The organism is bacterium, from assembly GCA_022616075.1.
Classification (GTDB): domain Bacteria; phylum Acidobacteriota; class HRBIN11; order JAKEFK01; family JAKEFK01; genus JAKEFK01.
Genome location: JAKEFK010000128.1, coordinates 1 through 40991, shown reverse-complemented (window position 1 = coordinate 40991; position 40991 = coordinate 1). Strand labels below are relative to the sequence as shown.

General features: G+C 47.6%; 36 protein-coding genes and 1 tRNA gene. 34 read left to right on the top strand and 3 right to left on the bottom strand.

All coding sequences use genetic code 11. The features are described 5' to 3' along the window. The first annotated feature begins 28 nt into the window (after window positions 1-28). Together L0156_10445 and L0156_10440 are read left to right on the top strand one after the other, a co-directional pair. Window positions 29-101: transfer RNA gene (locus L0156_10445), tRNA-Lys, on the top strand. Window positions 102-263: 162 nt separating this feature from the next. Then, window positions 264-1457 carry a site-specific integrase gene (locus tag L0156_10440; GenBank protein ID MCI0603419.1) on the top strand — a complete coding sequence of 398 codons (1194 nt, stop codon included), beginning with the start codon at window positions 264-266 and terminating at the stop codon, window positions 1455-1457. A 2-nt stretch (window positions 1458-1459) separates the two neighbouring features. Here L0156_10440 and L0156_10435 read toward each other — a convergent pair whose 3' ends face one another. Beyond that, the gene (locus L0156_10435; GenBank protein ID MCI0603418.1) at window positions 1460-1720 is read right to left on the bottom strand and encodes a helix-turn-helix domain-containing protein; all 261 of its coding nucleotides are present in this window, start codon (window positions 1718-1720) and stop codon (window positions 1460-1462) included. Window positions 1721-2447: 727 nt separating this feature from the next. On the opposite strand from L0156_10435, the gene L0156_10430 reads away from it, so the two are divergent. The 3 genes from L0156_10430 (at window position 2448) to L0156_10420 (ending at window position 4411) form a co-directional block, all read left to right on the top strand. After that, entirely contained in the window at window positions 2448-2741 is a 294-nt protein-coding gene (locus L0156_10430) for a hypothetical protein (GenBank protein ID MCI0603417.1), read from the top strand. A 129-nt stretch (window positions 2742-2870) separates the two neighbouring features. Beyond that, window positions 2871-3728, top strand: a complete 858-nt coding sequence (locus tag L0156_10425; GenBank protein ID MCI0603416.1) for a hypothetical protein — start codon at window positions 2871-2873, stop codon at window positions 3726-3728. Between the two features lie 11 nt (window positions 3729-3739). Next, on the top strand, window positions 3740-4411 hold the full coding sequence (locus L0156_10420) for an AbiV family abortive infection protein (GenBank protein ID MCI0603415.1): 672 nt from the start codon (window positions 3740-3742) through the stop codon (window positions 4409-4411). A 153-nt stretch (window positions 4412-4564) separates the two neighbouring features. On the opposite strand, the gene L0156_10415 is transcribed toward L0156_10420, so the two are convergent. Then, on the bottom strand, window positions 4565-5422 hold the full coding sequence (locus tag L0156_10415) for a TIR domain-containing protein (GenBank protein MCI0603414.1): 858 nt from the start codon (window positions 5420-5422) through the stop codon (window positions 4565-4567). A gap of 51 nt (window positions 5423-5473) precedes the next feature. On the opposite strand from L0156_10415, the gene L0156_10410 reads away from it, so the two are divergent. The 26 genes from L0156_10410 to L0156_10285 all read left to right on the top strand — a co-directional run bounded on the left by L0156_10410 (window position 5474) and on the right by L0156_10285 (window position 37748). Then, complete coding sequence (locus L0156_10410; GenBank protein MCI0603413.1) at window positions 5474-5680, top strand: hypothetical protein; 207 nt, start codon at window positions 5474-5476, stop codon at window positions 5678-5680. A gap of 631 nt (window positions 5681-6311) precedes the next feature. Further along, the gene (locus L0156_10405) at window positions 6312-6713 is read left to right on the top strand and encodes a hypothetical protein (protein ID MCI0603412.1); all 402 of its coding nucleotides are present in this window, start codon (window positions 6312-6314) and stop codon (window positions 6711-6713) included. 210 nt (window positions 6714-6923) lie between these two features. Further along, a complete protein-coding gene (locus L0156_10400) occupies window positions 6924-8234 on the top strand; it encodes a type II secretion system F family protein (GenBank protein MCI0603411.1) in 1311 nt (436 codons plus the stop codon). 75 nt (window positions 8235-8309) lie between these two features. Next, window positions 8310-8747, top strand: coding sequence for a hypothetical protein (locus tag L0156_10395; GenBank protein ID MCI0603410.1), 438 nt, complete (start codon window positions 8310-8312; stop codon window positions 8745-8747). A 150-nt stretch (window positions 8748-8897) separates the two neighbouring features. Next, complete coding sequence (locus L0156_10390) at window positions 8898-11471, top strand: M12 family metallo-peptidase (protein ID MCI0603409.1); 2574 nt, start codon at window positions 8898-8900, stop codon at window positions 11469-11471. Window positions 11472-12281: 810 nt separating this feature from the next. Further along, window positions 12282-13469 (top strand): ABC transporter substrate-binding protein, encoded by a 1188-nt coding sequence (locus L0156_10385; protein ID MCI0603408.1) that lies wholly within the window; start codon window positions 12282-12284, stop codon window positions 13467-13469. Window positions 13470-13490: 21 nt separating this feature from the next. Beyond that, window positions 13491-14363 carry a branched-chain amino acid ABC transporter permease gene (locus L0156_10380; protein MCI0603407.1) on the top strand — a complete coding sequence of 291 codons (873 nt, stop codon included), beginning with the start codon at window positions 13491-13493 and terminating at the stop codon, window positions 14361-14363. Then, complete coding sequence (locus tag L0156_10375) at window positions 14360-16195, top strand: branched-chain amino acid ABC transporter ATP-binding protein/permease (protein MCI0603406.1); 1836 nt, start codon at window positions 14360-14362, stop codon at window positions 16193-16195. The genes L0156_10380 and L0156_10375 overlap by 4 nt, the downstream gene beginning before the upstream one ends. Further along, entirely contained in the window at window positions 16182-16937 is a 756-nt protein-coding gene (locus L0156_10370; GenBank protein MCI0603405.1) for an ABC transporter ATP-binding protein, read from the top strand. Before L0156_10375 ends, L0156_10370 begins: the two co-directional genes overlap by 14 nt. 90 nt (window positions 16938-17027) lie before the next feature. Then, a complete protein-coding gene (locus L0156_10365; protein ID MCI0603404.1) occupies window positions 17028-18404 on the top strand; it encodes an asparagine synthase-related protein in 1377 nt (458 codons plus the stop codon). Window positions 18405-18441: 37 nt separating this feature from the next. Next, entirely contained in the window at window positions 18442-19296 is an 855-nt protein-coding gene (locus tag L0156_10360; GenBank protein ID MCI0603403.1) for a hypothetical protein, read from the top strand. Between the two features lie 259 nt (window positions 19297-19555). Continuing rightward, window positions 19556-22738: a hypothetical protein gene (locus tag L0156_10355; GenBank protein ID MCI0603402.1), complete on the top strand. Its 3183-nt coding sequence runs from the start codon at window positions 19556-19558 to the stop codon at window positions 22736-22738. Beyond that, the gene (locus L0156_10350; GenBank protein MCI0603401.1) at window positions 22731-23534 is read left to right on the top strand and encodes a hypothetical protein; all 804 of its coding nucleotides are present in this window, start codon (window positions 22731-22733) and stop codon (window positions 23532-23534) included. Before L0156_10355 ends, L0156_10350 begins: the two co-directional genes overlap by 8 nt. A gap of 54 nt (window positions 23535-23588) precedes the next feature. Further along, complete coding sequence (locus L0156_10345; protein MCI0603400.1) at window positions 23589-25424, top strand: hypothetical protein; 1836 nt, start codon at window positions 23589-23591, stop codon at window positions 25422-25424. A gap of 256 nt (window positions 25425-25680) precedes the next feature. Beyond that, complete coding sequence (locus L0156_10340) at window positions 25681-27540, top strand: hypothetical protein (GenBank protein ID MCI0603399.1); 1860 nt, start codon at window positions 25681-25683, stop codon at window positions 27538-27540. After that, window positions 27537-28118, top strand: coding sequence for a hypothetical protein (locus L0156_10335; protein ID MCI0603398.1), 582 nt, complete (start codon window positions 27537-27539; stop codon window positions 28116-28118). Before L0156_10340 ends, L0156_10335 begins: the two co-directional genes overlap by 4 nt. Window positions 28119-28326: 208 nt before the next feature. Next, window positions 28327-28710, top strand: a complete 384-nt coding sequence (locus L0156_10330; protein ID MCI0603397.1) for a hypothetical protein — start codon at window positions 28327-28329, stop codon at window positions 28708-28710. Window positions 28711-28960: 250 nt separating this feature from the next. Continuing rightward, a complete protein-coding gene (locus L0156_10325) occupies window positions 28961-29728 on the top strand; it encodes a hypothetical protein (protein MCI0603396.1) in 768 nt (255 codons plus the stop codon). A gap of 3 nt (window positions 29729-29731) precedes the next feature. Continuing rightward, a complete protein-coding gene (locus tag L0156_10320) occupies window positions 29732-30748 on the top strand; it encodes a hypothetical protein (GenBank protein MCI0603395.1) in 1017 nt (338 codons plus the stop codon). A 16-nt stretch (window positions 30749-30764) separates the two neighbouring features. Continuing rightward, entirely contained in the window at window positions 30765-31634 is an 870-nt protein-coding gene (locus tag L0156_10315; GenBank protein MCI0603394.1) for a hypothetical protein, read from the top strand. 2 nt (window positions 31635-31636) lie between these two features. Beyond that, window positions 31637-33409 (top strand): ATP-binding protein, encoded by a 1773-nt coding sequence (locus L0156_10310; GenBank protein MCI0603393.1) that lies wholly within the window; start codon window positions 31637-31639, stop codon window positions 33407-33409. Further along, the gene (locus L0156_10305; protein MCI0603392.1) at window positions 33396-34430 is read left to right on the top strand and encodes a DegT/DnrJ/EryC1/StrS family aminotransferase; all 1035 of its coding nucleotides are present in this window, start codon (window positions 33396-33398) and stop codon (window positions 34428-34430) included. Before L0156_10310 ends, L0156_10305 begins: the two co-directional genes overlap by 14 nt. A 37-nt stretch (window positions 34431-34467) precedes the next feature. Further along, window positions 34468-35529 carry a TonB family protein gene (locus tag L0156_10300; GenBank protein ID MCI0603391.1) on the top strand — a complete coding sequence of 354 codons (1062 nt, stop codon included), beginning with the start codon at window positions 34468-34470 and terminating at the stop codon, window positions 35527-35529. A 153-nt stretch (window positions 35530-35682) separates the two neighbouring features. Continuing rightward, on the top strand, window positions 35683-36012 hold the full coding sequence (locus L0156_10295; protein ID MCI0603390.1) for a hypothetical protein: 330 nt from the start codon (window positions 35683-35685) through the stop codon (window positions 36010-36012). Then, window positions 36013-36360: a hypothetical protein gene (locus tag L0156_10290; protein ID MCI0603389.1), complete on the top strand. Its 348-nt coding sequence runs from the start codon at window positions 36013-36015 to the stop codon at window positions 36358-36360. Between the two features lie 512 nt (window positions 36361-36872). Beyond that, the gene (locus L0156_10285; protein ID MCI0603388.1) at window positions 36873-37748 is read left to right on the top strand and encodes a hypothetical protein; all 876 of its coding nucleotides are present in this window, start codon (window positions 36873-36875) and stop codon (window positions 37746-37748) included. Here the strand turns inward: L0156_10285 and L0156_10280 are convergent. Continuing rightward, window positions 37727-37921 carry a hypothetical protein gene (locus L0156_10280; protein MCI0603387.1) on the bottom strand — a complete coding sequence of 65 codons (195 nt, stop codon included), beginning with the start codon at window positions 37919-37921 and terminating at the stop codon, window positions 37727-37729. The genes L0156_10285 and L0156_10280 overlap by 22 nt on opposite strands. Window positions 37922-37938: 17 nt before the next feature. On the opposite strand from L0156_10280, the gene L0156_10275 reads away from it, so the two are divergent. The 3 genes from L0156_10275 to L0156_10265 all read left to right on the top strand — a co-directional run bounded on the left by L0156_10275 (window position 37939) and on the right by L0156_10265 (window position 40915). Continuing rightward, window positions 37939-38361, top strand: coding sequence for a DUF1566 domain-containing protein (locus L0156_10275; GenBank protein ID MCI0603386.1), 423 nt, complete (start codon window positions 37939-37941; stop codon window positions 38359-38361). A gap of 694 nt (window positions 38362-39055) precedes the next feature. After that, a complete protein-coding gene (locus tag L0156_10270) occupies window positions 39056-39529 on the top strand; it encodes a hypothetical protein (GenBank protein ID MCI0603385.1) in 474 nt (157 codons plus the stop codon). Between the two features lie 444 nt (window positions 39530-39973). Next, entirely contained in the window at window positions 39974-40915 is a 942-nt protein-coding gene (locus L0156_10265) for a HEAT repeat domain-containing protein (GenBank protein ID MCI0603384.1), read from the top strand. Window positions 40916-40991: the final 76 nt, after the last annotated feature.

Here is a 40991-nt window from a genome sequence, read left to right as displayed (position 1 = left end):
GGCAGACGCGCGACGCGATAGACGCATTGAGCCGTTAGCTCAGGTGGTAGAGCATCTGCCTTTTAAGCAGAGGGTCGCTGGTTCGAGTCCAGCACGGCTCATTTTTCAACGCTCCTCGGAAAACTGCACAAATCACCTCGCCAAACGCAGAGTGAAAATCAAGTTAAAATTCCTGTTTGCATTTTCGTTTGCATTTTGTTAGTGTGGAAATAACAACCTGGCAGAGGGTCACCTGATTTTGGCCATCGGGGAATTGGAATAAAATGGGCGTTACAATTCGCAAGGACAAGCGCTACCGCAATCGATTTATTGTTGACATCAAAGCGTATGGCAGACGCAAAGCAAACAGCTTCCATAGCAGAGAAGAAGCGAGCGCATACGCCAGAGCGGCGAAGAAATTACTTGCCAAAGGGAAGTTCCAATTTGAAGAAACCGGAGATTATGACTCTGGAGATATTACTGTGGCTGAATATTACCAGCAGTTCAGGCAAGAATATCTTACAGCTGGAGTGCGGGAATCCACCAGGGTGAGCTACGATGGCAGCTTTGAGCTTCACATTCTGCCGGAACTTGGGAAAATCCCCCTGAGCGATCTTGAAAGAAAACGAGTGAAGAAGTTTGTCGGAACTCTTATTGCAAAAGGTCTTGCCAAAGCGTCGATCCGGATTGTACTTTCGGAACTCTGCGCAATGCTGAATCACGCGCTGGAAGATGAACTTATAGTAAGAAATCCTGCCATCAAGCTGCATCGCCTATACCGTGAAGTTCGCGGAAGAACAGATGAAGACGAAAATACTTTTGGGGGAGTTCATGAAGTACAAATCTACAATCGGCAGGAAGTGGAACTGTTTTTGAAAACGGTTTGGGAAAATTCACCAGACTACTTTGCGCTTTTCCTCTGTGCACTTCATACTGGAATGCGCTCAGCGGAAATCGCTGGTTTGCAATGGGGTGATATCGATTGGAATCAACGCCTGATGATTGTCAGAAGAATTGTAAACAACAGAGGGAAGGTTACACCAACAAAGACGAATCGAATCCGCACAATCGATATGTCGTCGGCGTTATTCAATGAACTGAAGGAACATCTGGAGAGACAGAAACTTAAATGGAGTGAAGACCGACTTCCTAAATGGGTATTTGCAAATCAAGATGGAAATCCGGTTGATATGAAGAATGTCTATCATCGGCACTATCTGAAAAATATTGAGAGAGCCGGTCTTCGCCGGATTCGATTTCATGATCTGCGGCACACGTTTGCGTCGATGCTGATTCAGCAAGGTGAGTCTCTTGCTTATGTAAAGGATCAGTTGGGACACAGCAGTATAACCTTGACCGTAAACACGTACACCCATCTGATTCCTGGCAGTAACCGCCAGGCAGTCGATAAGCTTCCGTCGTTCAAGAAGTCTGAAGAAAAGGGGAAAGTTCTTTCAGTTGTGAAAGGAAAAAAATAGACCTAACCCGTTTTCCGCAGTTCATCGATCACAAGTTTTGCTTTTTTGGAAATACTGTCAAGATCGATGCGCTGAACTTTGCTTTTAAAGATCCAAGCGTCAATTTCCGATTTTTTGAAAAGAACTTTTCCGCTTGGTTTGTAACGGCGTAAGTCTCTTGCGGAATCCAGCGTACGAACACTGAGGCCAGTATAGGTAGCGGCTTCCTTTTTGGTCATATACCGGTCCGAATCCAAAGACGTCAGCTCTTGGCGGGCAGCCATTTTACTTCTGTTTACTGATCGATCTGGTTGTTCCGAAAAGGGCTTTGCTGTCTTCACATCTTTTGTAAATTGCAAAGGGTTTGCCAAACGACTACGGTTCAGGTATTGAACGAAAATAGTCGATTCGTGCTCGATACTCTTGCAATTCGTTCCGGCAATGCCTAGATCATGAACGGGTGGAAGTCGAAAACCTTTCTTATCTGCACTAAAACTTTTCGACCTTTGAGTATTTTGAAGCAATTTTCTTCACCATTTCTTCTCGATTGGAGTTGTGCCTCCGAATGGCATGAGAACTGCATTATGACTGAATGGGCATGGTTTGCCCGATCGACACCAGACTTTCACTTTGGTAACTGGGGTTCAAATCCCCATGGGGACGCCTTAACCTCCTCGAGAGATCTTGGGTAAGCTTGGTTCAGATTGGTTATTTTTGTTCTTTTTCTAGCCTAGTTTTAGCCCAGTCAGAAATCCATTTTCACGGCATTTTCTGCATCCCAAACTGCCGAACCGCGGCGATCTTGCAAAATAGCGGATCGCAGTAAATACCTCAAAGTAAATTTGAGGCCCCCCAGGTCTTGGCAAGTAGCTTGCTTCCCATCTGTTTGGTCCCGGAATCTCGGGATCTGCTCTTTGAAATTTAGGGAAAGGGAAACAGCAAAACTGCATGAGCTATCCCTCCTGCTGGCCCGCACAAATTTGCATGTGCTTCCGGCAGGAGGGCATAGCTATGCAAGAGACAATCCGTTTCGCAAAAACGTTTCCTTGTTATGCGTGTAACCGGCTCGTAGTTGCTGGACAAACAACGATCAGTTGCAGCAATTGCCGCAGCAACGTAACACGCTTCTTGTTTGAAACGCGCGTGTCAGTTCGGGAAGGGAAGTTGGCTTCGTGTGTTGCGAAGCTCATGAACCTTCCTTTGCAAGACCGTGTAAGCGAAATCTGGAGGCTCATCCTCGCTTCGAAAGAAGGCGCCGCAACGCGTTACCTCCAAGGGTGGTACTCGCGACTTGTGGCTGCCTGATACGAAAGAAGGGGCGAGGGAACTGCTGCTTTCCCTTTCTCCTTCCTTTTATGTTGGGACCGATGATCATCAGTTAGGCCTGGGAAAAATGAGTTGAAGAACCGCGCCTGAAAATCGATGTTATCCACAATGCGGAAGACGGTTTATTTTGATTCCAACGTATTTGTGGATCTTCACAGCTTGAGAAACGGCATCACTCAGGACGGTCGGAAACTACTGGAAGCATCAGTTCGGAGCGGTAAGTTCGACATTGTGCCAAGCCTGCTAAATTTTGAGGAATCACTCCATTCCGGCTCTGAGACGTTTGATCCGACAGCGCGTTTCCAATTCATGTTGCGGATCACGAACTGGAATCGGATATTCAAAGGGCATAATGACCTCGTATACGATGAGATAAAAGCTTTCTGTTCCGGGGAGCAAATCCCTTCACCGTATATCGAGGACAGCAAACTCAAAGATCGAGTCATTTCTTTTCTGCATAATCCCAAACTCTTTACAAAAGACGAAGAATTTAAAAATCTGATGCAGGAAGCGCGAGCAGAAAAGATCGGTTTTATGAATCATTCAAAAGAGATACTCAAAAACTTTGTGGCGGGCAAGAAAAAAGCAATCAGCGCTGGAGAAAAGACGGAAAAGGAATTTGAAGAATTGTACGACCATTTTCTGGAGTACAATTCAGAGGGTATCCTTACGCGGTATGACCTTTTGAACGAATGCAACGCAAAAGATGGAATACCAGATCTTTTGAAGCATTCCCCTCGTCTCAAAGCCGTGCTCGCGTACAGTTACTCCCTTGTATATGGGGAAATGTTTGAAGCTCTCCAGCCGGTATCCGGAGACAGAACCGATATCCAGCACGCGATTTACGCGTCATGTGCTGAAAATTTTGTAACGCATGATGAAAATTTCAATCGTCTGATATCACGCATTCCAGACCTAACCGTTAAAGTTTTTGGGGCGCTGAAGGATTTTCTTCAAAACATTTAGAAGGAATAACGATGGCCAATCAAAGGAATGTTTCCGAATTGACTCTTCTTCAGGGTGCATTCCATGCGATGCGGAATGCCGGCCTTCTTCTTACGAGTGCGGCGGCACTTTATGAAACGAAACAGTATTCCGGTTCACTCATTCTTGCATCCTTCAGCAGAGAAGAAATCGGTAAATCGGAAATCCTGATCGGCCTTCGGAAGAAAGCATTGAGTGGAGAGAATATCAGTGTGACGCAGGTTCGAAACGCCTCCGATAATCATGCATCAAAGATGATTGAAAGCAGGGCTGGCATACACACTCTCCTTTCCGGCACAGAACAAGAGAAATATGGAAAGGCTCTAGACCCGAGTACGGTTGATTGGAACAATCCGGAGGAGCGGGCTCTTTACGCTGAGTGGTTTCAAGCAATCACGGAACGCGCTGAGCTGGTCAAAGAAAAGGCCTCCGGCCAGATGTATAAGAAGAGAGTGAGCCTCCTATACGTCGATTTGAATGAGGACGGAGAAACATGGAACTTACCCGAAGAGGTTACGGCAGGAACGGCATGCTACTTCATAAGCATGGTCGCAGCTGACTATAACCTGCGCTCCAACAAACTACGAAACGAATATGGAGCGCAATGGAAGGATCATCCAGAATTCCCTGAGGCCGTATACCTTAAACCGCCACTACCCAAATAAGGGTCTTTCTTTGCTTAACTCGCCGATCTGGCGTTATTTGGAGATTGAACAACGAGCTTTTCAGTCGCTGATTTGTCAGCCATCCTTGCCGCCATTCGCCATCTTTGGATACACAGGGATGAATAGTGTTGTAACTGCGGTCAGGCTGAAGTTTCAGGAATTCAATTTCTTGATCAGCAGTTCGGCTATTTTGTCGATGCCTTTATCAAGTGGAAGATAGCCAATTGTAGGAGGCATTCCATCAAGCTCGGCGTCATCTACTTTTATAGGCAAAATATATTCCTTGCCTTTTTCATTTAGTGCACGCGCCTGAGCGCTTTGTCTTTCATGATCGGTCCAGATTCGTTCTTTGTAATCTTTTGAAACAAAAATCACGCAAAAACGAGCACGCTTCCTGAAAATCTCGTCAAACGTGTCGAAGAGATTCTTTCCCCAAAGGTATTCCGTATAGAAATCGTCATAAAATACTGCAAAACCGGCATCTCTCAGCATAGTGGCCAATCTTTCGGCATGTTCGCGTTCAGTCGCAGCGAAGGAAATAGCAACGTCGAATTGATTCAGGTCTTGTGTTTTGGTCTTGGACTTTGGGCGTACAGTTTTTTTCTCAAGATCTCTGTTAAGTCGTACTTCGGGTTTTGGAAATGGCAAGAAAGTTAAGCCGACTTTTTCAATCTCTGCATTGGCAGTTAGCAACCTTTGCACTCCCGGTGAAAAGTATTGTGCATGCGAATCGAACCATCCGTGGGCGTTCTGAGCATTGCTATCCCAAGGAGCATCTCCTCTGGACTTAAAGGCAATAGATCGCCAATCACACGATTCGAAATCGTATTCCGGACATTGCGGAAAATGTTGCATTCCAAGAAACTGAAAGGCACTCTGAAGTTCTGAGGACATTGGCGGATGCTTCGGGCCGTAATGTATTACCCATCCTTTCTCATATCCGGTTTCAAGCCAGGTAAACTTGTATTGAAAAACCTCATCTTCAGATTGCTTCATGAATTTGGTTGTCATCGCAGTATGACCATCACCGGACATTTGGCGGTCGTGGCGACCACCACTTGAATGGCGCCCGAAGAAGTATCCCCAACCCTCGGGCTGGGCAAAAAAGAATCCGCATCTTTGGAGGTCACCCTGCGCAGCCGTTACGTTGTGAAATGCGCCATCGAAAACAACTGCGAACGTATTAATGTCAAAATTCAGATCAACCCAACGGGAATAACATTCCTGGCCGCCAAAAAATGGACAGACGCTGCGGGTAAACCCAAGTGACTCAGGAAATCCGTGAGTTGATATCCGGATAAACCGTAAGATCGAGGCGAAGCATGTAGACTCCAGCCGATATCGTCCTTGCTCCATTGAAGTTTTGCCACAACGAAATTGACACCCCCAGATGCAGTTTCTCCTAGAATCTCTGTCTTTAACGCTCGATGAAGATCTCTATCATTCATATGTGTTTGAGTACGACCCGTTTCTTCAAATCAAGTATAGCGGAGAACGAAATCGCCATAACTATAATAACAAACGAAACACATGTTAATCGCGGCAGACTTTCATTTTTCTCTTATCTCCTCTTTAGATTTTCCTCAATTTCGTTTGACAGCGAGGGAACTGCTGCTTTCCCTTTCTCCTTCCTTTATACTTGGAACAGATGATCATCAGCCAGGACCTGGTAACTTGCGCCTGTGCGCGGATGCGCACGGAAATGCACTCCATCGGGAACTCTCGTTTTCGCTGTCCGCTTTGCGGCTTGACCATCCGACTCCAGATCAAGATTGCGCCGGAGAAATGGTATCGGAACGAGTGTGGGGATACATCTCCTGATCATCCGTTCTGTGAAACCTGTGACTCCCGAATGCATTATTCAGGCCCTGGATACGACTTTCACGCGGACTCATATTTCATGGATTGCGCGTTTTACTGCCAGCGCAACGATAGTCACGTTGTTGGTGCCTATTTTAAACTCATCTCCAACGAAGACTGGGACACAGCCAAAGAATCTGCAACTCAAAACCTGATTGATTTGGCGCTGGACAGCGTATTATTCGATGTTCCAAGCGCTGCGGATAAAGCTGAACTCATTAGCGCGACGCCCGATGGCGGAATTCTGGTAGACATTTCCAAACTGAGCGAAGAGCACAAACAGGATGTTGCAGATGCGTGCAAATATTATGAACATGCAGGCCTCTTAATCAATTTAACGATATCTGAAAATAAGATCGGTTTTGTTCCGGATAAGAGATTGTCAGACAGTCTTCACAAAGCTAGACTCGCCACGATTCATAAGACCCATTTAGATCAATAAACTCTGGATTCATTCCGCCAGCGACAGGAAGTCCCATCCTGCATTCAACAAAACAATTTGGCATAGCTCTTGCTCCGCCATTTTGCTTCGCATGAATGGGAATCAGGAGCTGAAGAGATCCGTTAAGCGGGATATATGCAAATTGGGATGCCGGTATCTCAAAAACGAGATACGGCTTATTGAGAAATAAATACCAGAGGAGTTGGGCTTATGCAGGGGACGATCGAGACAGCAAAAAGGACTTTGAAGGGTTTTATTGGCGAACTTCCTTTTCCTTTCAAGAAAACCGAACAACAAACGCAGGCTCTTCCCACACTGACATTATTTAAGGCGATTGTCGAACCCTATACAAAGAAAGGAGAGCGGCAGGAACTTCATGTTCAGGCAACCACGGTTGAACACGCACAAAAGATTTTTCATAAACGTGGCCTTCGCGTAATCAGCGTCCGCGCATTGCGGGATAACACTCCCGTAACGGGAGCGGGAAAAGTATCCAATCTGGAGCTTGCGATTTTCTGCAAGCAGTTCGGTCAGCAATTGGATTCCGGAATGGTTCCGATCGAAGCAATCGAAAATATTCTGGAAGAAAGCGAAAACAAAAATTTCCGGCAGGCACTTTCAATCATCATGAAGGATCTCCAAAAAGGTATGACTGTTTCAGAAGCCTTCAGCAGGCATCCTGGTGTATTCGATCCAGTTTTTCTTGCGCTCGTGCAATCAGGAGAAGAAGCCGGAAAGCTTCCCGAAATGATGGAAGTCTTATACCGCAGAGCTGAAAGCGCGGGGAACCTTCAGCGCACGCTGAAACAGGCGATGATTTATCCCGCGATTTTGATTCTTGTCGGATCACTTGTGCTACTGGTTATTTACTGGAAGGTAATGCCGACCTTTGCAAGCATGTATGCCGAACTTGGTGCACAGCTCCCGTTGATGACCAGAATCACCATGGGCATATCGAAGTTTATTGCGCGCTGGATCGTTCTGATCGCAGCAGGAGTAACAGCTGGCGTGTTTGCCTTTCGGCGATACTGTCGCACCGAAAAAGGAAAGCGAGTGATCGAGCGATATCTCTGCAAATGGCGATTGCTTCGCGAAATCATGGAAAAGTCATCACTTGCGCTCGTTTCGCGCAGCATGGGAACGCTCGTAAGCGCCGGCCAGACATTTCATAGATCTCTGGAGCTTGGAGCAAAGTCCGCAAGTCTGATGAAGCACAAGGAAGCGCTCTTGGGCATGATCGAACCGATACGAAAAGGAATGGGTCTGGAGGAAGCGATAGAACAGCATTACGCGTTCCGGCAGTTCTTCAAAACCAGCGTAAAGGTCGGGGCCAAGACCGGCAGGATGGAAGAGATGCTCCAGAACGTTGCACAAATGTATGAAGCAGAAGTGGAAGCGCGCATCAAGCAGTTCTCTGCAGTCATTGAGCCCGCGATCATTGTTGTCATCGGGCTTCTGGTCGGATTCACGGTCGTCAGCCTGTACAGCCCGTTGTTCAACTTGATCAACATGATCGACTAAAAAAAAAAAATAAAAAACAAACAAGAAGAAAAAGAAGAACCATAAAATGCTCACCAAAAAAGAAGAGAAAAAATCATGAGATTTTATTACACGACCGGTTCGACATTTGAGAAGGATGAGCTGCCGCAGAGATTAGGTGTCTTCAAAACTTTCCGTGCTGCGGAATCGGCTGCGCGTCAGCTCCTGATATCAGAGCCCTCAGGGGTCATCTATCTTTATCTGCCAGCTTCAAACTGTGGCACTTCACCTCCGCCAATGGAGTTTGTGGGATGGCGCGCCCGCTACTGTTTGGTGCGCATCGTAACATCTCTCGCTCCTCGCCGAAAGGGAACACCGCTTCTATTGGGTAGCTTTGGTGTGTTCGATGAAGTGAGAGATGAGGCCGTAGATCGCTTTCGTATCAATCTGACTGATTCATCGTCTGCCGTGAAAGAAGAATCAGTTCTTGTGGATCGTGACTCGCTTGCGGATTCGCGAGACGCAGAGCCTTCGTTGAGTTTGGCGCAAGTGTGAATCATTTCAGTGTCAAAGGTCGATCTTGTTGAAGTTGTCGTGCGAGAGAAATTGCGAAGACTTCGTGAAACGAAAAGAAAGTCTCGCAAACGAAGGTGAGTAAAGGAAAGGAATGGTTAGTCCTTACAGCAAGAATAGGATGCGAAACGCATGAGAAACCTGATTCAGCTCACAATTATTTTGGTTCTCACGATCATTTGCCTGCCATGCTGGTCAAGTAATGCAAACTCGGGCACGCAAGTTCTGTTTGAACCGGACAGCGCTTCCCGGTCAGCTCTTGATGCTAGCGAACGAAGTAATCCCATGATACTTCGCCATCGGTTTGCTATCTTAAAGGCGGACCGGTTATTAGCCGGATCAGAGCCGGCGAAGACCATTGATCTCCCGTTTTTCAGGGATGCATCATTCCTTTCCGTCAACACGAAATTCTACCGCCGCTCACAATCCAGCTTTACCTGGATTGGATATGTCCCAGAAGCGAGATTCAGCCTGGTTGTTCTTGTCGTAGAAGGCAGTGTCGCTGAAGGTCACGTGAATGTGAGCGGTCGAATGTATCAGATCCATCGTGTTACTGACGGCCTTTATGTAATTCGCGAACTCAATCAACAACATTGGCGCAGGCATAATGACGTTCCAGACCGGTTGCAATCACGCGAGCAATCTACTTCACGCGATTTGTCGTCTTTTCAGGAAGCTGCATCCGCGTCAACGATCGACATAATGATTGTCTACACAGCTGCTCGCGCTAACGGCTCTATTAACAGCGAAATTCACAATGCAGTTGCAACCGCAAATCGAATCTTCTCTGATAGCCAGGTCAATGCACAACTTCGGCTTGTTTACTCAGGACAAACGAGCATCACTGAATCGGGTTCCGTTGACACAGATTTACAGCACCTATCAAACAACTCTCAGATAGCTGCGCTGCGAGATCAGTATAGTGCTGATCTCGTCAGCATGTGGGTCAAGGATGCAAACGGATGCGGAAAGGCAAATCAGGTCGGTCCCTTTAGCGTGGTGGTTGAGCAGGGATGCGTCACTCCTTACGATTTCACGCATGAAGTCGGCCACTGCCTCGGAGGCAATCATGACAAGTATGTGAATCCTGGTTCAAATCCATTTCCTTACAGCCATGGTCTTGTTCATCTGGAGTTCATCGATCCGGTATGCAACGGCGGGTGGTACACGATTATGGCGTATCCCGATGAATGCCAGGATAAGGGAATTTTGTGCTGCCAGATCACTTATTTTAGCAACCCGAACATTAACAACAATGGCGATCCTACTGGAATTCCTGATGAAGCGGATAATCACCGTGCTCTAAATTACGAAGCGCCTATTGCGGCCGGATGGAAACAACCGCCCAGCTGTAGTTCTTCTGGTGTTCCATCTCCAGTAAGTCCAGCGAATGGATCCACAGGTATTTCAACCACTGCAACTTTGGATTGGTCGGCCGCTTCCAACGCGACAAGTTACAGAGTCGAAGTAGCAACGGATTCTTCATTTAACAATATTGTTCGTTCGCAAAGCACCACAGGAACGTCCTGGGCAATCACCCCGGGGCTTGCGACTGGCACAACCTACTGGTGGCATGTGCGCGGCGAAAATTCCTGCTCGCAAAGCGCTTTCAGTCAGACATGGACTTTTCAGACAAAGCAGTGCAGCACTCCCGCTGCTCCTGCGCTTGTCAGTCCTGCTAATGGTGCTGCGGGTACAACAACTGCACCCGCACTCGATTGGTCGGCTTCAACGGGCGCAACCTCATATTATGTTCAAGTTGCAGGCGATACGTCATTTGGGAACGTCGTTCGTGCGCAGACTGTCAGTGGCACAACTTGGACTATTTCTCCTTCTCTTGCGAATGCAACCAACTACTGGTGGCGAGTTCGTGCAGAAAACAGTTGCGTCAACGGGAGCTTTACGCAAGCCTGGAATTTCCAAACAAAATCTGCCGGCTGTACGCTCCCATCCGTTCCTTCGCTTATCAGCCCTTCCAATGGGTCTACTGGTATCTCTACCAGTGCAACACTGAAATGGACTTCCGCTTCCGGTGCAACGTCCTACGAGATTCAAGTTGCCGCCGACTCAGCTTTTTCAAATTTCGTGAGATCTGCTAAGACATCGGGAACATCCTGGACTGTTTCGCCGGGCCTTACGCCCGGAAAATATTACTGGAGAGTGCGTGGAACGAATTCCTGCGGCAAAAGCGCCTACAGTTCCGAATGGAATTTCACAACGACATGCGGAATCACGTCACAATTGTTGAAGAATCCGGGCCTTGAAAGCGGCAACGTAAAGTGGTCCGTCAAATCATCAGGCATTATCAACAGTGGCGTGAAATATCCGGCAAGGCGCGGAAGCTGGAAGGCGCAGCTCAACGGAAAAGGGACATCCAGCACCAGCTGGCTCTATCAGCAGATCACGATCCCATCAAACGCCTGCAACGCAACCCTGAGCTTCTATTTACAAGTTGTTACAGCAGAAACAACCACCACAAATTCGAACGACAAATTGAAAGTCCAGATCCTGAACAGGTCGGGAAATCTGCTGAAAACCTTGCGTATATACAGCAACCTGAATAAATCATCCACTTATGCAAAGAAATCCTTTGACCTTTCAGGCTTCAAAGGGCAAACGATTCGCATCCGGTTTTACGGCAGCGAAAATGGCTCCAAGCAGACAACGTTCTTGATCGACGACGCGGTGATAGTGACTAAAAAATAACTTTGGACGGAATGACAGTTCCGATCCCTACACAAATCATCAATCTAGTTCTGCAGCCTTTCCAAGAGCTTTTGACGAAAATTGAACGGAATTATGGACGGGACGTTATTTCGATTTGTGTAAACGAGAGTGGTCTGACCTTCCGCAACAAGGTTTCTCTCGGAATTATGTATTCGATAGCCGAATTGGAAGCTTGTTTTGCCGACCTTTGTAACGCGTGTTTCCACATCAATAATATCTGGAAACTGTATTGCCCTCTTATAATCGCACTGGGCTGAGACAATGGCCAATTTTTCCCAAATTTTCCCGGCGTGCTCGGCGTTCCCGACAATAGAAAGCAACAAATCTAATCTTCCAACCTCGAAGTAGGTGAAGAATTGGCCATGGTAGACGATCCCCTGTGCGTCCGTTTCTGAATACCTCACGCGAATATGAGATAGCGTTCCCGATGGGACTTTTGAGGGGGAATCTAGAGGCTCTTTATTGATAGCTTTGTTTTTCAAATGAAGCTCTTCGATTCTGTCGATTTTGGCGAATTCTTAGGATACCAGTAAGCCGAAGTCATTTCCATAATGTTGCCGACATAGAGAATCTTGGAGTGAATCAATGAATCTGCAAGAATCCGGCTTCTGAATTGACAGGTGGGTTGCCGCTAACAATTTACAAATGAATAGCTTATCTTTGCTTTTGTGTGTATAGATTACCCAAATAGAATTTGGTTCGAGGAACCCCCAATTCGCAAATTCTTTGCGCTGGAATCGGTTAGTTTCTCATTGTGGCTAACTCCAAATAACTCTATATCAGAGGATAGTGTATCGAGATAACTTATCTGGAGGGTTCAATATGAAGTCCCGTCGCTTCACAGTTCAGCTTTTGCTTCCCTTTCTCATCCTGTTTTTCTTTGGTTGTCGCGAGAACCGACAAGTCGAGAAAGCTCAAAATGCTCCTATCTCGATAGGCATGGCAGCACCTTTAACTGGAAATGGGGCCTCTTTTGGTCTGAGTCAAAGAGATGGAGTTATGCTCGCAATCGCTGAAATTAACCAGGCTGGAGGAATAAACGGAAGAAGAGTGGAGCTCATAGTGGAGGACACCAAAACTGAACCTCCAGTAGCAGTAACTGCAGTGAATAAGTTGATTTATCAGTACAAAGTTCCCGTGATCATTGGGTCGGCGGCTAGCTTGGATGTTCCCGCGTACATGGATATTCTTGAAAAAGTTCATGTCCCTCAGATATTACCGGTTGCAGTCCTCCCAAAGATCACCGAGGGCAATGCCAAATGGACCTTCCGAAGCGCGATGAATGACAAGATAGCGGCGACGAAAATGGCTGAGTTTGTGGGAAACACGCTTCGCGCCGAGAAAGTCGCCCTTCTGATTGAAGACAGCGCTTTTGGTAACACCGGGCTTATTTTTGCCGAACGGTTAAGAGAATTGGGATTGCCGCCGGTTACTGTAGAGAAATTTAAACGCGGTGATCTAGATATGAGTGCGCAACTGATCAAGATTCGGAATCTCAACGCAACGCATATTCAGTTTTGGGGATACTACGCAGATTTTGCTCAAGTTGCACGACAAATGAAAGACCTCAACAAACATGTCGTATTAATGGGAAATCAGGCGCCGGTGACGGACAAGACAATCGAACTCGGGGGTTTAGCAGTGGAGGGTGCAATCAATATTTGTCTCTTTGTACCCACATCACGTGACCCCAGAGTACAGGCTTTTGCACAAAAGTTTAAGGCAAAAACCGGCAAGCTGCCCGACACCTGGGCAGCCCAAAGTTATGATGGAATGTACATCCTTGCTGAGGTTCTGAAAAAAGCTGGAACTGACTCTCAGAAGATTCGAGATTCATTGGCTGCCGTCAAGGATTTCAAGGGAATTACAGGTACCATAACTTTCAACACACGGGGAGACGCCGAGTTCCGTGGGACTTCTGTGGTCACCGTAAAGAATGGTCGCTTCGTCCCTTTTGAAGAGAACCGTCAATTGTAGGAATGCCTCTACTAAAACACTATGTTGCTTCAACAGATTATCAGTGGGCTTGCTAACGGTTTCGTCTATGCATTGCTTGCACTTGGTTTTGCTGCTGTTTATCGATCGATGGGGCTGATTAATTTTGCGCAGGGAGATCTTTTTATGGCTGGGGCCTTCGTTGGGCTCTTGTTGTCCAGCATCTTGTCCCTGAGTTTTTTCCCACTGTTGTTATTGACTTGCTTGCTTTGCTTTTGTCTCGGTGTCGTTTATGAGAAGCTGACATTGTCCCCGCTACGTTCTTCTGCTCCAGATATCAATCTGATGATCCGGACTATTGGGCTTTCTGTTGCGCTTCAGGGCGTGGCATTGTCAATTTGGGGGACTGAGGAATATCGTTTTCCTCAGCTTATCCCCATAAACACGTTTGTATTTAAAGGAGTGACTGTTCAGATTCACTTGTTTTATGTTGGTGGTGCCGCCGTAACTTTGATGGCGCTTTTTGGCATTTTCCTCAAATATACGCATTTGGGATTGAGTATGAGGGCTGCTTCCCAGGATTCTTTGGGTGCCCAGATTGTTGGAGTAAACGTGGATACCGTCAGAGCTTTTGCATTCGGAACAAGCTCTGCACTGGGCGCGGCTTCTGCTGTGTTGATTTCACCAATATGGTATGTGACTTATAACATGGGTGTAATGATGGGTTTGAAGGGCTTTACAGCCGCCGTTCTTGGGAGCTTTGGGGACTTTAAAGGTGCAGTTATCGGTGGCCTTTTTTTGGGAATTGTGGAGAATCTGGGCGCAGCCTACATCTCCTCCTCTTGGAAAGACGGCATTGTTTTTGGCCTATTGGTGCTGGTTTTGGCGCTGAGGCCTCAGGGGATCTTTGGTAGGGCCCGGAAAGTCAGAATATGAATAAAAACTGGAAGCTAAAAGCTACGGCCAGACGCCTAGCTCCATATGCAATGACTGGTTTATTTTTTTTCGGACTGGTGATCGCGTGGTTCCTTCCCAACCCATTTGTCCTACGGGTCATAGTACTTACCGCCATTAGCGCGATCGCTTTGTTCGGTCTGAACTTCGTTACAGGTCTAACTGGTCAGGTGTCTCTTTGTCAGGCAGCTCTATGCGGGGCAGGCGCCTATTTTTCGGGGATTCTAGGCGTCAGATTCGGTTTTCCTTTTTGGTTCTCTTTACCTTTGGCGTGTCTCCTGACCGGTCTGTTGGGTTTCGTCTTAAGCGTTTGCACGGTAAAAATGCGTGCATACTATCTCTCTCTGGCTACAATCGGTTTTGGAGAAATACTTGCGAACTTCTATCGAACCGCTGAAAGCTGGACTGGCGGCGCGAACGGACTCTCAGGGATTCCTGCACCGGTGCTAGGCTCCTGGACGTTTGACAATCCAAAGAACTACCTGCTCATTGCATTCACTTTGATGTATTTGGGATTCATTGCAATCTCCCGAATTGTCCGTTCTCACGTTGGAATAACCTTGGTTGCTTTACGCGACAATGAGATTGCCGCTGCGTCGATAGGAGTCAACACAGTTCGATTAAAGATATTCGCTTTCGTCATTGGTGCCATGTACGCTGGTGCAAGCGGTGCTCTTTATGCACACTTCGATGGTTTCATAGGCCCGGAATCCTTCTCAACCGTCCAATCGATCCTCTATCTTTGTGTTTCAGTCGTTGGAGGATTGGGACGCCCTGTTGGATCAATCATTGGGGCTCTTATTCTTGTCATTGGTCAAGAGTATTTTCGAAGCTATTCGCAGTATCAGGTTTTACTGTTCGGTATTTTGGTCATTGTCATCATGATTTTTGCGCCGCGCGGAATTGCTGGGATTTTCAGAGGCCGCCGCTCTCGTGCGGATGAAAAGGAAACGCCCGTCAGACCCTCCAAGTGGTCCATTGCTGATCATTCTTTAATTAGTGCTCCACTCAGGGATACTGTGCTTGAGGCAAGGGATCTTCGCATGCACTTTGGAGGGATAACTGCACTTGACGATATTTCGTTCGATGTCTTTCGTGGTGAAATTCTTTGCATAATTGGTCCAAACGGCGCCGGAAAGACAACCCTTCTTAATGTTATTGGCGGTGAGATCCGACCGGATTCGGGAACAGTCTTGTCTCGCGGGAGAGCCGGCGAGATTATTCGTCTCGTTAACCTACCAATACACTCCATTGCTCGGCACGGCATGACGAGGACTTTCCAAACTAGTCAGCTTTTCCCAGACTTAACTGTCGTCGAAAATATTATAGTCGGGTTCAATGCAAGATCCGCGAGCGGTCCATCGATTATTGATGCGTTTTTTCGTCCTTGGGAATCATCTAGGCGCGAGCGTTCTTATATGAGGTTTGCAATGCGCCTGGCGCGTTCGATGGGACTCTGGAAACACAGAAACACACCCGCCAACCAATTGCCTTTCGGTTTAAGACGGATTCTAGAAATCGCGCGGTCGTTATCCTCTGAGCCGTTTATACTGCTCCTTGATGAACCGTCAGCTGGGATGAACGAGATAGAACGAAAACACTTATCTGAAGTATTAAAGACTGCGAATGCATCCGGGCTAACTATAATGTTGGTTGCTCATGATTTGAAATTGGTCCAAGATTTAGCAGACCGGGTGATCGTTCTGAATCAGGGGAAAATGATTTTCAGTGGCCCATCTGATGAGTTTCGCAATGACGCAAAAGTCGTTGCTGCGTATCTCGGTAATTTGGAGATGTCACATGTTCGAAATTAGAAGTTTGCATGCGGGTTACTCGGGGGTCGAGGTGCTGCATGGAATTAACCTTGTTGTGGAGAAGGAAGAAACGGTGTGCGTTCTTGGTGCTAACGGTGCCGGCAAGACGACCTTGCTCTTGGCAATATCAGGCATTGTACCAATAATTCGCGGTGAAATAGAATTTGAAGAAATTCCACTCCAAGGCCTACCCCCTGCCGCTATTGTTAAGAATGGCATAGCTCATGTACCTGAGGGCCGCCGCGTTTTTGAAGATCTCACCGTGGCCGAGAATTTGGCACTGGCCATGCGCCGCAGGGTCTCGAGTTTAACTCGTGTCGAGAAAGTAGAAAAAGTGCTCGACCTGTTTCCTATTTTGCGTGAACGTTACAATACATGGGCTAGCCTCCTCAGCGGAGGCGAACAGCAAATGCTTGCCATCGCCCGTGCTTTGGTCAGCGAACCTAAGTTGCTTTTGCTTGACGAACCGTTTCTGGGATTATCCCCAAAGGTTTCCGACGAAATTGCAAAAGTAATCCACCGAATCTCACATGAAGGTACTACGGTTCTCCTTGTTGAACAAAATACCGATCGAGCCATTGAACTTGCTAATCGCGCCTATGTCATGGAGACTGGGCGGATTGTTCTCAACGGCTCACCAGAAGCAGTTTTGCATGATCCGCGCTTTATTGAAGCGTATCTCGGATCTGATTTGGCCACAAATAGATCTTCTGTGAATGAAGAGCCGAAAGTGAACACATAGGAGTTGAAGAGAATGAAGTCGAAAGTGCTAATCGACTTGCGGCGAACTAAGGGTCGTGTGTGGGGTTCGAGTGGAATGAGGACTTTGCGATTGAATTCTGATCTCGACAGGTTCTTGTACGATGGTTTTAAAAAGCAGGGTGGAGCGTTCCTATGCAATCTTCAGGGCCGTTACGGTGCCGCTTACCACGATCAGGAGCAAGGAATTGTTTTCTTGTGCCGCGATTGGGTTGGTGAGGTACCGCTGCATTACCAATTAACGGATGATAGCCTTGTTGTTGCCAACTACATTTCTGATATCAAGTCACACCTTGGACCGTCTTTGTACAGATATGATTATGTGCGAGCCGTACCCCACTCGCATGCACTCATAGTTGATGCAAAGGAGCAATACGAATTCGGCAAACGAATAAAAAAGAAGTGGACGGTGCGGGAGCGTTTACTGTTTTATGATTTCGCAAAAGATGTCCGAGAATGGACTAGTGTACATGAAGACCTTGGCATCGAACAGATTAAGCAAGGGATCCGGGAGTCACTGGAGAGATCTGTTGAGCGTCGCTTGGCGTCATCAGCCAGCCCAAGGGCTTTATTGCTATCAGGCGGCATCGATAGTTTGACGATAGCGTATGTGGCAAGCCAGCTAGACCCGAACATGGTTGTTTTCACACTATCTGTTGACGGCGGCGGCGATGATGTTCGCCGGGCGAAGGAGATTTCAAGCCACTTTGGTTTGGAGTTTAGAGTTGTTGAAGTGACCGCGCATGACATTGCAAGAGAATATTCGGATGCGGTTAAGTCTTGCGAACTTTACCATATTCCAAACACGTACTGCGCTGTGGGAATGAGATTAATCGGCAAGGCGTTACGGCGTGATGGATTTAAAGTTGCGTTTTGTGGAGAAGGTGTCAATGAGGCATTAGGTGATTATCACGATTGGGTCGTTAAAGATCCGGTGACCGGCCAGCCTCTCATGTTACAACGCGTTGACGATGTCCAACTTGGACAAACACCTGAACGCATTCGGTATGTTTGGGGTCAAGCCCGCCCGGAGGGACGTTACAACTTGCAACTCGGGAGTGGGCTCGGTAAACACGGTATCGGGCGTATGGTCAAGCCATTGTTGGAATTGGGCATCGAATTAGAATGTCCATATCTTGATCATAATGTTATGAAGTGGTTGGTATCTATTCCCAAAAAAACTCTTGATGAAATGGGGGGCAAACCTGGTTTGATGGCGAAGGTTTTCGCCAAGGAGATCGAAAACGGCCGAATCAATGCTCCGTTTATTCTTGAGAGTCAGAAAATTCGTCTTCAAGACGCTAGCGAACTGGGTGCCGGTGGAATTTCGCCCGTTCTCTTGAAAGAAGGTTACGACCAACAGAGGACGATTGAGATTTTTAACGAACTTTTCGGAGCCCGGTTAAACCCACAGTTGGATTCGGAAAGGCTGTCCCTTTGTTCCGCATAGGAGCCGATTCGTCTGAAATGCGGCGACCGTGAGGATTATGTCCAGGAGATCCTTTCTAACCGTTCATGATCTGTCAAATGATGAGATCGCCAAGGCGTTCCTAATCGCAAAGCTTGCCGAAAAAGGTGAGATATTTCTTCGGGGGAAGATCCTGGCTTTGTGCTTCTTATCCGAGAGTACGGTCACGTCCTCTTCTTTAAAAGCTTCGATGATCAGGCAGGGTGGTGGATGGATAGGATTAGAAGGAATTACTGGAACTCATATTGAGGCTAAAAATCAGAGTCACAACGACACCCTTGTTTGCCTTTCATCATTTTCGGATGTTGTGGCAATTCGAGGTCCGAACAGAGCCTGCGGATGGTTCACGACCAGTTCCGTGCCGTTGATTAACGCGCTTTCGAGAGACGAACACCCTCTTCCCGCGATATGGCTTCTATTTCTCCTGCACAATATTTTCGAGACAATCACCGGGAAAAGCATTGGTGTGATCGTCGCAACCCGTTTCTCGCCAACAATTACTTCGTACTATAGACTTCTTTCCCGCTATGGACTCCGATTTCATGAATTCTCAGTGTTGAACGAATTACGTATGAAGAGATACATCGTTAACGAAATTGAGAAGAATGGCTCGAACTTTTTCCAAGAGGATTCCCCTGATTTTCTTCGTTCAATGGATTTTTTAATCGTTGCTCCACACGCGTCATTGACCTGGGCACCAGAGCGGTTAGTCCGGAAGTTCTCAAAGGAATTGAGACCCATCGATTACGAAATGTTTAAGAACCTGCCAAGGAATTCGTACTGGTTTTTTGTGCCCCACGTGGTACTAATCGCAACGAAACGGTTGACACGAATTTGGAAACGGAATCAAATGTATGAATCAGCGATTGTTTGAGGCGAGCGTTTACTGCAACATAGGTCTTATTCATCATCTGTTGCCTGCGAATCAATGAAGGGTCCTTCTATTCGGTCAGGAACAGTTATGCTCGAACCGGACGACGTTTCAATGGCTGTACAAGAGGCATGGGAAGATCTTCTTAATAGAGAATACTTCGACAAAGACTCGTGGGAGTGAAATTGAGTGAGGGGGACTTCTCCACTGCTTGAGGCTAACAGAGAAAGTATTACAATAAATTAAATTTTACATTGCGCGTATGTATCCATTAAGGAGAGCCAAAGTTGGACGGGACGAAGTCTGCATCGCGATACAGGTGGCGTGGGAAGACCTTCTCACATTCAAAGGCTTCACCTTAGATTCCGAAATATCTCAAAAGAAAATCAGTTCTCCAACACTCAAGAATAAGGAAACGCGAGAGACTCTATTTCGCTACCTGTTGAGAGTTGCATTAGCTCATTTTGGATACCGGGATCATGAGTCCTATGATTGGTACTCAGCTGCTGGCTTAAAAAGCAATCAGTGGCGTAAGTGGTTCAATAGGAACATCGCTACCTCGATTTATCCGCCCGCTAACCCAAACGACCCGGAAATATTCTGTGTCGTAGTGAACTACTGGAATCCTTCAATTCGCGATAAAAAAGAACGAGTATTCTCCGCGTGGTTACCTGTCCATGGAATCAGTCGAGCTAATTGGAATCTTCTTTGGGAAGACTACAAAACGATAACGAAATTGGGTGCCGAAATTCAATGTTTTACTTTGAACGATTACTTGTTCAGTCGAGCGCAGCGTAAGTCAATACTGGAATGGCGGTTTGTATCCTCGCCCCATTCGCTTTCAAACATTAACATTGAGAATCCGCCGGCTGCCAGTCGGATGATAGCTGAGGCCCTTCGTGTTGCAGATGAATCCAGTGTACTTCGGAGAAGAATAGTCGCAATTGGTGACTACGTCGATGAGCTTGACGTTATCGTCCGAAGTCTCAAAGATGAGATTCTGAATCGAATTGCATTGTTCTCTCACAGGATAGTGGATGAGCCTCATCATTGGTTTATCAAAGCGCTATTAGAAAAGCTTCGTTGCGATGTCTCGCAAATGGATAAAGTGACGCCACAAATGAGTGGGGATGTAGCATGCATGACAGCAGATTATCTTGTCCGCCTCTTCCTATATCTCAACGTCCAGACACTAATGTTACGCAAACCTGGAAAACTTCCAGGCTATCTGGGATTGCTAGCGGTTGCCTTTATGGCTCGATCGCTACTTGAGTACTATGGGCCTTTTGTCTTGAAGTCCAAGGAGAACTGGTTTTGGTATTCGATACCAGTCCACATACCCATTCGCATATCTCCATCAGGATACACTGAAGATGCGCAAGAGACCAGCATTCTGAGTATTGCAGTTGCCAATCGCCTCAGCAAGGAATGGCAAAGACGGTGGCGGAACATTGGATATCAAATCGTACTCCCAGCCATGATGATGGATTTTCAATTGGAAGAAAAGCTCCGCAGCCTAGCTATTGAATCTTATGCAAGAAAAGCCGCCGTTGCTGCTGTAATGTCTAGAAACATGTCTCATAATATTGGATCCCACGTGCTAGCCCGCTTGTCCAGCGCGGAGAGCTTGGAAGCTGCCATGAAAGAAACCATAGCAACATTCAATTCCTATCTTCGAACGCGAATGGACTTTCTTGCAGATATATCCACTGCAGTTCCTGTAGTAACAGTGCCGAAAAGGCTATATTCCGATGTGTGTGCGTACTTGAAACCATCTAATCCGAATGATCAGAGCGCCTTCAATTGGCAGGAGTTATTGATGGAACGGATTAGCGGAACGGATCTGAATGCAGACGGAATTGAAATAAAAGTCTCCACCGATAAAGTATTTGCATGCCCAAACGACACGCTCGGTGCTCACGCTTTATATGTAATTTTGGAAAATTTCATTAGAAATTGCGCCAAGCATGCTGGAGCGCGTAGGATCGATATTCGGATTGATGTTGTTGAGACCAACACAGAATTTTGGCAAATTCAAGTTTACGACAGTGAAAATAAGTGCGATTCCAATCTTGTTGATAGACTCAATAGGGAAATACGAAGGCCCATTCTGGAAGAGGGCAGATTGCGAAGGGGTGCGTGGGGAGTACTCGAAATGAAAATAGCGGCCGCATATCTACGAAAACTTGACCCGGATTTAATCGACGAAGAGCACAAACCGCCTCTGCTTACGGCTAGAATCAACCATGATAATAACCTTGGTTACGAATTCTTCTTATTAAAGCCCAAGTTTGCTTTAGTCATACATCCTGACTCCATGAATCTCACGCTGAACAACTTAAAGGAATGGGGGATTGAGACCCTACCGGCGAAGAAAGTGAAGAGTGAAAGGGATCCTCGGGATCATGAGTTCGCTGTATTGATTGGCGACTCCGCGCAGGCCAATCGTGCAAATCATCTTAATGGTGGGGTGCTGAGAAAATCCATTTTCTCGCGCCGATGCCTTGCCTTACACAAGGCCGAAGTTGATCAATGGCCAAGAATGAGTATCATAAGCATTCAAAATAACCTTTGGGAAAAGTGGGCTGCTGAGTTCTGCAATGCGAGGCCTTCCATAATCCGATGTTCTGGAGGATGTATGTTTGATTCCATCGGAAGCGCTTCAGTCACAAGCCTGCCAGTTAATGGAAGCCCGATCTTTCTATTTGACAACCATGGGGAATATTTGGCCCGTAAGAACTGCAAAAGCTGTGATACTCATCATGAGTACGTGGAGAACTGTAGGAACTGTGTTCGAGTGTTAGAGGAAGACCTGACAGAAGCGATGGCGGAGGCATACGTTAACAAGTTTGCTTACTATGAGCCGTATTCGTCGAACAGTCCGATTGGATTTCTCATGAATAATCTGCCTGAGGGTTCTGAGCAAAAACAGCGTCTCATGTGGGAACTGACCGAGACCGGCGCAACAATTGTCGCTGTTATTGACGAAAGAATTCAGGCCGAGTCCGAAAAGGTCCACGATAAGAATTTACAGAAGATACCAGTCTGTAAAATACTCGAATGGATGAAGGTATTTCTCTTTCCTTCGGCTGGCTCAGGGTTCAATTTAAACAAACTGCGGTACGATGACGGTGACAAGAAAGCAATGGAAACGTGGCTTTTCCTGAGGAAAAATGTGCACTTCTTGGTTATTCATCTTGGCGTAATTGAAAAGCTTCTCAGAACAACGTCTATTGCAGACATTGACTCCTTTCTTCGCAAGCATGAAGAAGAGAATCCTCAAAGGTCTGTAATTGTCATTTCCGGCCGCGGCCGGCCGTCGAATCTTCCGGATCGGGCGCTCTTCCTGCACTACTCGCCGGTCGCACGCTACTTGATGGAGGAACGAAGTAAGTACCATTTAACGAAACTGCTATTTTCAGCACGGGAAATCAAAAATGAGTGAACCAGTTGTCATCATTTTCACAAACGGAAGCGACGCGACGAGGAAGAAGTTCTTGAGCAAAATGAATTGCGCAGATTTTGGTGATGCCCGCGACAAATCCGTCATTGCTATCGCCACCTCCGGTGCGCGATACATCATCGACTCAGATCCTAACCGGTGTCCTGATATCATTCTTGTAATCGATTCAGCTAATGCTTCTGGTACTGAAATAGGTACACTTCTTGCGAAACTTATTCCGACACGGAGTGTCTGTGCGGCGTATCATAGCCGTACAAGGGAGAGAAATGAAAATCTGCTGCGCTCTCTTTTTAAGGAGCGCTTAGTCTACGAAGGCGAATACCACTCCAATTCGGGACCAGCTTTTGAAGGAATGGGAGAAATAGCCGATGCACTGGAAAGAGCGTCTGGCTACGAGGATGCGCTAAGAAAACTATTAGAGGGGGTCTTTCCCTTTGATGCTCGGCTGGAAACTAAGTTGGAACTGCTTCACCGATGCCTAACACCAGACGGAGCAAGAAACGTTGTCGCTGGTGAGTTTCCAAATGATCTGCGAGCGGAGAGGAATAACCTCTGGCTGAAGAAACTTCTAGACCTTAATGCTTCAATATTCCAAAGATATGCCAAAGAGCCTTTTGCGGATGAGAACAACAAATGGTCGGTTGAGGATCTCGTCTGTGCGCTAGCAGGTTCTCCGAAGAACAGCAAAAAGCTAAAAGACTGTATTGATTGTTTCGATCCGGGATACATGGCTGCGCTATCGGCCCTTCGAGATGCTCTTTTGCCGGATCGGGCATAGGTGTTGAAATCGAAGATGCACTATGCACTATTTTGAGCGAGAAGCGTTTGCCTTATGATCCGTTGGATTGTTGACGATGCTGACGGCGCGGTAGGTTTTCCAGCGGAATTGCTAGGAGCCAGGGTCTTGCAGCCGCAGGAATTTATCGATCAAGCGGTCAACATGAACGAGGATTCCTATGTGATTATTCATGTTAACCTGAAATGTAAATATTCTCAAAGACAAGCAAACGCCGGCATGCAATTGTGGCGACAGGCTCTTAGAAGTGGACTAAAGGCCTCTGTAGCTTTCGTGTCGTTCATCTCCCGGGAAGAATGCGTGCGCCTCTCAAAAGGACGAGACGTGATTCTTCTGTATGAAGAATTTGTGCCCTTCAGACGATTGCCTGTGGACCGCCTGGATTTCTCTTCAGGCCCGAAATTCTCCTTTCTTTGTGAAGATCTTCTCTCTGGATGGGGAATAAGTGTAGCTGAAAGGAACACCCTTGATTCATTTACGCGCGAGGAGTTCGAACGGCATGGAGTGGGTCGGGGGAAAAAGGCATTGCTGATCGATGACAAATATGCTGACTGGTCAAAAGTGTTGAAGACTGTTTTCGATATTGATCTTTCCTGCTCTGAGTCTACTGAATGGCAAAAACTCTTTGAGGCAGAAAATAGGGAATCAATTAACACAGCTCTTGCAAACACAAGAAAATGGTTTGAGCAAAACCGAAAGCAGATTCATCAGAATGACTTTATTTTTCTAGACCTTTTTCTTGTTCCTGCTGTTGAAAGGCATGACAGGGATCGAAGATTGAGCAAGGAAGATCTCAGTCAGCTTTCCGGAAGTCGTGTTTTGGATCAACTCAAGTTGGTTGATCCAAGTGTTCCTGTCGCTATGTTCACAGTGAGCAGCAGAAGCTGGAACTACAAGCGTTTGAGTCAAATAGGCGCCGAGGAATGGTGGGCTAAGTCCCACTCTCGCGAATCAGTCCCTGGCAACGGAGAGAAAAAGGACTCCTATAACGAGCTTGCAGAGATTGTCGATAAATTGCTTCAGAGTCCCTATCCCGAGCAAAGGAAGATCTATATTTCCTTGAGAGATGTAAACTCCAAATTGGAAAGACCTACTGAGACCCTCCGCGGGCTACCGCCAGGGTTGAATCCAACCGCAGGCGGGCAGTCGTCTCTTCAAGAATTGCGACATCAAATCTCGAATATTCTTAAGCAATCATTCGATTCTCTGAGGGCGATGAGCAGTGTGGGAATCGGAGGAAACCTTGATTCTTATGTTCATTCTGCCATCGTCAATCAGCTTGGCAAAATTCCAGAGATCGTTTCAGACGTCTCGGGATCAGGGGCGTATCAAAATCCTTATTTCGAAGCAGCACGCCACTTACGAAACCGCGCTTCGCATGCGCTGCACTATTCATGGTTCGACGTTTTCGACAGTCGTTTGATGTTCCGCCTCTGTCTTATGGGTATGGAGGACACCTCTGGTCGATGTGATTTTTTCATTCCAAATCCGAAGGACGGATTCTGCGGAGAAGCTTTACAAAAGTGTATTTATGCATTGACATATGTTGCAATCTATAATTTTTTCTATAAGAGTGCCGAGATCAGGTACCTGTGCGATGCGAAGAAGAGCATCGTTCAGGATTCATTATCAGGGATTGATTCCAATGAATTAGCAGTGCAAATGGTCCACTATTTCAATAACTGTCAGAGAAGCTATAAAAAAACAATGGTCGACCGTATTGCCATTTACAATGGAAGCGATACCAAAGTTCGTCTGATGGCCTGTGGTAGCAAGCCGGTGTTATGGGCGTTGGGAGTTTCTACATGGAATCTTCCTCAGTCTTTCCAAAGCCAATTCTCTAACGAGGGCATTCAGTTTATCTCGATTTAATTCTCAGTATGCAATGAATGGATCGCTCTTTCGCGATGATAGTTCATTCAATGGCAGTCCATATTAATGGCAGGTATTTGGCCGCGTTCAGCCAAGTTGAGTTTCAAGCAAAATGACTAAGGAGCAAGTGATTGTAATCTGGAACGATGAGGCGTATGCCCAAGAATTGCAGGCCTTCTTCGGACATGACAACCTGGCTACGACCGAGGCGGAACTCGGGACTCATTTACGCCCGGAAATACAGGGGTTAGCGGTTTTGGCGGAATTGAACTGGGGAAATGCGAATGCCCGTAAACGGCTTGGACAACTGCATGGTCTGGAACTCGTGGCCAGATATTTGAGGCTGCATGCTAAGCTCAGGCAGCCGGTGCTCGTTTTGTCATTTTTCACGCTTGCTGTGATTCTGAAGGACCCCCGCCGAGAGATCGTTCGAGCCGTGGGGCACGGGTTCCTTCAGCTTCCTTCTTCTCCTGAAGATTGGGTGAAGGCCCTGGACGATATTCCTCCGCTTACTGATATTCAGCAGATGGACATTATCAACAACTTTTGCAACGTCAAAGGGCTTGTCAGCGAGGTCGTTCATCGTATAAAGGGGAGCTTTTGGAATCTTCTCAATGAAAGAAACCAAAACACCTGGAAGTTTATGCAAGCAGAACTCAGGCGCGGCCTGAACGAGATTGAAAGGCTTTTAGCCACCTATTCTGGTTCGAAAGTAGCTTTGGATCGCATCCAAGACCGTTTTATTTCTGAGATTGTATACAAGAACGATTTCACCGGTGTTATCTCCTTTGTTGAACGCGTTGGTGACGAGCTCAAATTGTTGATCCCTGAAGAGGTTAAGAATGAGTCATCCGTTGACTTTCATGCAGAAGGCAACCGACCCTGGAAAACGCTTCTCCTTGATGACGAGCCAGAGGGCTTGGATCCACTTGTTAAAGCGCTTGAGAGGAGAGGGGTTCAGTGTATAGTTACGGACAAATGCGTTGCTGCGCAGGAAAAAATAAAGATGGACTTGAGAAATGAAATCGTGGTTGTTGTAGCTGACTACAGGTTATTTGAGATAAGAGATGGCATCCGAAGACATCAAAGCAAGCAGGGATACGATTTTTTGATAGATTTGTCAAAGACCGACAGATTTGTCGGACTCGTCGCGCTAAGCGGTCTTAGCAGAAAGTTCTTATTAGAAAGCTTTCAAAAGTACAGTGCGAAAGTGGCAGTTTATTCAAAGAACGACTTGACAGGTCCTGGTGCGATTAACCTTTTTGCAGACTCCATTTTAGATCTCGGGCGAAACATTTATGACGCTATGAGCTCAGTTCCCAAGAGCAAATATTGGGAGCCACTAAAGCAATTTTACATTGCTCATCGACTCTCGCGGGACTATGAGGAGGCTGAGAGAAAAATTGGTCAAGAGGCAAAAGATTTCGTCCAAAGGATTGAGTCCATATTCAGAACGCAGGATCCTGAGTTACTATCAAACCCGTCATTTCCTCGACTGAGGGACATAGAGGCGGGCCTGAAAAACAAAACTCCAAACAACGAAAAACATATGGAAATTTTCAGACGGAAACTGGTTGCTCGCAGAATTGCGTTGTGGCTTCACTTTGTCGGCAGAATAGAAGAGCAAGAACGGATTGCGGGATGCCTGAAAGGGAAACTGCTCAAAGCCGAAAGTCCAAAGTTTTTAAACTCGGAGCTCGCCCTTCGGTTGATGGACTCGCCGTTTGAGATGCTTGTCGAAGAGAAGAACTGGTTACGAGTTGACATGGATGCGGATATTCAGAATTTGAAGGAAGTCGTCTCTCAGCTTTTTTTCTTAGTGCAAATAGCTTTGGAAAAATTCTGTTCTGGGAATACGGACTTGTCAAAAAGGCTTTCCGACGAAAATTTTATGACGGATGGTAAGGTCGTGATCTTAAGTCTCAAGGATGCCAAGAACGCGCTCTACATGACTAGAGGAAGGCTAATTAATACCCAAGAAAAAAGGGAATATCTTGCATCTCTCCGTGGGATTGAAAAAGTTCTCGAAGCTCAGCCGAAGTTGTGGGGCGATTATCTGCGAAGCTTTTCGGAGTTCGTTGAAAAGCTCATTAAACTATCCGAGCGACAAGCATGAAAAAGAATGGAAGAAGGAAGAATACCCCTGCTGAAATACTGAAAAGCATCAGAGGCCTTGACCCTCTTGATATTGAAATGGAAGCTCGCTTGTTTCTGATCGAGCGAAAGGGTGCTGACAGCTTGGAACAGGAATTGAAGGATACTGATTCCAGTGCCTTATCAGAACATCTGAAGAACTACGTTTTTGAAACGAAAGAGCATCAAAGATACGTGTCTGAGCGTACCAAAGTTATTCAGCAATTTGCGAGACCAGAGAGAAAGTCCTCGAGCTACGAGGATCTCCTAATAGAACTTGGAAAGAAGAAGCAGGGTGACTGGAAGAAAACGCTGGTGGAGAGGCTATCTACAGATTTTGTTGATCCCTTTGATGATATCGAACCGGATATAAGGGAAAGTCTTTACGATCAATTAGCCTCCTGGAGAACGAAATTGCCGGTGCTGGAGTACGAAGCCCTAGTTCTCAAGACCGCTCCGAATCGAGAAAAGCTGGAGCGGATTCACTGCTTTGATGACCTCGGCAAGGAAATCTTTTATCGCCGGGCCCGCTTGCGTATGCTTTGGGAATCTCTTGAGTGAGCATTCCTATCGCTCTGATCACCGATTGCTTTACCTGGCAAACCTCAGATAACCGCCTTCCTGAAATCTATTAGAGCCGAAAAGATCGTCCCACACAGATCCGAATAGGTTGTTGACGGGGCAGCATCTCCCTCTTCTGCTGATCCCTCTAACTGAAAATACGTTTCTCTGCCTCGCAACAACCTTTTCTTTGTGGAGGTAACGGAAGATGCCAAAAGCAGCTCAAAGAAGAAAAGTCAGAAGGAATCAGTACCTTTACAAACTCCTGCGCCAGAGACCAGACGCTTTCAGCTTTGAGTGGAACAAGCGGCTCGTGAGCTGGGTTTTTGAGGCGCACCGCAGGGCAGAAATTTTGCGGGATGAATCCGGAAATCCCACACCGGCGGCTTCGGCGCTTGTCGATGAAGTGATGGGGCAACTCGCTGCTCTAGGTGAAATGGCTTTGGAGATGGAAGGTGCGGAGACGCTCCAGGTAATGCTGAACGAATGTGCTAAGGCGGTCAGTGCTGCTGTGGATCGCAGGATGTATCGCCTGACACCACGACTCCCGGAAAAGCCGCAAAGAAGCAAGACAATCCACGGGACAAAATAGCAATGAATACTTCTCACGTAATGATCCTACTAATCGCGTTTGTCTTAGTGTGCGCCGGTTGTACTACATCCCAGGATGGAGTTGAAGAACCGCCAATCGTACGTCAAATCTCTCCCATCCGGATCGCTCTCTTGTAGGACAAAACAGGAAGTGTCGTTTCAAAATCTCCACTCGCGTTTTTCATATCGCGGAAGAACAGGAACCAAGGACCGGCAGTTGAATTAACTATTCGAACGGAGGCAAAAAGTAAATGACCAGCAAAAATAATGCGTTTCGAGTCGCGTTCTTGATTTCTAGCGTCATCATGGCTGCTTGTAATAATACGCAACTCTCCACTCAATCTGTAGAGACGCCAGCAGTAACTCAGCAGCCTCCGCTCAAGATTGTAGTTTTTCAGGACAAGACCGCCAGTACTGGATGGACCCGAACAGAGCAACTGAAATATGAAGACATCCAGCCCCTTGTGACACTCATCCGGAAGCATGGCGGTGAACTGGCAGTGGGTTTGGTCGCGGAAAGAAGTAATTTGAGTCTAGTCCGGGTTCGGACCGACGTTCCGCTCGTTAAGCCGGTGGAGCCTCCCAAGAACGGAAACGTTTTTGATGTGGCTCAGAAGATAGGTCAGTACCGCAAGCAGCTCGCCGAATACGAAAAAATAAAGGCCGAGAAAGAAGAAAAGGAAGCCGCGAGAGAAAAAGAGTTCGAAGAGCAAGTGAGGAAGCTATTTTCACTGCCGGCATCCCGGAAACGTACCGACATCTGGGGGGCGCTGCGCCGCGCTGATCTTTTCCTCAGCGAAAGCGACCAATCATGGAAAGCCCCCACGGAAAAGTATGCGCTGTTTTGCAGCGATGGTCAGGACACCGCTCATGGGCCCAAATACAGCATGAAGAGCAAGGCAAAGCTGATTATTGTGAATGGCTCCGCATCGCTTGGGAACATGGAAGGCATCGACATCATCGCATTTGAAAGCATGTCCGCCGCAGTGCAACATCTGCTGGCGCAGAGGAGGAATTAAGCGATGGCTAATTTCGAACTGAGAGCGCAAAACGAAACGGATTACCAATCCCGTGCGAGGCGGGCGATCAATCGAATGCTGCGGGTACTCCATGAGCGCGCCCATCACACCCGCGAAACCGAACAAAAGCTGAGTCAGGCGCAGGAAAAGTTACGTGATCTGACGAATGCAAATCCACAATGGGTAGGACACGACTTCATGACTTCCGTCCAGCACTTAATTAAGGGAGCGCTCATCATTTTCGTCTTTGTCATTGATTTCTTCCTATTTAACGCGACCGCGGAGTGGCTCGCCCAGAGGGCGTTTCACGATCTCCCTCAGATGGTATGGGTTGGAAGAATTCTGGTTCCAATGTTCATTCTCGGTTTGGAAATTTTCATTGCCGTACAAATCCATCTGACTCGCCAAAGTGGAACGAACGGATGGCTCGCGCTCTGGATTTCCACTGCAGTTGTGTTAAACGCTCTAATGCCGGTTATCGTTTTTGCGACAGAAACTGCCGCTCGGACGGGATATGAAGGAACCGGAATGTTGGAATCGCTGGACTGGATGACGAAAGGGCTCATCGTTCTGGCTACCGTTTCCCATGCGGCAATATTGTTTGGAGGCGGAGCCGCCTATGAGGGCATGTCTTTCTGTGTTTTCAGGATGAGGCACAGGGCCGCCCGCAGCAGCGTTGATTCGCTTGTCGAAGGATCGCAGCGGCGAAGCAATGCTACGGTTTATCAATTTCAGGACTATTGGGAAGCGAGAAACGAATTTAATAACGCCTTCCCGCAGGCCCAGCATGCGGCAGGTCCGTTTGACCAGATAACCAGAGATATCATCAATCGGGCGTATGGATATGAGGTAATTGCAACAGTGCCAGCGCAGCCGCCCGCAAGCCCGCAACCGGCGGAGCCGGCTTTGGTAAATCCCGGCAACGGACATGATCCGAACGCGTCCGCGGAGGAAGCGGAGTACTTGCGTCAGGTCTTGCGCGGCAGAGTGCAGGATGAAGAAGACGAAGTAAAACCATAAGAAGGAGGAAAAAGAGATGTCAGAAGTAAGCACTAGACATCGCGTGCGGAAAATTAAGGCTGCACCCGTACTTCAAGAAACGCCAGCTGTTCTGGCGATCGCAGCAACAGCCGCAGCGACGTTGCTCACTGTTGCAGCAAAGGCCGTCTTTGATGAGCTTGTAAAAAGTGTGAAGTCGCCACAGCTGTCCGAATTACGTCCCGGATCGGAATTGCGTGTGGAATTAAAATCGGCTGAAGCACGGGCGGAAAAAGTACTCAGCGCCACTGCGCTGCAGCCTGAAGAAGCAGCGAAAGTGAAGGCTTTGGCAACACTGGCAGTCACTCCATACCGAGTTTCGCTTACATCCTGTGAAATGCAGAGTGAACTCACAAAAATTACTGCATGTCCATCGCCGGGTTCAGTACAGCAGGCAGCAAACGATATTCTTGCAATCCTTGAATCTTCTCACCAAGACCATTTTGTAATTTCACTGGCGAATTGCTGGATTCGAGCGGCAAAAGGGACTGGTTTTGACAGAATTCAGGAGAAAAACGTAAGCATAGGTTTGATCCGGTTGACCGCTGAAGACGCGGCTGGCCGTGCCTTGGTTACAGAAATAAGCACAAACCGATCCCTGGAAACAAGAATAGAAACCGAAGTTGTTGGTATCCGAGATGGCCGGTGCAAGGAAATCCTCGACCGCTTCGACAAGGCGCTCGAAGAAGAAGGAGTGGAAAGTGACGTTCCACAAAGAAAGCCAACTGGTGGGGCTTGTATCTTGGACGTAGCCCGAAAGTTTGTGAGCGAACGCACCACGTCAAATCAAAAATCAACGGCGTATCGTGGCATAGCAAACACTCGGAAATTACGACAAAGACAGCTGAGAATTCAGCAAAGAGGCTGACAATGAAATCAGAATGGGAAGGAATCTTTGAGGCTTATGATGAAGGGCACACTGCCATCCTGCTTACAGGCCGGTCGCTTTATGATTTTGTCGATGACGCCGCCAAAGTGCGCCCGTTGATCGAGTTGCTGCGTCGTGAGCTGCGAAAACGGTACGGCATGCTCCTCATTACCTACTCCATGGCAGCTGGTCTGGATTGGGACCAAAGCAGAATTGAAGATCAGCGCGATCGAAAGACAGTCCAGAGTGCGTTACAGGCGCACGGTCTTCACGCCATTCCGGAAAATCAAAATGAAACCACCCGAATTATCCGTGGAATCTCTTCATTGTCCAGAACTCCGACAGCAGGAATGAAATGGGCAAGCGGGGCCGATTTGCGGTTCGCTTTTCTATTTGAATTTAGCGAACATCTTACTCCAGGCGCGATGGCAAACGGGAGCCAGACCGACTCGCAGCTTGTCGCGACGGAACTTGTTCATATCACGGCACAAAGTCTCGCACTTCGATCCAGTTCAAATCTTGTGATTTTTCATGGAAGGGAAGGTTTGATTGACGACCTTGTCGCCGGAGCACTTCATCCTATCCGGCTACTGCAACCGGGGAAGAAAGAGAAGCAAAATTTCATTGGCACGCTTGACGCTTTATACAAAGGAGCTTGCCTGGAAGAAGGTCTTACGCCGGAATTCGTTGCTCATCTCACAGCGAATACTCCAAACCGTAGCCTGGAATCGCTTTATCGCGCATCGAACAGAACTTCGAAAACGGTAAGCATTCAGAGATTGCTCGAACAAAGACGGCGGGACGTTATCGAACTTTCGGAGCACACGCTTTCTGCAATGGATAACCGCCGCATCGAAAGCCTTGAGCTGTACGGGATCAATGTCTCCGTTCCACAAAGGATTCTGGAAGCTTATGCCCGCGCGCTTGCTGCGGGCGATCCAGCTATGCCATCCAATGTTTTGCTTGCAGGTTCGCCGGGCACGGGCAAAACCGACCTGGCGATTTTTACTGCTTCGACGGCGAAAGTCGCAGCATATCAGATGCACAGTCCGAAAAGCGGAATTGTTGGAGAAACCGAAAGGCGGGCTCGATTGCAGCAGACCGTGCTTCGTGAATGGACTCCTAACATCGCCTTTGTCGATGAAATTACTGAAGCCATGCCGTTAGAGCGAAGCGATTTTGACGGCGATTCTGGAGCGAGCCGCGCCGTAATGGCAACCTTGCTTACGGCGCTTTCGGATGAGTCCCGGCGTGGCAAATCACTCTTAATCGCGACAACCAATGTTCCGTGGCGCATCGGCGCCGCAATGAGATCGCGGTTCACTGCCATTCCCGTCCTTCATCCGCTGCGCGAAGATTATGCGGGTATCATTCTCGCGATCCTTCGCAGAATGGGACAGAATGCCGATATGGATCCGGCCGCTCCATCTCTTGTGGAGGCTGCATCCATCTTTTATGACAAAGGTGCTTCGCCAAGGCATATCCGTGCTGCGCTCAGCAATGCAATGTTGCTTCACGGTTCATTAAATGAAGATTCCGTCCTGTTCGCTGCAACAGATTTCTGTGCTCCCGTCGACAAGTTGTCCGCGGTTTACTCCGACCTTTGGGCAATCAAAATTTGCGACTCTCGAAGTTACTTGCCGTGGAGCGCCAATTCATCGCAGTATCCGTATCCTTCACACTTGAGAAACATTGTTGATCCCGCTACTGGAGACATCAACCAGGAAGCCCTCAATGCTCAAATCAAGGAACTCAAACCCTATGCAAATGTGTAATGACGCGCTCGAACGATCCCGAATCATTCATTTGAACGGGACAGGCGCAGTTGCTGAGCTCGAAGCGAAGCTTGCCCGCCACTATGGAGTGAAGCATGCACTTTGCGTCTCGAGCGCAACGACAGGGCTTCTGGCCATTGCGATTGCTCTAGGACTTCGCGATCAGGAATTCATTACGAGCCCATACACTTATGGCGGAACCATATCTTCATGGCTGTTGTTTGGAAACACACCGGTTTTTGCCGATATCGACAGCACAACTCTGACACTCGATCCCCATTCTGTAGTTCGGTATATTACGGATAAGAGCAGAGCAATACTCGGCGTCGACATATATGGAATGCCTTCCGATATGATTGCATTGCGCAAGATTGCCGATGAACACCGACTTTGCTATATCAGTGATGCGGCGCAAAGTTTTGGAGCACGCCGGGCGAGCCTTCCGGCAAGCAAACTTGCGCATGCTTTCGTTGTCTCTTTTACTGCAGGCAAGAGCTTGTTCGCCGGTGAAGGCGGCGCCATCTTAACTGATTCGAGCGATTTGTATGAAAAACTCATCTGGTGCTGCCAGCATCCCAATCGGCAAAAGAGAGAGCTGGGATTGCATCGCGTCAATGAATTTGGAATCAACGGACGCATTCATCCGCTCGCTGCAGTAATTGCCAACAGTAATTTCGATCGCGCGCTTCGGGCTATCGCTTCACGTCAACGAAAGGCAAATAGAATCATCAAGTTGATGAATGAATCGTCGTTGGTTCAGCCGGTGATACTGAATGACAACGAACTCGAGCCGTCTCACGAATGTTTGACTGGTTGCTGGAGGTCAAGTCCGGCGTGTGAAGATCTCGAAAACGAACTTGCTGCAGAAGGAATTCGGGTGCGCATTTCTGACGCGCCGGTTCGATTGATTTACAATCAGCCGGCATTTCGCTCGCAATGTTCGGACTCGATGATCTGTTCCGTTGCAGAGCGCCAAATGCGGATTCGATTTTCCGTTACTTCCACTTCAGATGAAAGATGATTGCGACCGGGGGGCGTTTTAAATTGTCGAGGATAGGATGCGAACACTAGAAGTTATCCTTGCCATTATGCTGTTTCTCGTCCTGTTGTACGTGGTTTCGAAGCCCATACCTCGAATTGTGAACACTTCACGGCCAATCCCGGTTGCTCCGCCGCCGGCAGTTCAGGAGCCACCCCGGCCGGCGCCGGATCCACCATCGGCGCCCGAGCTTGAGCTCGTTGGAAATCCTGCTCCACCGTTTGGGCTTCCAGATCTGAATGGAAGCTACATTCGGTTGTCCAATCTTCAGGGGAAGGTTGTTGTATTGAACTTCTGGGCCTCCTGGTGTCCGCCATGCAGAATGGAGATTCCACATTTCGTTGAGCTTCGGAACAGATACAGTGACCGCGGACTCGAAATCCTTGGTGTGAGTGTTGAAGGCCAGGATGCTCAGGGGACACTGCAGAATTTCATCGCGGAAAACAACGTGAATTATTCGGTATTGATCGCAAGTTCGGCAGTGTTGAAAGAATACGGAGATATCAGGGCGGTTCCTACGACATTTTTAATCGATGCCAATGGGATTGTCCGAAAGAAGCTCGTCGGCTACCAGGACCTGAATACATGGGAAGCCGAAATCAAGCCGATGCTTCCGCTCGCGGAGCAACCCGAATTCACCAACGATCCACCGATGATCGCAAACAACAGCTACGATCAGTTCCATTCTTCAAAGTCAGGAGGCCGTCTGCTAAGACAGGAGCCGGCAGTTCAGTCCAGGCCGATGTTTGACCGTGATGCGCAATTCGTGCGCGGTCCGAGGAACCGTCCTGTGAGACACATTCGTGTCGAGATTTCCCCGGCCATTGCGATTCGAAGAGTATCTCCTGTTTATCCGAGACACGCGCGAATCATGGGAATCGAGGGCCGGGTCGTTATTCGAGTTGAAGTACTGGCAGACGGAAGTGTCGGTGTTATCAGCTTCGTGCGCGCTGTCCATCCACTACTTGATCAAGCCGCGGCAGAGGCTGTTCAGCGATGGGAATTCCAGCCGGCATTCGATGGGCAGCAACCTGTGGATTCTTTCAAGATCGTCGGAATCGATTTCCACTTGAAACGGTAAATCAGGCAAATTCCTTCCTCTATATATATGTGGCGTCTGACAAAGATCACGCTATTCGTATGCTTCATCTGGTTCGTTGTTTCCCGGGTTGAGAATTGCTTCCGCCCTCCCCAGCTAAGGAATGTTCGGGCGAGAGAAGTCTCCTCAAAATTCATGCCGGCAAACGAACGGCTTCTTCGCCTTACCGGTTTTTATGATTACGCCAACGGCAATATCGATCAGCTAAAGTACCTTGCCTGCTCCGCTTTCACTGATGGCGATCGGACCCTGGGCGGTCGAGCCTCTGTTGACGGCAATCGCAGAGTGGCGCAGGTGGCGGCGCAGCGCAGCGACGTCGATGTAACCGCCACGATCGTTCATGAAGCAGCTCATCTGGAGGTCTGGGGCAGGGGCCGAAACATGAATGACTCTGAGGAGTATGCCAGAAGCATCGAGCAAAGGTTTCTCCATGCATATTCCTTCCAGCTTCAAAGGAGTCATTGAATGGAAATACTTTATCCGATCCGAGTATTGCTGATCATCGTGATTGCCTTCGCACTCATATTCGGTCTCATGAGCCGCCGGACCGCATGGCGATTCCTTCTTAGAATCATTTTGATCGCAATGTTTCTGCCTGTCCTGATTCCGATTTTTGCAGCCATCTTCTCTTCTATGTCTTTCTTCGCAAAATTGCTCTTACTGGCGGCGCTCGGAGTTTTCCTGTTCATTACCGTTCTCGGGACGTTTCTCGGCAGCTATCTATTCATGGAAGTACTGGGCCATTTTCTGTACGATGTACTGAAATGGATTTTCGCGTTTCCGTTCCGCATTCTTCGATGGATCTTCCGATAAGTAGACGGCGCAAACATTAATTAGTGAAGAGTGATTACCAGGATATAACATTGAAGCGTCGACTTGCTGTTGGTGAGCCGTTGCGGAGCACTGACAGTGATTTTCAACTGGACGATTCGGAACGAGTTGCGGTGCTCCTTGTGATAAAATCGCTGTACATTATTCATTGCACGGCTTAGGGGGAAAATGTCTACGGTCAATGTGAAGTGCGCCTTTTGTGGCAAGCAAGACTTGCCTTCAAAAATGTATCGATGCTCAAAAGAGGAATTGTGGGTTTGCTACATGTGTACAAAATCGCCAGGGGTCTTTGAAATAAAGGGCCTTAAGTGTCCGAGGTGTGGCCGCGAGTTGCAAGCACCACCAAAATAGCAAAGACCGAGTGATCATTTTGCCAAATCGCAGATATGTTTCAGCAGAAACTACGTTTTTCTGTTGTATGCAGACTAGGCTGTTCCGATCACAGAATATGCCGATCCTTGCATAAATACAATGATGCTTGAGGGGTAGATATCATGAATCGACAGGAAATTTTGGACGGATTAGTGAAAAGTAACGACTTTCCTGAATTGGTCGAGCTTGTAGCGCGTGCACGCGGGCGTGGACCGTCTGACTCGATCACCTCGACTCAAAGAATACTGGTCCGCGTGTTATTGGGCGGAGGACTTGAAGACGAGCTTGCAACTTCTCATCCTGATGATTCAATCCCCGACGAACTATTTGGACGAACGCTCGTTAAAATCGCAGACACTGGATTCCCTGAAATCGACGAAGCGTCTTCCGCCTTGCTGCATTGGTGGCTTCTGCTTACGGCTAACGATCTCATTGGAATTCGTAATATCGAATTCAATCGATTCGTTAACTCTGCGGAAATCGCTTTGACTGACTTTGACGAACGGGCGCACAGTGCTTTTGAAGCGGGTAATTATCAGGAGCAACAGGGCATGACTTACTGCGGGAGCTCCATCGTTTTTGAGACGCTCCGGACGATTTCGCGATGCAAAACCATTCAAGCGGTCAGTTATTTGTGGTCGGTCCATAATCGCAAAGCCTTAAAATTCAAGCAATGGCGCATTCCTGTCGAGGGATCTCTAACCGCTTTGGCGGCGATTGGCACAGATGATGCGAAACTCTTTCTGCATGAAGCTTTGAAGAATACCGATAAGGGATTAAGCGAGTGGGCCAACTTTGTTCTGAATTACAGTGGTCAAGGAGACTATGATCAAGTAGAAAAGCTTGCCGACGCAGCTCGGGCTGAAGATACGTCAAGACAGGAAAATATTGGTACTGCTGGGAATAAATCTGGATGCCTGGCTTTGTTGATGATGATCCTACTCATTGGCGTCCTATTCTCCCTTGCCGTTGATTATTACACTTTTTCCTTTGTTTGAACACCATTCGGGACAACAGCGTGAAGGATCAAGATTTTTAAGATGATGGATTTGCGAATCAAGGCGCTTTTTTGCTGTCCATAGTTTGGCAACACGATTAGCGTCTCTTCCATGAACAGGAAGATTGTCCAGTTTGTAACAATAAGCTGAGATAACAGGCTTGCAAGAACCATTTTTGGAGGATCAACAAATGAACACGCGTTTCTTGAACAATGGCGATGGAACGGTAACGGATAGTCTAACTAATCTGATGTGGGCAGCGCGGGATAATGTCACAGATATTGACTGGCATGAGGCAAAGGAATTTTGTGACCAATACCACGTAGGTGGCTTCAGTGACTGGCGACTTCCGACACTGCCCGAATTACGCAGTTTGTACGACGAACGTGTCTCGCACCATGTTACAGCTGCAATCGATGTCAGCCAACTGTTGCTATGGTCCTCCGAGTTCGACGAGTCCTCGGAAAATGCCAAAGTCTACAATCTCGGCGATGGTAGTGACCTCGAAAGCTTTTCCTACATGCCTGCTGGTACCAGGGCCTTACCCGTCCGTACCGAAGTGCCGCCGTCTAGTCAGCGATTTGTCAACAAAAGGGAATGGAATCGTGATTGATGGGCAAACTGGTCTAATCTGGGCAGTGCGGGATAATGGAGAGGACTGCGATTGGTACAGCGCAAAACGGTATTGCCAAGCTTACCAAGGCGGTGGATATGCAGACTGGCGGCTGCCCACAGTTGCAGAACTAAGGACTCTTTTTGATCCGCATCACTCTAGATTGTCCGCGTCCGGCGTAGAGTTCTATTTCACAGCACAGATTGAATGCACTTGTTATGGAATGTGGACGTCGGAAACAGTGGGGACGCCCATGGGTTCTATTGATCCCAGCAACGAACTGGATTTAGCCCGTGCTGGTACCCTCTATTTTGATAAAGCACGACAGTATAAGGATCCCTGTAACATTTCTGAGAATCTTCGCGCTTTACCGGTGCGGTCTGATCGGTAATACAAGAACGACCCACCAACACTGGAACTTTATTCTATTTTTGAACTGAACCTAACAGTCCGGAGCGCAACTTGCCTGGCCTTGCCCTGATGTTTGGGTTGATGAGCCGCGAGTACGGGTCCAATCCGGATTCGCGTCTTTCTATGTCAATGTTGCCGATTTCACCACATGAAAATGCCGCTGAAATATTTTCACGGGCTCGTAATTGATCAAGCTTCGGTAAGCTCTCTCAGTTTCGGGATATTCAGTGCGCGAATCATTGCCATCAATCAACGTTAGGCGAAACGCTAGAGGAGGAAACGGATGTTCCGCGTTAATCCCATCGCCATAGCCATATCGACGAACCTTTTCAAATTCGAGCTGGAAGAATTTCGAAAGACTGACAGGCGGCACTTCTTTCGATCACTCATTCGCCTTTTTCGCGCATTCAGAATACTTACTCGATCTATAACGCGCTTACACTGGTACACTCTTGCGGCGAATATACGATTGCAGTTTCGCAAAATATCGAGTTTGTGGAAGAAGAAAGAATCGCTCGAGCCCTACTCCATTTATGAGCTCGATTTGCGTTCGCGCACACTAAACTATCTGATTCGAGCGGGGATCCTGACAATCCCTCAGGTGCTCGTGCTCAATGAGGAGGACTTAAGAAGGCTAATAGTTGGGAGAACTTCACTACAAGAAATAAAGCGGGTGCTTGGCGAACGTAATCTCGAACTGGGGATGGACCCCAGCCATGCCGTTTTGTTATTTCCGCGCTCCGCTCACAAACGATGATGAGACTGTTGATCGTCCCGTTGAGAAGGTTGAGATCGCTGATGCAATATTCGGATCGATATTCGGAGGAGTAGCAGGCTAAACCGTGTTCCCTCGGAGCGTTTGTTGTGCTAAGGCGTTTAAGTGTGGGTACTTTCGTGCAGCTCGTGTTGTCCCTTTGGAAGAAACTGAAGCTGGACAAGTTCGTATCCAAGCCGAACAACAGCAGGAATACCGCAGCCATGAGGAACCCAAGGCAGGGAAGTGGGAGCGTTTCCGACAATTAAAGCGGTTCCCAGTTCTTGCCGACGGTGCCCGACGACGGTTGTTCCTCAAAAGCAATAAAACTGGTTCTGACCGAGAACGGCTAAAATTAATGATGCTTCTAACAATTAGTTCATATTGATTTCATGCTCTCCGTTAATCGCCCGCTCGATGATAAACTACTGAGACGACTCCTCACGCATGCACTATCGTGGTAAAAGCTTTAAGTACTGGCGTAACCGCCTTGATGATGCCGATTGGGAAACACAGTACTCGGCATGGGTTGCAATGAGTCACTTTGCATCCGAGTATCAAGAAGCTTTTGATCTCATGATAAAAGGTTTAGAGGAATCAAATGTCTCATTGCGAATCCTGGCGGTCGACACTTTAGGACAATTGAGAGATGCTTCCTCCCTTAACCCATTGATCAAGAGAATTGTCGATGACGATATCGACGTCCGCGTTTCTGTTTGTCTTGCTCTATTAAAGTTTGATCAACCGATAATCATTCCCGATTCATCTGCAGCATTCCTTCTACGCAATTTCTGGGAAGAGGAAGCTCTTCAGTTCTATTTACATCGAGACGAAATAATCGACTTGCTATTCAAGAGTGGCCACTCCGAACTGCTGTATCCCGTATTGATGCGTGGAGCTTTAAAATATGATACCAGTATTGCCCAAACGGCAATCCGACACTTGGCGCGATATGCCGGCCAAGACGCTGCAAATGCTCGCGCAGTACGTTCAGCCGTCTGTGAGCGGCTGGTAACACTTGCGATCACCGAGAGTCGAAAGATTGATTATTGTTGCGAGGCTCTAAATCAAATCGATTGCGAATTCGCAAAAATGAAATTTGTAGAGGTGGTGAAAATTTACTTAAATAACTCCCAGGCCTTGCCGAGCGATAACGTCCAAAATGCAGTACGGGCACTTAGATCATTTAGAGGCCCTGAGATTCTTCCGCTCATGAACCAGCTTCTTGTTTGTGACGACTACAATCTGGTAGAAGAGGCGTTTTGGGTAGTATATGACTACGGAGATGCAGCTCTCTCGTCTGTTCCTTTTCTTGTCGATGCCTATCACAGATTTAGAAAGCATCAGCCTGGACGATCATCCGACGGTCACGTCCCAGATTTCCTGTAAAAAGAAAGACAGGTGCATGTTCCTCTGGTCACCTGTTAACGGTTAAGCAGCCCTAGAAACCCGGAACAGTTGGGCT

Coding starts and splice junctions, on each gene's coding strand:
- L0156_10440 (MCI0603419.1), top strand. CDS start 264: ATGGGCGTTACAATTCGCAAGGACAAGCGCTACCGCAATCGATTTATT.
- L0156_10435 (MCI0603418.1), bottom strand. CDS start 1,720: ATGGCTGCCCGCCAAGAGCTGACGTCTTTGGATTCGGACCGGTATATG.
- L0156_10430 (MCI0603417.1), top strand. CDS start 2,448: ATGCAAGAGACAATCCGTTTCGCAAAAACGTTTCCTTGTTATGCGTGT.
- L0156_10425 (MCI0603416.1), top strand. CDS start 2,871: ATGCGGAAGACGGTTTATTTTGATTCCAACGTATTTGTGGATCTTCAC.
- L0156_10420 (MCI0603415.1), top strand. CDS start 3,740: ATGGCCAATCAAAGGAATGTTTCCGAATTGACTCTTCTTCAGGGTGCA.
- L0156_10415 (MCI0603414.1), bottom strand. CDS start 5,422: ATGACAACCAAATTCATGAAGCAATCTGAAGATGAGGTTTTTCAATAC.
- L0156_10410 (MCI0603413.1), top strand. CDS start 5,474: ATGGCGCCCGAAGAAGTATCCCCAACCCTCGGGCTGGGCAAAAAAGAA.
- L0156_10405 (MCI0603412.1), top strand. CDS start 6,312: ATGGATTGCGCGTTTTACTGCCAGCGCAACGATAGTCACGTTGTTGGT.
- L0156_10400 (MCI0603411.1), top strand. CDS start 6,924: ATGCAGGGGACGATCGAGACAGCAAAAAGGACTTTGAAGGGTTTTATT.
- L0156_10395 (MCI0603410.1), top strand. CDS start 8,310: ATGAGATTTTATTACACGACCGGTTCGACATTTGAGAAGGATGAGCTG.
- L0156_10390 (MCI0603409.1), top strand. CDS start 8,898: ATGAGAAACCTGATTCAGCTCACAATTATTTTGGTTCTCACGATCATT.
- L0156_10380 (MCI0603407.1), top strand. CDS start 13,491: ATGTTGCTTCAACAGATTATCAGTGGGCTTGCTAACGGTTTCGTCTAT.
- L0156_10375 (MCI0603406.1), top strand. CDS start 14,360: ATGAATAAAAACTGGAAGCTAAAAGCTACGGCCAGACGCCTAGCTCCA.
- L0156_10370 (MCI0603405.1), top strand. CDS start 16,182: ATGTTCGAAATTAGAAGTTTGCATGCGGGTTACTCGGGGGTCGAGGTG.
- L0156_10360 (MCI0603403.1), top strand. CDS start 18,442: ATGTCCAGGAGATCCTTTCTAACCGTTCATGATCTGTCAAATGATGAG.
- L0156_10355 (MCI0603402.1), top strand. CDS start 19,556: ATGTATCCATTAAGGAGAGCCAAAGTTGGACGGGACGAAGTCTGCATC.
- L0156_10350 (MCI0603401.1), top strand. CDS start 22,731: ATGAGTGAACCAGTTGTCATCATTTTCACAAACGGAAGCGACGCGACG.
- L0156_10345 (MCI0603400.1), top strand. CDS start 23,589: ATGATCCGTTGGATTGTTGACGATGCTGACGGCGCGGTAGGTTTTCCA.
- L0156_10335 (MCI0603398.1), top strand. CDS start 27,537: ATGAAAAAGAATGGAAGAAGGAAGAATACCCCTGCTGAAATACTGAAA.
- L0156_10330 (MCI0603397.1), top strand. CDS start 28,327: ATGCCAAAAGCAGCTCAAAGAAGAAAAGTCAGAAGGAATCAGTACCTT.
- L0156_10325 (MCI0603396.1), top strand. CDS start 28,961: ATGACCAGCAAAAATAATGCGTTTCGAGTCGCGTTCTTGATTTCTAGC.
- L0156_10320 (MCI0603395.1), top strand. CDS start 29,732: ATGGCTAATTTCGAACTGAGAGCGCAAAACGAAACGGATTACCAATCC.
- L0156_10315 (MCI0603394.1), top strand. CDS start 30,765: ATGTCAGAAGTAAGCACTAGACATCGCGTGCGGAAAATTAAGGCTGCA.
- L0156_10310 (MCI0603393.1), top strand. CDS start 31,637: ATGAAATCAGAATGGGAAGGAATCTTTGAGGCTTATGATGAAGGGCAC.
- L0156_10305 (MCI0603392.1), top strand. CDS start 33,396: ATGCAAATGTGTAATGACGCGCTCGAACGATCCCGAATCATTCATTTG.
- L0156_10300 (MCI0603391.1), top strand. CDS start 34,468: ATGCGAACACTAGAAGTTATCCTTGCCATTATGCTGTTTCTCGTCCTG.
- L0156_10295 (MCI0603390.1), top strand. CDS start 35,683: ATGCCGGCAAACGAACGGCTTCTTCGCCTTACCGGTTTTTATGATTAC.
- L0156_10290 (MCI0603389.1), top strand. CDS start 36,013: ATGGAAATACTTTATCCGATCCGAGTATTGCTGATCATCGTGATTGCC.
- L0156_10285 (MCI0603388.1), top strand. CDS start 36,873: ATGAATCGACAGGAAATTTTGGACGGATTAGTGAAAAGTAACGACTTT.
- L0156_10280 (MCI0603387.1), bottom strand. CDS start 37,921: ATGGTTCTTGCAAGCCTGTTATCTCAGCTTATTGTTACAAACTGGACA.
- L0156_10275 (MCI0603386.1), top strand. CDS start 37,939: ATGAACACGCGTTTCTTGAACAATGGCGATGGAACGGTAACGGATAGT.
- L0156_10270 (MCI0603385.1), top strand. CDS start 39,056: ATGTTCCGCGTTAATCCCATCGCCATAGCCATATCGACGAACCTTTTC.
- L0156_10265 (MCI0603384.1), top strand. CDS start 39,974: ATGCACTATCGTGGTAAAAGCTTTAAGTACTGGCGTAACCGCCTTGAT.